The organism is Streptomyces sp. NPDC104226 (assembly GCF_055584085.1).
Genome location: NZ_JBVJMS010000002.1, coordinates 624930 through 681144 on the forward strand (window position 1 = coordinate 624930; position 56215 = coordinate 681144).

Genomic DNA, 56215 nt, shown 5'->3' on the forward strand with positions numbered 1-56215 from the left:
GCTTGCGGCTCTTCTTGGGGGCATGGCCGGGACAGTAGGACCCCGCACACAAACACGGCAAGTCTTGTGCAGGATTCTTCTTCATCCTGTCGAGTTCTTCCATGGATCCGTGCTGTCGCTGACGATCGACACCTCGGTCTACCGTGGGTTCGGGAGGGCCCCATGTGCTGGAGCGCGACGGCCGATCTGACGGCGGGCACGGTCATCACCGCCGTCGGGATCGCCTGCCTGGCCCGGACCCGCCGCCTCCGGGACCTGCCGGTCGCGGCGCTCCCGCTGATCCTGGGCGTGCACCAGCTGATCGAGGCCGCCGTCTGGCGCTCCGGCGGCGGCTGCGGACCGGCCACGACCGCCTGGGCGGTGATCGCCCTCCCGCTGCTGCCCGTATGGGTGCCGTTCGGGGTGCTGCTCGCCGCCGCGCCCGAGCTCAGACCCCGCCTGCGCCTGCCGGCCGCCGCCGGACTCGCCACCGGCGCGTACCTCGCGTACTGCCTGGCGACCCGTCCGGTGAGCGCCGAGATCCGCGGCCACACCCTCGGATACGCGGTGAGCATTCCGTGGATGCCGCTGGCGCTGGCGGGCTACCTGTTCGCCACGCTCGGCTCCCTGCTCCTCTCGGGGGACCGCCGACTGCGCCAACTCGGCACCCTCCTGGCGGCCGGCGCCCTCGTCTGCGCCGTGCTGTGGAGGCTGGAGTTCGCATCCACCTGGTGCGCCTTCGCGGCGGCCGCCTCGACGCTGATCCTGGTCTGGACCGGCGGTCGCGCGCGTTCCTCTTCTGTACGCGAGGGTGCCCGGCGGGGTGCGCCGAGCCTGTAACACCGGCCCGGGCGCGGAACAGGGGCGCCCGCCGAAGGTAAAAAGATTCGCTCGCCGATCACGGGCCCACCTTGCGGTTTGTCGCTTTTCGGCCCCGGAGCCCATGGAATGCAGCCACGACGGAGTGGCTGGATGCACCGAGGGCAGCACCACCCCGGGGCGGCGCGGCGTCCCGTCGCGCGTTCGACTTCTGACGTGGCGCATTCGGGCGGAAAGAGCCGCTCCGCAAGCACCTCCACCGAGCCCCTCCGGTCACTGCGGGGTACCCCTTCCGACACAGCGCGTGGTCGTTCCCAGCGTCCGGTGGGACCTTCGAACGCCCTCCCGCAGGCCTGCGACCGACACCACCGGCGACCGCCACCGCCGAAATAAGCCTTGACGTATCTAGTGACTTCGCAAGCGCTCGGCAGTAGAACTCGTTCTCATTCCGCCTAGAGTGAGGAAGCTCACATGAGCGACAAAGGCCTGCACAAAACCAACCAGAACGGTGTCTCCCGTCGAGGATTTCTCGGTAGAACCGGTTCCATCCTGGGTGCAATGGCCCTTGCGGGTCAGATCGCCCCGTCTCAGGCCCAGGCCGCCCCTGCCGGCGCGGCCGCCGCCGGCCCGATCGACAACGGAGCGCACGTACCGGCCCTCGTGATCGGTACCGGGTACGGCGGCTCCGTCGCCGCCCTGCGGCTCGCCCAGGCCGGCGTCGACGTCCACATGATCGAAATGGGCATGGCCTGGGACACCCCGGGCTCGGACGGCAAGATCTTCTGTAACACGACCAAGCCCGACTACCGCGCCTACTGGCTCCGGACCAAGACCAAGGCGCCGCTGAGCAACTTCCTCGGCTTCCCCATCGACTCGGCCGTCCCGCGCTACACCGGCATCCTGGACGCCGAGGAGATGGGCGGGATCATCGTCTACCAGGGCCGTGGTGTCGGCGGCGGCTCGCTGGTCAACGGCGGCATGGCGGTCACCCCGAAGCGCTCCAACTTCGGCTCCGTGCTGCCGACGGTGAACGCCGACGAGATGTACGACACCTACTACCCGCGGGCCAACGCGGGACTCGGAGTCGGCCTGATCGACCCGGCCTGGTTCGACACGGTCGACTGCTACCAGTTCGCCCGCGTCGGCCGCAAGCACGCCCAGCGCGCCGGGTTCCCCTTCGTCTTCGTCCCGGACGTGTACGACTGGGACTACATGAAGCAGGAGGCGGCCGGGACCGTCCCCAAGTCCGCCGTGGACGGGGAGATCCTCTACGGCAACAACGCGGGCAAGAAGTCCCTCCAGAAGACCTACATCGCCCAGGCGAAGGCCACGGGCAAGGTCACCATCTCGCCGCTGCACAAGGTGACTTCGGTCTCCCCCGCCTCCGGCGGCGGGTACACGGTCGTCATCGACCAGATCAACACCACCGGCGACACCGTGGGCACCAAGACCGTCGTCGCGGACAAGGTGTTCTTCGCGGCCGGCAGCGTCGGCACGAGCAAGCTGCTGGTCCGCCTCAAGGCCACCGGCGCCCTCCCCAACCTGAACGACGAGATCGGCAAGGGCTGGGGCGACAACGGCAACGTCATGTGCGGCCGGGCCAACCACATGTGGGACCCGACCGGCAAGGTGCAGGCGTCCATCCCCTGCGGCGGCATCGACAACTGGGACGCGGGCGGCGCCTTCGCCGAGGTGGCCCCGCTGCCGACCGGCATCGAGACCTACGCCTCGTTCTACCTGTCGATCACGAAGAACCCGAACCGCGCGCAGTTCACGTACAACGCGTCGACGGGCGGGGTCGAGCTGAACTGGCAGACCTCGTGGAAGCAGCCGTCCATCGACATGGCGAAGACCATCTTCGACAAGATCAACAAGAAGGAGGGGACGATCTACCGGACCGACCTCTTCGGCACCAACAAGATCTGGGGCGACCACCTCACCTACCACCCCCTCGGCGGTGCGGTCCTGGACAAGGCCACCGACAACTACGGCCGTCTGCACGGCTACACCGGCCTCTACGTCATCGACGGCGCGCTGATCCCCGGCAACACCAGCGTCAACCCGTTCGTCACCATCACGGCGCTCGCCGAGCGCAACATCGAGAAGATCATCGCCACCGACCTGTAAGGGCGGCGGACAGCACGAAGACCGGGGCCGTCGGATTCTCCGACGGCCCCGGACCCGTGTGCCGACCCGTGTGCCGACCCGTGTGCCCACCGCACGCGCTCCGCGTGCGGTGGGCCCTCGCTCAGTGGCCCGGCAGCACGCAGACGCTGTCGAGGCCGAGCACGTGGTTGAGCCGGCCGAAGGCCAGCCAGGAGCCGATGCTCATCGTCAGCTCCACGATCTCCACCTGGCTGTAGCGGGCCGTCATCCGCTCCCAGAACTCCTCGTCCAGGCCGTGGTGGTCCAGGCAGTACCGCTCCGCGTACTCCGCCGCGAGCCGGGTGCGCTCGTCGAACCGGTCCGTGGTCCGCCACTCGGTGACGGCCTCGGGGAACTCGTCCTCGACCTTCTCCCCGTCCCGGTCGGTGCGCCAGTCCAGGCAGAAGATGCAGCCGTTGATCTGCGCGACGCGCAGCCGTGCCGCCTCGAACTCCCGCAGCCCCAGGGTGGTGTGCGCGTACACCGACAGGGAGAAGTTGGCGGCGGCCATCCCGATGCCGGGCACCAGATCGCCCCACACGTACTCGATGGGGTGCTGGCCTTCGGGGATGTCGATCCTCATGACAGTTTCCTTCCGAGTTTGCCGACGGCGGGGCGCAGGGGGACGTCCAGGGCGTCGTAGAGGCCCGGTTCCGCCTCCACCAGCCAGTCGATGGCTCCGACGAGGCGCCCGACGGCGGTGGCGTTGCCTCCGGCGGAGCGGTTCTCGCCCTCGTCGGTGGCCTCGATGGTGACCTCGATGTGCGGGCGGCCCTCGATGATCACCCGGTGGGCGCCGTCGCCGCCGTCGGGCGGGGTAGGCCAGTCGGGGGCGCAGGAGGCGTGGATGCGGGTGACGTGCTCGATGACGATGCGGGGTTCGCCCTCGACGATCCCCTGGACCTCGAAGCGGATGGCGCCCTGGGTGCCCCCCTCGAACTCCCCCATCGTCCGCGTGGTGACGGTGGTGTCGAGGGCGCGCCGCTCCACGGTCTCGCGGATGTCGTCGAGTTCGACACCCAGCGCCCGGGCCATCATCCGTATCTGCCCGCCCCACACCATGGTCGGGATGGACGGCATGAGCATCATCGGCTCGAAGTCCATGGGCTGGCCCATGCCGATGAGGTAGCGGACGGAGTCCGGCTGGTCGTAGGTGGAGTAGTCGAAGATCTCCTGGCAGCGGATCACGTCGATCCGCGTGCCGAGCCCGCTGAGCAGCAGCGGGAGCACGTCGTTGCCCCAACCGGGGTCGACGCCGGAGGCGAAGAGCGAACCGCCGCCCTCCGCGACCGCGGCGGTCACCGGATCGAGGAACTCCGGTGGGGCGCTGCGGTAGTCGTAGAGCGGATAGAGGGCGGGGCTCACGACGACGGCACCGGAGCGGATCGCCCGGGTGATGTCGGCGAGCGCGTCGTCGGGGCGGATGTCGCCGGACGCCGCGTAGACGACGGCCTGCGGACGGGCCGCGAGGACCGCCTCGATGTCGTCGGTGGCCGCGACGCCCGTCTCGTAGTCGAGTTCGCCGAGTTCACCGGCGTCGCGGCCGACCTTCTCTGGATTGTGGACGATGACGGCGGCCAACTTCAGCGCCGGATGGGCCTCTACGGCACGGATGGCCAAACGGCCGACGTTGCCGGTACCCCAGACAACCGTGGAAATCATGCGCGGAGGGTAGCTTCAGGACCTGTAGGTTCCTAGAGCCGTGTACGGAAATTCCGGCCCGCTGTCACTGGTTTTGCGCACCCAGCACGAACAGCAGGTAGATGAAGAACGCGAACAGGTGGCCCACGAACAAATAGGCGATGAGCCGGATGATGAGACCGCGCGGGAACTTCGACTGCTGTGCTTGCTTCGCGTCCTGCGCGGTCGCGTTCTGCACGGTCGCGTTCTGCGCCTGTGCGTCCTGCGCGTTCGTGTCCTGCGCCTGTGTGTCCTGTGCCTGTGTGTCCTGCGTGTCGGGCATGGCGTACGGCTCCTCGGCTATCGGTGGTGTGTGGTCGTGCCGGTGCCGCCGCCGAGACACAGGCCGGCGAGGCTGCTCTGCAGCAGGGTGTGGACGAACAGCAGCTCCGCCCCGGCGGCCCCGGCCGCGCCGATCCGGTGCGCGGTGAGCGAGTCGAAGTGGGCGCTGTCCCCGGGCTCCAGCAGGTACTCGGTCTCCCCCAGGTGCAGCCGCAGCCGCCCCTGCAGCACGTACAGCCACTCCTCCCCCGGATGTACGCGGACCAGCTCGCCCTGGCTGCGGCCGTAGGGGACGTGCACGCGCAGCGCCTGCATCCCGCGGCCGGAGCCGCCGGCCTGCCAGTAGGTCCAGCCGTCCGCCTCGCGGGCGCCCGGGCCGCCGGCCCGTACGATGGGATCGGCTACGGCCGGGGTCTCCCCGAGCAGCTCCGAGACCGTCGTGCCGTAGGTACGGGCGAGCCCGAGCAGCAGCGGCAGCGAGGGCTGGCGGCGGCCGGTCTCCAGCCGCGACAGGTGCGCCGGCGAGAGCCGGGCCCGGGCGGCGGCGGCCTCCAGGGTGAGCCCGGCCCGGCGGCGCAGATCGCGCAGCTGCGGGGCCACGGTGGGCAGCTCGGCTTCGGTGCCGGTGGCGCCGGGGGACGGGTCGGCCGCTTCGTCGGGGCCGGGGGCAGGACCGGTTGTCATGCCCCGATTGAGCCAGATACTTACCTCCCTGGCAATCCACCTTGCCTCTGAGGCAAATGACCCTGTCGCGGTTACTGGTCCGCGCCGAGCACCGTCTCCACCGTGTCCGCGTCCTGTGCCCGCTTGTCGGGTCGGTGGCGCAGGACGCGCGCGAAGCGCAGGGCGACACCGGCCGGGTAGCGCGGGGAGCGCTGCAGGCCGTCGTAGGCGATCTCCACCACCAGTTCGGGGCGCACCCGGACCGTGTGGCCGTCGTCCTCGACCGCGAGCTCGCCGAGCCGTTCGGTCTGCCAGCGCAGCATCTCGTCGGTCAGTCCCTTGAAGGTCTTGCCCAGCATCGCATGGCCCCCGTCGGCGGTCCGGGCACCCAGGTGCAGATTGGACAGGAGCCCGGTGCGGCGGCCGTGGCCCCGTTCGACGGCGAGCACGACCAGGTCGAGGGTGTGGACCGGTTTCACCTTGAGCCAGTGCTTGCCGCGCCGGCCGGCCGCGTAGACGGAGTCGAGGGCCTTGAACATCACGCCCTCGTGCCCCCGGCTCAGGGTCCGCGTCCAGAACTCCTCCGCCTCGGCCGCCTGCGCCGCCGGGTCCTCGACCACGAGCCGGCCGACCCGGAACTCCTCCGGTACCAGGGCGGTGAGCTCCGCGTACCGTTCGCGCACCGGCAGATCGAGGAGTACGCGGTCCCCCGCCACCAGCACGTCGAAGAAGTAGGGGACGACCGGAAGGGTCCGCCGGGCGGCCTCGACGTCGGTGCGGGAGCCGACCCGGCTCGCCACCTCCTGGAACGGCACGGGGCGCCCGTCCGCGGGGGAACGTCCGATGACCTCCCCGTCGAGGATGAACCGGTCCCCCGCGAAGGAACGGGCCAGCTCGGCCACCTCCGGCAGCCGGCCGGTGATCTCGTCGAGGGAGCGCGTGTACACCCGGACCTCGTCCCCCTCGCGGTGGACCTGCACCCGGATCCCGTCGAGCTTCTCCTCCACCGCGCACGGCCCGAGCGCGGCCAGTGCCCCGGACACCGACTTGGCGGTGTTCGCCAGCATCGGCTGGACGGGCTGCCCCACCCGCAGGGTGACCTCGCGCAGGGCCGCCGCCCCCTCGGCGAGCACGGCCGCCGCCACCCGGGGCAGGGAGCCGTCGAGCATCGCGGCCCGGCGCAGGGCGGCGGCGGGCACCCCGGCCGCGGCGGCGACCCCGTCCAGGGCCACGGCGTCGAGCGCGCCTTGGCGCACCTCCCCGCCGAGGAGGCTGCGCAGGAACCGCTGCTCGGCCTCGGTGGCGGCGCCGAGCAGCGCGTCCAGGATCCGGCGGCGTTCGGCCTGGGCCCCGGTCCCGGCGACGGCGGCGAACCGGGTGACGGCCTCGTCGACGGCCGTCACCGTCAGGGTCGGTTCCGCGGCCGGCGGCGTCTCCCGGGCCAGCGCCCGCCAGCCGATCCCCGGGCGCCCCTGCGGGAGCCGTCCCGCGAGGTACGAGACCACCAGCGCGGCCTCCTCGGCGGGCGCGGCGGCGAACAGCTCCGCGAGCAGGGCGGTCTTCCCCGACCGGGCGGAGGTCTCACCGACCTCCCGGGACACGCGCGCGACCTCGGCGAGCAGCATGCGGCCATCCTCCCGCCGCGACGCGCCGCCCGCACCTACAGCCTGACCCCGGCGAATTCCGACCTCGCCGACGTCCGCGGCACGGTGCCCGGTCCGCAGGCCCAGGAGGGGGCCGGGGCGCAGCCCGGGAGGGGCCGGGGGGCAGCCCGGGAGGGGGGCCGGGGCGCAGCCCGGGGGGTCCGGGCACAGCCCGGAGGGACCGGGCGCAGCCCCAGGGGGCAAGGGGGCCGGGCGTAGCCCCGGGGGGTCCGGGCGCAGCCCGGGGGGCGGGCGCAGCCCGGGGGGCGGGCGCAGCCCGGGGGGCGGGCGCAGCCCGGGGGGGCGGGCGCAGCCCGGGGGGGCGGGCGCAGCCCGGGGGGGCACAGCTCCGGGGGGGCGGGCGCAGCCCGGGGGGGGGTCCGGGCGCAACCCCGGGGGGTCCGGGCACAGCCCCGGGGGGGGTCCGGGCGCAGCCCGGGGAACGGTGGAAGGGTGGGGCGGGGACGGCCCCGCAGGGCGGCGTCCGCGGCGCGGACCGCGCCCCCGCATACCGCAGCCGCGGTACACGCGGCGGCCCGCGTACTCCCTGAGGACGTCGCCGGTTCAGCCTGCGGGATCGCGGCCCCCGCCGCCCCTGCGCTTAGGGTTCCCCTATGAAGCTCCGACTGCCACGGCGCCGCCGAAGCCGCCTGCTCGCGGGCGCGGCCGCGCTCGCCGTCGTCGCGGGGGCGGGCACCCTCACGGCCGCCGCCGCTGCCGGCGACGACCCGTCCGTGCGCCGCGAGGACAAGGTCCTCGACATGCCCGGCGCCGGGATCGACATCTCGTACTTCACGGCCGGGGAGTCCGGCGGGGGCAACCGCCCCGCCGTGCTCCTCGCCCACGGTTTCGGCGGCAGCAAGGAGGACATGCGCCCGCAGGCCGAGCGCCTCGCGCGCGACGGCTACGCGGTGCTGACCTGGTCGGCCCGCGGATTCGGCCGCTCCGGCGGGAAGATCGGGCTGAACGACCCCGCGTACGAGGTCAAGGACGTCTCCCGGCTGATCGACTGGATCGCTGCCCGGCCCGGCGTGCGGCTCGACGCGGCGGGAGATCCGCGCGTCGGCATCGCGGGCGGTTCCTACGGCGGGGCGGTCTCGCTGCTCGCCGCCGGCACCGACCCGCGCGTGGACGCGATCGCCCCCTCGATCACCTACTGGAACCTCGCGGACTCCCTCTTCCCCGGCGACGTCTTCAAGAAGCTGTGGGCGGGCCTCTTCTTCACCACCGGTTCCGCGGGCGGGCTGCAGCCGGGCGCCTCCGGCCCGGCAGCCTCCGGTCCGGGCGCGACCCCGCAGGCGGCCCCGGCCGCGCCCGGCTGCGGGCGCTTCCAGCCGGAGCTGTGCGCCATGTACGAACGGGTCGCGGTGGCCGGCAAGCCCGACCCCGAGGCCCGCGCGCTGCTGGAGCAGCGCAGTCCCTCTGCGGTCGGCGGCGCGATCAAGGTGCCGACCCTGATCACGCAGGGCCAGGACGACTCCCTCTTCCCGCTGGACCAGGCCGACGCCATGGCCCGGGCTATCGCCGCCAACGGTGCGCCCGTCTCCGTCGACTGGGCGGCCGGCGGCCACGACGGGGGCATGCGCGAGGCGGACCGGGTCGAGGACCGGGTGAAGACCTGGTTCGACCGGTACCTCAAGGACGACACGGCCGTGGACACCGGCCCCGCCTTCCGCGTCTCGCGCTCCGGCGGCATCGACTCCACGGACGGCCGGGTCACGCTGCGCGGAGCGAGCGGCTCCACCTATCCCGGGCTGCTGTCGGGGCCGCGCGAGTTCGCCCTGACCGGCCGGGAGCAGACCTTCGCCAACCCGGCGGGCGGGGCCCCGCTGGCGCTGTCCGCGCTGCCGGGCATCGGCGGGCAGCTCGCCGCTCTCGGAGGCGGCCTCTCGCTGGACTTCCCCGGGCAGAACGCCCGGTTCGAGTCGGAGCCGCTGACCGCCGAGACGCGGATCACCGGGACCCCGACCGTCACCCTGAAGGTGAGGTCTACGGCCGCGGACGGTTCGGCCGTGCTGTTCGGCAAGGTGTACGACGTCAGCCCGGACGGCCGCCAGCAGGTGCTGCCGAGTCAGCTGGTGGCCCCGGTGCGGGTGGAGGGCGCGCAGCAGGACAGGACCGTCGAGCTGCGGCTGCCCGCGATCGACCACGCGGTCGAGGCCGGGCACCGGCTGCGGCTCGTGGTCGCCGCCACCGATCTCGGCTACGCCTCCCCGGCCGCGCCGGCGACGTACACCGTCTCGGCGCAGGGCCCCCTGGCCGTGCCCGTCGCGGGCGGCGTGCGCACGGCGTCCTCGGGGCTGCCCGCCTGGACCTGGTGGATGCCGCTCGGGGCCGCGCTGCTGGCCGCGGGGCTGGTGGGGATCCGGAGGACCGGCCGGGGGCCGGGCGGGACGCGGGCGGGCGTAGCGCAGCCCGACCCGGCGCTGGCCGACGTACCACTGGAGATCACGGGGCTGACCAAGCGCTATGCCAAGGCGCAGGACCGCTACGCCGTACGGGACCTGTCCTTCCGTGTCGAGAAGGGCCAGGTGCTCGGCCTGCTCGGGCCCAACGGCGCGGGCAAGACCACGACCCTGCGGATGCTGATGGGCCTGATCACTCCGGATGCCGGGGAGATCCGGGTCTTCGGGCACCAGGTCCGGGCCGGCGCGCCCGTGCTCTCGCGGGTCGGGGCCTTCGTGGAGGGCGCCGGCTTCCTGCCGCACCTGACGGGGCGCGCCAACCTGGAGCTGTACTGGCAGGCGACGGGCCGCCCCGCCGCGGACTCCCACATGGAGGAGGCCCTGGAGATCGCTGGGCTCGGCGACGCTCTGGAGCGGGCGGTGCGCACGTACTCGCAGGGCATGCGCCAGCGCCTCGCGATCGCGCAGGCCATGCTCGGCATGCCGGACCTGCTGATCCTCGACGAGCCGACCAACGGTCTGGACCCGCCGCAGATCCGCGAGATGCGCGACGTGATGATCCGGTACGCGGCCGGCGGGCGGACGGTCATCGTCTCCAGCCACCTGCTGTCGGAGGTCGAGCAGTCCTGCACGCACCTGGTGGTCATGGACCGCGGGCGGCTCGTCCAGACGGGCGAGGTCGCCGAGATCACCGGTGGCGGGGACGTCCTGCTGGTGTCGCTGGCCGGGCCGGTGGACGAGGCGGTCGTCGGGAAGATCGCCGCGCTGGAGGGAGTGGAGTCCGTGGCGAGCGCCGAGGACGGTCTGCTCGTACGGCTGGACGGCGCGAGCGCCGCCGAGCTGATCGCCGAACTCGTACGGCTGGAGGTGCCGGTGTCGGGAGTGGGGCCGCACCGGCGGCTGGAAGACGCGTTCCTCACCCTGATCGGAGGTGCGGCATGAACACCGTGACGGATGTGGACGCGCACGGGAACTCGGACGGGAACACCCGGAACCCCGGGAACGCGGAATCGCCCGCGAACGGCGACGTGACGCCGGACGGCATCGGCCGCGAGGTCGCCCACGGCTACCGGGCGAACCGGACGCTGCCGCTGCGCGTGGAGGCGCTGCGGCAGTGGCGCCGGCGGCGGACGCTGGTGATGGGCGGCATCCTGGCCGCCCTGCCCTTCATCCTGATGATCGCCTTCGCGGTCGGCGGCGGACCCGGCAGCCGGGGCGGCGACGACGGCCGGATCACCCTCATCGACACGGCGACGGCTTCGGGCGCGAACTTCGCGGCCACCTGCCTGTTCGTGTCGGCCGGGTTCCTGCTGGTGGTGCCGGTGGCGCTGTTCTGCGGGGACACGGTGGCCTCCGAGGCCAGCTGGTCCTCGCTGCGGTACCTGCTGGCCTCGCCCGTGCCCAGGGCCCGGCTGCTGTGGAGCAAGCTGGTGGTGGCCCTGGGGTTCAGCCTGGCCGCGATGGTGCTGCTGCCGCTGGTGGCGCTCGCCGCGGGTACGGCGGCCTACGGATGGGGGCCGCTGGAGCTCCCCGCGGGCGGCTCGCTGCCGGCCGGGGACACGATCGGGCGGCTCGCGATCGCCGTGGCGTTCGTCTTCGTGTCGCAGCTGGTCACGGCCGGGCTGGCGTTCTGGCTGTCGACGCGGACGGACGCGCCGCTGGGCGCGGTGGGCGGGGCCGTCGGTCTGACGATCGTCGGCAACGTGCTGGACGCGGTGACCGCGCTGGGCTCCTGGCGGGAGTTCCTGCCGGCGCACTGGCAGTTCGCCTGGGCCGACGCCTTGCAGCCGCAGCTCGAATGGGGCGGGATGATCAAGGGGACGGTGGTGTCGGTGTCGTACGCGGTGGTGCTGTTCGCGCTCGCGTTCCGCGGGTTCTCGCGCAAGGACATCGTGTCCTGAGGTCCGACCGTCGGGGGCCGGCGGGGACGTCGGGGGGCCGTCGGGGGCCGACCCCGACGGCCCCGCCCCGCGGGCGGTCGTCGTCAGCCCGCGGCAGCTCCCGCGACGGCGTCGACCTCCGCCAGGAGTTCGGCGTCGAGCGGCCGGTCCGCGACGGCCGCGTTGGCCCGTACCTGCTCGGCCGACGTGGCACCCGCGATGACGGAGGCACAGCCGGGCTGGGCGGAGAGCCAGCCGATGGCGAGTTCCAGGACGGTGCGCCCGTGCTTGTCGGCCAGCGCCGCGAGCGCTTCCACGGTGTCGAGGCGCTCGTCGGTGAGGTAGGCGTCGCGGCCTTCGAGGCGGGAGCCCGCGGGGACGGGAGCGCCGCGGCGGATCTTTCCGGTCAGCAGCCCGTTGGCCAGCGGGAAGTACGGCAGGACGCCGACTCCGTAGTGGAGGGCGGCCGGGACGAGCTCGCCTCCGCCGACCGCTGGAGCAGTGACCATTCGTTCTGGGCCGATACGAAGGGTGCCGCGCCGGTCTCGCGGGCCACGTGTGCGGCTTCGGCGAGCTGCCAGCCGCTGAGGTTGGAGTGGCCGATGTAGCGGATCTTGCCTTCGGTGACGAGTTCGGTGAGCGCGGCGAGGGTTTCGGCCACGGGAACGGCCGGGTCCGGGCTGTGGAGTTGGTAGAGGTCGATGTGGTCGGTCTGCAGGCGGGTCAGGGACGCTTCGACGGCGCGCCGGATGTAGGCGCGGCCGCCTCGGGAACCGGCGGCGGGTCCGTAGCCCATGTCCACGCCGTCGAAGCCGAACTTGGTGGCCAGGACGACCTGGTCCCGGCGGCCCTTGAGGGCCTCGCCGAGGTGGGTTTCGGAGCCGCCGGCGCCCCCGTAGATGTCGGCGGTGTCGAGGAGGGTGATGCCCGCGTCGAGGGCGGCGTCGACGACGGTGCGGGTGGCCCGGGCGTCGAGGCGCCCGCCGAAGTTGTTGCAGCCGAGCCCGATCACCGAGACCTGAAGACCTGAACTACCCAGGGGGACATGGCGCATGGTTCTCGTTCCTCCGCACTCGTCAGGCACATGATCGACAGGACGGAAGTGTAGGGCGCCCTCCGGGTCCCCCGGACCCCCGAAGGAGGGGACGGGGCCGCGCGGACTTCTGCCGGGACGTGCGGGGCGGGCGCCCTCAGAAGAGCCCGGCGAGGCGCTTTCCGATGGCCCAGCCCTCGTCCACGGAACAGACCCCCAGGCCGGGGTCGGCCGCCGCGGCCGCCTCGGCCAGTTCGGTGGTGGCGTAGAAGTTCACACGATCGCAAAAGACTTCGCGGATGTCGGCGCCCGTGGCCGGAGCCAGGGTGAGCGCCGCGGTCGCGGGAGTGAGCCCGCTGACTCCGTCGGGGGTGACGGTGAGGGAGATCGGGGTTCCGGTCGTGACGCAGCGGCCGGTGACCCGGCTGGCCTGCTCCTTGAAGACCACCGGGAACATCAGGACGTCCATGACGCACCAGCCCGTGACGCGCTGCCCTTGGAGGTCCATGGCGTAGGGCCGTTCCGGGTTGAGCGAGACCCCGGCGCCGATGATGTCCCCGCCCTCGTCGACCTCCAGGTCGAAGTCCATGGCGCGGAAGCGGTCGAGGACCTCACCGGCCGGCCAGCCCAGCAGTTCGCCCGCCACAGCCGGGGAGAGCGGACCCCGGGTCAGCAGCCCGCCCACGAGGCCGGCCCCGGCGGCCATGAGCTCCACGCCTTTGGGCGAGGTCCACTTGGCGACCAACTGATCAGACAGGTCCTGGACATGGGGATTCACGGTTTTCCTCCTCTATTGGTGGATTTTGCCCCTCTTCCAGGCTATCGGACCGTGGGGCGACGCGGCGGGCGTGAACTACGACACACTTCCGCGAGGACTGGATCGCCCCCGCCCCGTGTCGGTCCCGCCCCCGCGAGCGGGGTTCGTGACCATCGGGACCTCGGATCTCACCGCAGGAGCCGTCACATGACCCACCCCGCCTCCGACTCCACCGTCTCCCTTCCGCCCGTGGGCCGTCGGCCCGTGACCGTGCTCGCCATGAGCGCCGGGACCCGGGACGCCGTCCTCGGTGACACGGTCCTTCCGGAGCTGGCCCGGGTGGCCGATGTGGTCCCGGGGCTGCTCGTCACCGACTTCGGCCCGGCCCGCTCCGAGGCCGCCCTGCGGGAACGGCTGGCCGTGGCCGAGATCCTGTTCACCGGGTGGGGCTGCCCGCCGCTGGACGCCCGGGCGCTGGAGCTGATGCCGCGGCTCCGGGCGGTCGTGCACGCCGCCGGCAGTGTCAAACACCATGTCACCGAAGCCTGCTGGGAGCGGGGACTGCTCGTGTCCAGCTCGGCCGCCGCGAACGCCCTGCCGGTCGCGGAGTACACGCTCGCCGCCATCCTGCTCTCCAACAAGCGGGTGTTGGACTCCGCACACGCCTACCGGACCGCCCGCGGCGATGTCGACCCGCTGCGCCGCTACCCCGCCGCCGGCAACTACCGCCGTACGGTCGGCCTGGTCGGCGCCTCCCTCGTGGGCCGCCGCGTGCTGGAGCTGCTGCGCCCCTTCGACCTGCGGGTGCTCGTGCACGATCCGTACGCCGATCCGGCCGAGCTCGCCGTCCTGGGCGCCGAGGCCGTCCCCCTGGACGAACTGCTCTCCCGGAGCGACGTGGTGAGCCTGCACGCTCCCGAGCTGCCGCAGACCCGGCGGCTGCTGGACGCGGACCGGCTGGCCCTGATGCGGGACGGGGCCACCCTCGTGAACACCGCCCGCGGCTCGCTCGTCGACACCGCGGCGCTGACCGGCGAACTGGTCTCGGGGCGGCTGCACGCCGTCCTCGACCACACCGAGCCGGAGGTGCTGCCCGCCGACTCCCCGCTGTACGACCTGCCGAACGTGCTGCTCACCCCGCACGTGGCCGGTTCCCTGGGCGGGGAACTGGACCGGCTGGCCTTGTCGGCGGTCGAGGAAGTGGGGCGCTACGCCCGGGGCATCGCCTTCCGCCACGCCGTCGACCGGACCCGGCTCGGCCGCTCCGCCTGAGCCGGCCCCGGCCTGGGGATCAGAGCGGCCGAGCTGCCGCGCGGACCAGTCGCTCCAGGTACTCGCGGCCCGGCCCGAGCCGCTCCGGCAGTGCGCCGGCGTCGGGGTGCCAGCGCTTCTCGTACTCCCAGCAGAGCCAGCCCCCCGGCGGTACGAGGGCCACCGCCTCGGTGAGCGGCAGCGCCCCCTCGCCGAGCCCGAGCGGGGTCAGCTCCTGGGCGGACGCCACGTCCTTGACCTGGACGTACCCGAGGTGGCGGGCGAGGGCCCGGCTCGACTCGGCCGGCGACTCGCCCCCGAGCCAGGTGTGCAGTACGTCCCACAGCGCGCCCGCGCCCGGATGCGCGACGCGGTCGAGGACCCGGGCCGTGGCGGTCGCGGTGCGGTGCGAGTCGTGGGTCTCCAGCAGGATCCGGACCCCGTGCCGCTCGGCGAAGGGCGCGGCGGCCCGGAGCCTGCGGACCGCATGGTCGTCGGCGTCGGCCCGGGGTGGGTCGCCGCCGCCGGGGAAGACCCGTACGTGGGGGGCTTCGAGGTCGGCGGCGAGCCGGACCAGGGCCTCGATCTCGGCAAGGACGGGCTCGTCGGAGCCGGGCGCGGCCACCCGGACGTAGCCCGCGACTCCGAGGACGGTGACGCCGGCGGAGGTCAGGGTGCGCAGGCCGGCCGCGCGGTCGCCGGCGGAGCTGGCGGGATGCAGGGGCTCCTCCGCGTGCGCCCGCAGTTCCAGGCCCTGGTAGCCGTGCGTGGCAGCAAGTTCGGCGCTGCGCGCCAGCGGGGTGCCGGGCAGGCCGAGGGTGGAGAAGGCGTACCTCACGGACGGCCCCCTTCGGTGGCGGGGAGCCTGACGGCGGTGGGTGCAGTGGCGGGCGGTGGTGCGGTGGAGGCGCGCACCGTCAGCTCGGCGGGCAGCGTGGTGATGCCGCCGGGGGGCAGCGCCCTGCGGCCCGTGACGAGCTGGGCCGCGAGCACCCCCGCCTCGCGCAGCGGGACCCGGACGGTGGTGAGGGCCGGTGCGGTGTCCACGCAGACGGGCAGGTCGTCGAAGCCGGCCACGGAGACGTCCTCGGGTATCCGCAGGCCGGCCTCGCGCAGGGCCGCGGCGACACCGGTGGCGACGGTGTCGTTGGCGGCGGCCACCGCGGTGAAGGGCGCGCCGCGGCGGAGCAGTTCGCGGGTGGCGTCGTATCCGGCGGACCGCTCGAACCCCGCGTGCACGGTGAGGCCGGCGCAGTGCGCTGGCAGTTCGGGGTCGTGGTCGCGCAGGGCGTCCCGGTGTCCGGCGAGGCGCTCCCGGGTGGTGCTCAGCCCGGGCGGGCCGGCCACGTAGGCGATGTGCCGGTGGCCGAGCGTCAGCAGGTGCTCGGTGAGCCGGAAGGCGCCGCCCCGGTCGTCGAACATGACGGTGGCGACGGGGAGTCCGTCGGGCAGGGGCAGCGGGGGCCGCCCGCAGAGCACCACCGGGGCGCCGGTGGCCGCGATGCGGGCGAGCCGGGCGGCGAGCGCCCGGGTGTGCTCGGGATCCTCCACGGCGCCGCCGGTCAGGACGACCCCGCCGGCCCGCTGTCCTTCGAGGAGGGCGAGGTAGTCGAGCTCGGCGGCCGGGGCGCCCTCGGTGTTGCAGACGACGGCGAGCCGGCGCGCGCCGCCCTGCCCGCCGGGGGCCAGGGCGCTCTGCAGGGATCCGGCGAGGATCCCGAAGAAGCTGTCCGCGACGTCGTGGACGAGGACGCCGACCAGGTCGGAGGTGGCGGCGGCGAGGGCCCGCGCGGGGCCGTTGGCGATGTAGCCGAGATCCTCGATCGCCTGCTCCACCCGGGTCCTGGTGCCGCCCGCCACCGGATACCCGCCGTTGAGTACGCGCGAGACCGTGGCGGGCGATACGCCCGCGTGCGCCGCCACTTCGGCGAGTGTGACCGCCATCGTCCCCTCCTTCCGTTCCGTCCCGGGTCATCGTCTCACCCGGTGTGTGGATCTCCATAGTCGCCGATGGAGAAAGCGCTTTCTATCACCCGTAAGAGTCTTGCACCGCGACGTCACGCGGCTCTAGCCTGAAGGCGGAGAAAGCGCTTTCTATGCTTTCTGCGTCGCTTCCCGGGAAGTTCGGAAGCTCGGAAGCCCCGCACAAGGAACACCGCAACAAGACGAAGGAGGGGGACACCGTGCAGCGCAGGACGATCAAGATCGCCATGAACGGCGTCACCGGGCGGATGGGGTATCGCCAGCACCTGGTCCGCTCCCTGCTCGCACTGCGCGAGCAGGGTGGGCTCGACCTCGGCGACGGCACGGTGCTGTGGCCTGAGCCGGTGCTGGTCGGCCGACGCGAGGAGGCCCTGCGGGCCATCGCGGAGCGGCACGGCCTGGAACACGTGAGCACCGACCTGGCCGCGGTGCTGGCCGACCCCGAGGTGGAGATCTACTTCGACGCCCAGGTCACCGGCGCCCGCGAGGCGGCCGTGCGGCAGGCCGTGGCGGCCGGCAAGCACGTCTACTGCGAGAAGCCGACCGCCCTCACCTTCGAGTCCTCGCTGGAGATCGCGCGACTGGCCGACGCGGCCGGCGTCAAGCACGGGGTGGTGCAGGACAAGCTGTTCCTGCCGGGCCTGCTGAAGCTCAAGCGGCTCATCGACGGCGGCTTCTTCGGCGAGATCCTGTCCGTGCGCGGGGAGTTCGGATACTGGGTCTTCGAAGGCGACTGGCAGTCCGCCCAGCGCCCTTCCTGGAACTACCGCTCCCAGGACGGCGGCGGCATCGTCGCCGACATGTTCCCGCACTGGGAGTACCTGCTGCACGAGCTGTTCGGCCGGGTCCGTACGGTGCAGGCGCTGACGCGCACCCACATCGGCCGCCGCTGGGACGAGGAGGGCAAGCCGTACGAGGCCACCGCGGACGACGCGGCGTACGGGATCTTCGAGCTGGAGGGGGGCGCCGTCGCGCAGATCAACTCCTCCTGGGCGGTACGGGTCAACCGCGACGAGCTCGTGGAGTTCCAGGTGGACGGGACGCACGGGTCGGCGGTCGCCGGGCTGCGCGGCTGCCGGATCCAGCACCGGGCGGCGACTCCGAAGCCGGTGTGGAATCCGGACCTGCCCCTGACCGAGAACTTCCGCGACCAGTGGCAGGAGGTCCCGGACAACACCCCCGCCGACAACGGCTTCAAGGCCCAGTGGGAGCTGTTCCTGCGCCACGTCGTACGGGACGAGCCCTGGCAGTGGGACCTGCTGGCCGGCGCCCGCGGGGTGCAGCTGGCCGATCTCGGGCTGCGTTCCTCCGCGGAGGGCCGACGGCTCGCGGTCCCGGAGGTGGCGCTGTGAGCATCCGGCTCCCCTCCGCGGACGGCGGGCTGCGCCTCCACGCGCCGGTGACCGCCCCGCTGGCGCCGTTCAGCTGCGGCCCGGCCCGCAGCCGCACCTTCTACTCGGCCGCGCACGTGGTGGCCGACCCCCTCTCCGCCTCGGCCGAATCCGGACCGGTGATCGACTGGGAGTCCACGCTGGCCTTCCGGCACACGCTGTGGGCGCAGGGCCTCGGGGTCGCCGAGGCCATGGACACGGCGCAGCGCGGGATGGGCCTGGACTGGCCGGCCGCGGCCGAGCTGATCCGCCGTTCGACCGCCGAGGCCCGGTCGGTGGGCGGCCGGATCGTCTGCGGGGCGGGTACGGACCAGTTGGCTCCGGACACCGCGCACGACCTGGCCGCCGTCACCGCGGCGTACGAGGAGCAGCTGGCGCTGGTCGAGGAGTGCGGGGCGACGGCCGTGCTGATGGCCTCCCGGGCGCTGGCCGCGGCGGCGGGCGGCCCGGAGGACTACCTTGAGGTGTACGGGAGGCTGCTGCGGCAGAGTTCCCGGCCCGTGGTCCTGCACTGGCTCGGGCCGATGTTCGACCCGGCGCTGGCGGGGTACTGGGGGCACGCGGACCTGGACGCGGCCACGGACGTCTTCCTGAAGATCATTTCTGAGTATCCCGAGAAGATCGACGGCATCAAGGTCTCGCTGCTCGACGCGGGGCGCGAGGTGGAGATCCGGCGGCGGCTGCCCGCGGGCGTGCGCTGCTACACGGGCGACGACTACCACTATCCGGAGCTGATCGCCGGGGACGGCGAGCTGGCCAGCGACGCCCTCCTGGGGATCTTCGATCCGATCGCGCCGATCGCGGCGCGGGCGGCGCTCGCCCTCGACCAGGACGATGCGGCCGGATTCCGGGAGCTGCTGGATCCGACGGTGCCGCTGTCCCGGCACCTGTTCGCCCCGCCGACCCGCTACTACAAGACGGGCGTCGTGCTCCTGGCCTGGCTCGCGGGACACCAGGAGCACTTCGCGATGGTCGGCGGGCTGCACGCGGCCCGCTCCCTCCCCCACCTGGCCACCGCCTACGAACTGGCCGACGACCTCGGCCTGTTCCCGGATCCGGAGCTCGCCGAGGCCCGGATGCGACAGCTGCTCACCCTGCACGGGGTGGCCGCGTGAGCCCGGCGGGGGCGCCGGCCCGGTTCAGCCTGAACCAGGAGACGATCCGCCAGTGGTCCCTCCCCGAGCTGGTGGCCGGGTGCAGCGCGGCCGGGGTCGGCTCGGTCGGACTGTGGCGCGATCCCGTGCAGCGGTTCGGGGTGCGGGAGACCGCGAAGCTGGTCGCCGGGGCCGGACTGCGGGTCAGCTCGCTGTGCCGGGGCGGCTTCTTCACCGCCGCGGATCCGGACGGGCGGGCGGCCGCGCTCGAGGACAACCGCCGTGCCGTGGAGGAAGCCGCCGAACTGGGCGCCGACGCGCTGGTCCTGGTCTCGGGCGGCCTGCCGGACGGAGACCGGGACCTGGCGGGAGCCCGGCGGCGGATCGTCGACATCCTGGGCGAGCTGGTCCCGTACGCCGCGGGGCACGGGGTGCGTCTGGGGATCGAGCCGCTGCACCCGATGTACGCGGCGGACCGCTGCGTGGTCTCCACGCTCGGTCAGGCCCTGGACATCGCCGAGGAGTTCCCGGCGACGCGGGTGGGGGTGGTCGTCGACTCCTACCACCTGTGGTGGGACGAGCGGCTGCCGTCCGAGGTCAGGCGGGCCGGAGAGGCCGGGCGGATCGTGTCCGTCCAGGTCGCCGACTGGGTCACGCCGCTCCCCGAGGGCGTGCTGCTGGGACGGGGACAGCTGGGCGACGGCTCCATCGACCTGAGGGCATTCCGGGAGCTGACCGACTCCGCGGGGTACCAGGGGCCGGTAGAGGTGGAGATCTTCCATCCCGGGCTGTGGGCGCGCGACGGCGAAGAGGTGCTGCGGGAGGTGATCGACCGCTACCGCGAGCACGTCGCATGAGGTGAAGGGGGGTGCGTGAGCCGAAGTACACGGGGGCCACAGCGTTTCGGGCGCGGCAGCGTTTCAGGCGCGGCAGCGATACCGGGGCGAAGCAGCGTTTCAGTCAAAGGAGACTGTGATGACAGATGTGTGGAGCCGCCGTGCCTTCCTCACGGCGGTCGGTGGCGGCGTGGTGCTGCTCGGCACCCCCGCCTTCCCCGCCACCGCCGGGACGGTGACCTCGGTGCACGCCGCCATGCGCGCGGTGTGGCAGGGCCTCGTCCTCGGGAGCGTGTCCTCCCCCACCGCGGAGCCGTTCCGCACGCGGCTGGCCGCGCTGGGCGCGCAGGCCGGCCAGTGGCGCTCCTCGATGGCCCCGGCGACCGGTTCGCTCTGGCCCGACCAGGTGTTCACCACCGACCCGGAGTGGATGGCGCAGAGCTACTACCGGCTGCGGAGCATGGCGGAGGCCTACGTCAGACCGGGGACGGGGCTCACCGGTGACGCCGCGCTGCGTACGGCCGTGCTGACCGGGCTGGACCATCTGCACGCGCAGGTCTACAACGCCGGGCAGGCGCGGTACGGCAACTGGTGGTGCTGGCAGATCGGCGCTCCCCAGGCGCTGCTCGACACCGTCGTCCTGATGTACGGCCAGCTCTCCGCGGCGCAGCTCACCGCCTACTGCGCCGCCGTGGACCACTTCGTACCGGATTCCTCGGTCGGCTCGTACACGGGGACCAGCACCGGGGCGAACCGGGTGGACCTGTGCCGGGTGCTGGCGCTGCGCGGTGTGGTCGGCGGCGACGACGCGAAGATCGCCCTGGCCCGGGACGCGCTCACGCCGGTGTTCCCGTACGTCACCTCCGGCGACGGGCTCTACCGGGACGGCTCCTTCATCCAGCACACCTACGTCGCGTACACCGGCTCGTACGGTTCGGTCATGCTCGGCGGACTGGGCATGCTGTTCGGCCTGTTGAAGGGGACGGCCTGGGAGGTCACCGACCCCGGCGCGCAGATCGTCTTCGACGCGGTGGAGCACGCGTGGGCTCCGTTCCTCTACAACGGACTGATGATGGACGCCGTATCGGGCCGGGCCCCGAGCCGCGGTGTCCAACTGGCCGATCCGCTTCAGGCGCAGCTGGACGACCACACCCGCGGCCACTCGGTCCTCGCGGCGATCCTGCTCATCGCCGAGGGCGCGAGCTCCGCCGAACGGACGCGCTGGCGCGGACTGGTGAAGGGCTGGGCGGCGCGGGACTACTACGGCCCCCCGTTGTCGGACGCCACCCAGAGCCTGTCGGCCCTGGCCCGGCTCTCCGAGGTCTCGGCGGACGCCACGGTCACGGCGGTGCCCGAGCCGGTGGCGCACCGGCTGTTCCCCTCGATGGACCGGGCCACGCACCGCAGGCCGACCTGGGCCGCCTCCCTCTCCATGGCCTCGAAGCGGATCACGCACTACGAGACGGGCAACGGCGAGAACCTGCGCGGCTGGCACACGGGCAGCGGCATGCTCTCCTGGTGGGGCTCCACCTACGGGAACGGCCAGTACTCGGACGCGTTCTGGCCCACGGTCGATCCCTACCGGCTGCCGGGGACCACCGTCTCCCGCAAGGCCCTGGCCGACGGCGCCGGGGGCGACTGGGGTGCCTCCCGGCCGGACGTCACCTGGGTGGGCGGCACGACCGACGGGGAGTTCGCCTCGGTGGGCCAGCACCTGAAGGGGCTGGGCAGCACGCTCACGGCCCGCAAGTCCTGGTTCTTCCTCGACGACACGGTGGTCTGCCTGGGCGCCGGGATCAGCTCCACGGACGGCGTCGGCGTCGACACGGTCATCGACAACCGGAACCTGGGCGCGACCGGCGCCCACGCCCTGACCGTGAGCGGTACGGTCCAGCCGGCCACGCTGGGCTGGACCGGCTCCTTCCCCGGCCCCGGCTGGGCGCACGTGGCGGGTTTCGGCGGCTACGTGATGTCGGGGCCGGGCACCTTCCGGGCGCTGCGGGAGGCCCGCACCGGCCGGTGGAGCGACATCAACCGGGGCTCTTCCACCACGGTCCTCACCCGCCGCTACCTGACCCTCTGGTACGACCACGGGACGAACCCGGCCGCCGGCAGCTACGTCTACCAGCTGATGCCGGGAGCCTCGGCTGCCCAGACCTCGGCGCGGTCCGCCACCACCGGATGGCTCACGGTCCTCGCCAACAACCCGACCGCCCAGGGGGTGGCGGTGGGCTCGCTCGGCTTCACCGGGGTGAACTTCTGGCAGGCCGCGACCGTCGGCGCCCTGCAGGCGAGCGCGCCGTGTTCGGTCACGGTGCGGGAGCTCGGCGACGGCACGGCCGTGGTCTGCGTCTCGGACCCGACCCGCACCCTCACGGGGCTGACCCTCGTGTGGAACCGGCCCGTCACCCAGGTGCTGTCCCAGCCGGCGAGCGTGGTCTCGGCGGGCACCGGGAGCGCGCTCCAGCTCGGCTTCGGCAGCCTCACCGCCCTGGCGGGAGCGAGCCAGGTGGTGAAGGTGAGGCTGGGGTGATCTGCGGCCGCGCGCGCGGCGGCAAAGCGGGGCGGTGAAGCAGAGCCCACGGCGTGACATAGCGTGACCTGCATGGATCAGGAGCACATATCCGGGGACGGCGAAGGCGCGGGCAGGCGGCGGTTCCTCGCCCTGGCGACGGGGGCCGCGGCCACCGCCGCCGGGCTGGGGGCCGTGACCGGCTGCGCGGGCGGGGACACCGGGGCGGCGGACGGGGCGGGGCCCGGCGGGAGCCGGGAGCCGTCCGGTCCGCCGCAGGAGAAGGAGGGGCCGCACGGCTTCGACGTCCGGGCCGAGAACGCCCGCCCGGGGAACGCCGACTGGCAGGTCGCCAAGGCCGGCCCGGCCCGCGCCATCGAGGGCTTCGCCGACCGGGTCAGTGTGCTGCCCGGCGAGTCCTTCGGCCTGCACGTCTCCACCACGGCGCCCCGGTTCACCGTCTCCGCCTACCGCATGGGCTGGTACGGCGGCGCCCGGGCCCGCCTGGTCTGGCGCTCCGAGGCCCTGCCCGGGGTGCGCCAGCCCGACCACACGGTGGACGCCTCGACGCGTACGGTCCGCACCCGGTGGGCCCGTAGCACCACCGTCGAGACCAAGGACTGGCCCGAGGGCTGCTACCTGCTGCGCCTCGACGCGCAGGGCGGCGAGGGCCAGCGGTTCGTCCCCGTCACCGTGCGGTCCGCCGCCACGGCCGGACGTACCGTCGTGGTCAACGCGGTGGCGACCTGGCAGGCGTACAACCGCTGGGGCGGCTACGGCAGTTACGACGGCCCCAGCGGCGGCTATGCCTCGCGCTCGCTCGCCGTGACCTTCGACCGGCCCTACGAGTACGACGACGGCGCGGGCCTCTTCCTGGTGTACGAGGCTCCGCTGCTCGCACTCGCCGAACGGCTCGGCATCCCCCTGGCGTACACGACCACCACCGACCTGGCCCGGGAGAAGCGGCTGCTGGACGGGGCGGCGGCGGTGCTCTCCCTCGGCCATGACGAGTACTGGTCGCCCGAGCAGCGGGCGCACGTCACGGCGGCCCGGGACGCGGGCACCAACGTCGCGATCCTGGGCGCGAACTGCTGCTACCGCCGGATCCGGCTGGAGGCCTCCGAGCTCGGTCCGGACCGCACGGTGGTCTGTTACAAGTCCTCCTACGAGCAGGATCCCGGCTTCAAACGGGGACACCCCGCCACCGTCGACTTCCGTTCCCCGCCGGCCGCCGACCCGGAGAGCTCGCTGCTCGGCGTGATCTACGACGGTTACCCGGTGGACGCCCCCTACGTGGTGACCAACCCGGGCCACTGGCTCTTCGAGGGCACCGGCGCGAAGGCCGGCGACAGTTTCCCGCACCTGGTCGGGGTGGAGTACGACAAGGTCAACACCGGTTTCAGGACCCCGCGCCCGATCGAGATCCTGGCCCACTCCCCCGTGGTCTGCGACGGCCGCCCCAGCCACCAGGACACGGCGTACTACACGACGCCGAGCGGCGCCGCCGTCTTCGCGACGGGGACGATGCGCTGGGTGGAGGCCCTCGACGCGAAGGGGGACGGCCGCAGCGGAGCCAACCACGGACTGGACGCACGCTCGGGCGCCCTGACCACCCGGGTCACGGAGAACCTGCTCCGCGCCTTCGCCGCCGGGCCGGCGGGACGGACGCACCCGGCACAGGACAACGTGAAAGCGGTGTACGGGGCCTAGGCCGTACACAATCCGCTGGACTCCCCCCGTAAGGGCTGTTTAGGATCATGTCGCGGCATCGCGTGTCGGTCACCGGCTGGGTGAGACATGGAGGTGCCGGGACATGCCTTTCGGAGGCATCCACTCATGGCTGTTCAGCTCAACCACACGATCGTCCACTCCCGTGACCACCGGGAGTCCGCCGAGTTCCTGGCCTACCTCCTCGACCTGGAGGTCGGAGCCCCCTGGGGCCCCTTCATCCCGGTCGAGATCTCGAACGGCGTCACCCTGGACTTCGCGAACATTCCCACCGGGTCCATCACGCCTCAGCACTACGCCTTCCTCGTCTCGGAGGCCGAGTTCGACGACGCCTTCGAGAAGATCAAGCGGGGGCGGATCACCTACTTCGCCGACCCGCACGGGCAGCGCCCCGGCGAGATCAATCACAACGACGGCGGCCGCGGTGTCTACTTCGAGGACCCCTCGGGCCACGGCATGGAGCTGATCACCGTCCCGTACGGCGGCTTCAAGGAGTAGGTCCGCCTTCCTCCGGGAGGTAGACGATGGTCGGCGCCCCCGTCGTCGGGTGGACGCCGATACGGGTGCGGACTCCGTAGACCTCGGCCAGCAGGCCCTCCGTCAGCACCTGTGCCGGGGTGCCCGAGGCCACCACGCGGCCGCCCGCCAGGACGTACAGGCGGTCGCAGTACATCGCCGCCAGGTTGAGGTCGTGCAGGACCAGCAGGGCGGTGGCCGGCAGGGCGCGGACCAGAGCGAGGACCTCCAGTTGGTAGCGGATGTCCAGGTGGTTGGTCGGTTCGTCCAGGGCGAGCAGGCCCGGGTCCTGGACCAGGGCCCTGGCCACCAGGGCGCGCTGGCGCTCGCCGCCCGAGAGCCCGTCGAAGCGGCGGCCCGCGAGGGCCGCCGCGCCGACGGTCTCCAGGGCCCGCGCGACGCGACGCACGTCGTCGGGTCCGTCCTGCTCCCAGAACCGCTTGTGGGGGCTGCGCCCCATGGCGACCACCTCCCGCACGGTGAGCCCGAACGTACCGGCCGCGTCCTGGGGCACCACCGCCACCCGCCGGGCCCGGTCCTTGGCGCCGAGCGAGGCCGCGTCCACGCCGCCCAGCAGGACGCGCCCGCCGGTCGGGCGCAGGGCGCCGTAGACGCAGCGCAGCAGTGTCGTCTTGCCGCTCCCGTTGGGGCCGACGACGCCGACCGTCTCGCCGGGGCGGGCCGTGAGGTCGATCCCGTGCAGCAGCGGCTGCCCGTCGATCGCGTACCGCACGGCCTCGACGGCGAGTTCCGCAGGCCGAGCCTCTCCCGCGGGGCCCACACGGGCTTCCGGTCCTGCCTGTCGCATCCGTCCCGCCGTCATCCCACGACCCCTTCGGTACGGGTGGACCTGCGCAGCATCCACAGGAAGAACGGCCCGCCGACCAGTGCCGTGACCACGCCCACCGGGATCTCCTCCGGTGCGGCGGCGGTACGGGCGATCAGGTCGGCCAGGGTCAGGAACACCGCCCCGCCCAGCGCGGCCACGGGCAGCAGCGCCCGGTGCCCGGCGCCGACGGCCATCCGGGCGGCGTGCGGGACCATCAGTCCGACGAAGCCGATCGCCCCGCTGTAGGCCACCAGTACGCCGATGACCAGCGAGGTGAGGACGAACACGGCGGCCCGGAACCGGCCCGTGTCCAGGCCGAGCGTCTGGGCGCCCTCCTCGCCCGCGAGCAGCAGGTCGAGCGGCCGGGCCAGGGCGACGAGCAGCCCGGTGCCGAGGAGCAGGGCCGTGGCGGGCAGGGCCAGTTCGCTCCAGCGCGCCCCGCCCAGCCCGCCGAGGGTCCAGAACAGCACGCTGCGGATCTGATCGGGATGGGCGGCCAGCACCAGGACCAGGCTGGTCAGGGCGGAGAGCACGTACTGGACGGCGACTCCGGCGAGGATCAGCCGGCCGGTGGTCATGGTGCCGCCGCGCCGGGCCATCGCGTAGACGGCGACGAGCGCGCCCATCGACCCGGCGAACGCGGCGAGCGGTACCGCGGCGCCGCCCGCGGAGCCGAGGAAGCCGGCGCCGAAGACGATCACCAGCACCGCCCCGGCCGAGGCCCCGGAGGAGGCCCCGAGCAGGAACGGGTCGGCGAGCGGATTGCGGACGAGGGCCTGGAGCACGGTTCCCGCGACGGCGAGGCCCGCGCCGACGACGGCTCCGAGCAGGACGCGCGGCATGCGGACGTCCCACACGATCGCCCCGAAGGCGCCCGTGCCTCCTGCGGGTCCCGGCCCTGCGAGCACGATGTCGAGCACCTGGCCCGGAGGGATCCGTACCGGCCCCAGGGCCAGGCCCGCCAGGGCCGATGCGGCCAGCGCGGCGCCGAGCAGGGCCAGTACGACGGGGGTACGGGTGAACGCGCGGGCGGCCCGGAGCCTCACGGGGCGGCGGGGTGGAGCTGGCCGCCCAGCGATTCGACGGCGTCGGCGACGCGTACGCCGAGCACGGCCGAGGACAGCGGCAGCACGACGAACCGCTGGTTCTTGACGGCGGGGACCTGCGCCAGCGCCGGGTCGTTGAGCAGGCGCTGCTTCTTGGCTTCGACGGTGGTGCCGCCGTAGTCGTAGATGAGGACGACCTCGGGCCGCCGCTCGATGACCTTCTCCCACGACACGTCGCCGAAGGTGTCGTCGAGGTCGGCGAACACGTTCGTGCCGCCCGCCAGCGCGACGATCTCGTTGCCGATGCCCTTGCCGCCCGAGGTGAAGGCGGAGGCCTCGCCCGAGTCGTAGACGAAGACGGCGGGCTTGGCCCGGTCCTTCACACGGGCGCTGACGGCTTCGATGCGGCGCTGTTCGTCCGCGATGAGCCGTTCGCCGCGCTCGGGCACGCCGAAGGTCCGGGCCACCTCGGTGATTTCGGTCCTGAGCTGGTCGAGGCCGACCTTGCCCTCGGTGCAGTACTCCACGCTGAGCCGGGAGTTGATGCCGGACTTCGCGAGCCCCTCGCGGTCGCGGCCCTGCGCCTTGTCGAAGGCGCTGGAGTAACCGCCGTACACGAAGTCGGGGTTGGCTCCGAGGAGGATCTCCTTGGAGGGGTACTCCTTCGCCAGCACCTTGATCTTGTCGTACGCGGGCCGGTAGGCGGGCAGTACGGCGTCGTCCAGGTAGGCCGTCCCGACCGTCCTGCCCTCCAGGCCGAGGGCCAGGAGGATCTCGGTGGCGTGCTGGTTCATGGTGACCGCACGCTGCGGCGGTGCCTGATAGGTGCTGGTGACACCGCAGTTGGTGACCGTGTACGGGAATCCGGGCGCGGCGCCCGCCTCCGCCTTCGCGTCCTGCGCCGGGGATGATCCCGCGCAGGCGACCAGCGGTATCAGGAGGGGGACGGGCAGGAGTGCGCGCAGCAGCGCACGGGGGTGCCAGGACATGGCGAAGCCTCTCCGGGGGATCCGCGTCCCCTGGTCGAACGGCCGAATGATCGGCCCGAAAGAGGCGGTGCGTCAGTGTCTGACTCCCGGGTCCCCGCACGGGGACGACCGGTCACAGTGGCGGGACCGCACCGGATTCGCACCGGTTTCCTGTCCTGCACCGCCTGGATAACGCGGCCCAGTCTGCCAGAAGGGCGTGTCAGCGGTGCGCGCGCACCGCATCGGCGACCCGGGAGGCGAGGGTGCGCAGGGCCTCGTCGGAGGGTGATCCCGGTTCGGCCGTGTAGAGGTAGAGGGTCTGGTCGGGGTCGTCCGGGAAGGCGAAGGACTCGTACTCCAGGGCCAGTTCGCCGACGACCGGGTGCCGGAAGCGCTTGGTCCCGTGGGTGTGTTCGAGCACGTCGTGCCCGGCCCACCAGCGCCGGAAATCCGCATCGGCCGTGCCCAGTTCCTCGACGAGCGGGCTCAGATCCGGATCGTACGGGCGCCGGCCCGCGTAGAACCGCAGCGCGGCGACGGCTGCGCGCGCGGCCCCCTCCCAGTCGGCGAAGAGCCCGCGGGCTGCGGGGTCAAGGAAGAGGAACCGCGCAAAATTGCGCCCGCCGCCACCGGGTGCGCCCGCCTCCGGGGGGTCGGTCTCCGCGGCTCCGAAGTCGGCGTACAGCGCCTCGGCGAGCCGGTTCGCGGCCAGGACCTCCAGCCGGTGCCCCATGATCATCGCCGGGGTGCCGTCCTCCAGGGCGTCCAGCACCCGGTACAGGCCCGCCCGGACCCGCTGCGGGCCGCCGGCTCCCGCGCGGCCGGAGGCTCCGGCCGCCGCGCCGGCGGCGCGCCCGGGCCCGGGGGCCGGCTGCGGCCGGGCCAGGCCGAAGAGGTGGGACCGCTCGGTCGCGTCGAGCCGAAGCGCCCGGGCCACGGCGTCGAGGACCTCGTCGGAGACGTGCTGGGTGCGGCCCTGCTCCAGCCGCGTGTAGTAGTCGACGCTGACCCCCGCAAGCTGCGCGACCTCCTCCCGCCGCAGCCCGGGCACCCGCCGCCGCCCCGGATGCGCGGCGGCCCCCACCTCCTCGGGCCCGATCCGGGCACGCCGGGAACGCAGGAAGTCCCGCAGGTCCGAACGGGGCTCGCGCCCGGCGCTGGCGTTCATGCCCCCAGGCTAGGTGCTCCTGATCACTCCTGGCCCCAGCAGACCCTGCGGGGTGCTCCGGCCGCTGGGTGAGGACCCGTAGCCTGACACGTGAACGTTCTGGAAGGATCAATTCCACAGGGGTTGACGCAGGCATGTGCCAGGCGGATCGTGGGCGCCTCAGCCGACCGAACGCTGGAGGGCCCATGACCGACGAGTACCGCACCCGAGTGATGACGCTGTCCGACGGCACCCCCCTCCGCACAGTCCTCGGGGGAGCAGACGCGGACCTGAGTGATGCCGAGATCCTCGAGCGGTACCCGCGCGTGGCCGAGATCCTGGCGCGCTGGGAGCTCGACGACGCCGGGCCGACCGCCTGACCAGTGCGGACGACCCTCCCGACCTACCCGCGGGAGGTTCCCCCCGCCTACCACGCCGCCCGTTGTCAGTGGGCACGGCTAGCGTGGACACATCACATCGGCTCTAGCTAGCGGGGATGCTGCTGCGCCGGTTGTACCGCCCGTCGGGCCCTTCGGGGACAGCGACCGACGGGCGGACCCATGCCGGCTACCCGGGCTCGGCGAGCAGCCGGGTGGCAGCCGGGGTCAGTTCGACACTGCTCCACCCGCGGTCCCGCCGGCTGAGCAGGTGCCGCTTCTCCAGCTCACCCAGCTGGTGCGCCACGCTGCTGGACGAGGACAGGCCCACCGCGGCACCGAGCTCCCGGACCGTCGGCCCACGGCCGTGCACGGCGATGTGCCGGGCGATCGCTTCCAGGATGAGGCGTCGGCGGGGCTTGAGGGGGATCATGCGGGGGCCTGCCGGACGTGCGGGCGTGTGCGGTGGTGCATGACTCCAGTAGCGCACGTGTTCGAATATCGATGCAAGCCGAGCCGCAGCCGCACCACAGTCCGGCGCAGCGACAACCTGGACCGACAGCAAGAAAGCCCAGGCAGACTATGTCTGACCTGGGCTTTTCCTTGCAGGGGCGGCAGGACTCGAACCTACGACACTCGGTTTTGGAGACCGATGCTCTACCAACTGAGCTACGCCCCTTCGGTGAGACCAACCATGCCATGCCGCACTCCGAAGATCCACTGAATTCGGTGGTCAACCGTTGAGAATTTCGCCCCGTGTGCGGGCGCCCGCCGATGTCAGCCAGTCGATGAGCTGATTGTCTTCACTGGTCAGGGCCATGTCGAGGGGGGTCTGGCCGCCGTGGCCGAGCCAGTTGATGTCCGCACCTTGGGACAACAGGTATCGCGCCGTGGACAGTCGGCCCCCGTGACACGCTCCCCAGAAGGCGCTGGTGATCTCATCCGGATCCGCCCCCGCCTCGACGGAGTCCTCGACCGTGGCGAGGAGTCCGAGGGTGGCCGCGTCCTGCAGGGTGGGGCGGGCTCCGAGTTCGAGGAGTCGGTGCGCCGCCCGCCACTGCCCGAAGCCGGTCGCGTCGGCCAGAGGGGCGCCGCCTCCCAGGACGGAGCCCGGGGCCTCCAGGTCGGCACCCGCTTCGACCAGGGCGTCGATCGCGGTGACGTCGTCGTTGCTAGCGGCCCAGTGCAGGGGGGTTTCCCGGTGCGCGCCGACGAAGCGGGCTCCCGGGTCGGCTCCGGCGGCGACGAGTGTACGGATCACCTCCGCGGTCCGCGGGTAGTGGCCGGGCCAGTCCACGGCGAGGTGCAGCAGGCTCCGCTCGCCCGCCGCCTCGCCCCGCTTCACGATCCGGCCCCCCGCCAGCCCGGGGTGCGCGGCCAGCAGCCGCCGGAGTCCGTCCAGGTCGCCGCCCCGGATCGCGGCCGTGACGGCTTCGGCGAGCGGGTCCTCCGATGCGAGACAGAGCATGGGGGCAAGAGTAGGGGCCCCCGGTCGGCGCGGCCTGCTGGATTCCGAGGGGGCATCGCTTCGCCGGTCCGCTCCCAGCAGAGCAGAGGAGCCCGGTGCGGCCGGTTCCGCCGGGACGGCTTCCCCGAGGCCGTGGCCCTCGACCTCGGCTCCATGGCCACCGGCCTCGTCGTCTTCCGGCTGCCGCGGGACTCGGGCATCGCCGCGGTCCGGTTCGTCCTCGACGGCGGGCTCGCCAACGAAGTCGCCCAGCGGCGCCCGGCCGGACGAGGCCCCCCGGACCCGCCCGGACGCCCTCCCGAACGCCCTCGCGAACGCCCTCCCGTCCGTACCGACTTGTCCCGCCCCCTTGACCCGCTGTGGTCCAGACCAATAGTTTCCGCATGCACAGCGCACGCGCCCCGGCACCACTCACCGCATCCGCAAAGGAAGCCCATGCGCCGCAGCATGCTCGGCAGGCTGGCAGTCGCCGCCTGCTCCCTCTCCCTGCTGACCGCCTTCGCCCCCGCCCACGACGGCTCCGGCCACGAAGGCTCCGGGCACGGACGCTCGTACAAGAAGGTCGGCTACTTCACCCAATGGGGCGTCTACGGACGGGACTTCCAGGTCCAGGAGCTGGAGAAGAACGGCAGCGCGAGCAAGCTCACGCACATCAACTACGCCTTCGGCAACATCAGTGCGGACGGCAAGTGCTTCACCGGCAACATCCCCGGTGAGGCCGACGCCTGGGCCGACTACGTCCGTCCGCTGGACGCCGAGAACTCCGTGGACGGCGTCGCCGACGACTGGGTGCAGCCGCTCGCCGGCAACTTCAACCAGCTCCGCGAGCTCAAGGCCAAGCACCCGAACCTCAAGGTCCTGATCTCCCTGGGTGGTTGGAGCTGGTCCACGCACTTCTCGGACGCCGCGCTCACCCCGGCCTCGCGCAAGGCCCTCGTGTCCTCCTGCATCGACCTGTACATCAAGGGCAACCTCCCGCAGGACGGCAGCCGCGGCGGCGCGGGTTCGGCCGCCGGCCTCTTCGACGGGATCGACCTCGACTGGGAGTGGCCCGGCTCCGCGGGCGACACCGACACCACCTACCGCCCCGAGGACAAGAAGAACTTCACGGCGCTGGTGGCCGAGTTCCGCTCGCAGCTCGACGACTACGCCCGCAGCCAGAAGCGGAAGGCGAAGTACGAGCTGTCCGCCTTCGTCCCGACCGCCCCCGCCAAGATCGACGCGGGCTTCGACGTCCGCCGGATCATGCGCGACCTGGACTTCGTGACCCTCCAGGGCTACGACTTCCACGTCTCCGGCGAGGCCAAGACCGCCCAGCAGTCCGCGCTGTACGCACGGAACGACTTCAGCGTCGACGGCACCGTGGACGCCTGGGAGCGGCGCGGCGCACCCGCGCACAAGCTCGTGATGGGCATGCCGTTCTACGGGCAGGGCTGGACCGGGGTCAGCGGCGGCGGGGACGGCATGGGGCAGCCCGCGACGGGTCCGGCGCCGGCCAAGTGGGCGAACGGCTACGCGGACTACAAGGAGCTCAAGGAGCTTGCCGCGTCCGGTACGTACAAGCTCCACCGGGACCGCCGAAACGGCAGCGCCTGGCTGTTCGACGGCACCAGCCTGTGGACGTACGACGACCCGCAGGTGCTGCGCACCAAGACCCGGTACATCCGCGAGGAGGGCCTCGGCGGCGCGATGTTCTGGTCGCTGGACGCGGACACCGCCGACGGTGAGCTGATGACCGCGGTCGACGAGGGCCTGCGCGGCCGCTGACGGCCCCGCCCCCCGAACAGCGCCGCCGGGTCGTGGAAATGGACGCGGCCCGGCGGCGCCCCAACCCTTACGCTCCCCCGCATGAGCATGAGGACGAAGACGGTACGGGCGGTCAACGCGCTCACCTCCCACTGGGCCGGGCACGCGGCGGCGGACGGAACGGGCACGGTGTTCACGGCCGCCGGGGTCTGGCCGCTGCTGGCCCTGCTCGCCGACGGCGCCGCAGGCCCCGCCCGCACCGAGCTGGAGCAGACGCTCGGCATACCCGCCGACACGGCGGCCGAGGCCGCCCGGGAGCTGCTGACCGCCCTGGACGGCGTACGGGGCCTGCGCGCGGCCACCGGCTTCTGGGCCGCGCGGGACCTCCCCCTGGAGGCGGCCTGGTCGGCGGGGCTCCCCGCCGGGACCCGGGGCACGCTCACCGGAGACGAAGCCACCGACCGCAAGGCACTGGACAGTTGGGCCGCCGAACACACCGACGGCCTCGTCGAGCGGATGCCGGTCCCCGTCGACGAGGAGACGCGCTTCGTGCTCGCCTCCGCCCTCACGCTGCGCACACGGTGGATCCAGCCCTTCGAGCCCTGGACGACCGAGATCGGCGAAGGCCCCTGGGCGGGCCGGGAGGTGCAGGGCCTCAGCCGCAGTACCACCCTCCTCGACCGGGTCCGCGTGGCCCGGGCGCCGGGCGGCCCGGTCACCCTGCTCGAGGTGGTCGGCGACGGCGGGGTGGACGTGCACCTCGTCCTGGGCGAACAGCAGGCCCCGCCGGGACCGACCCTCCGGGCGGGCATCGCGGCCGTCACCCGGGCGATCCCGTCCACGGGCGCGAGCCTGCTGCCCGAGGGGAATCCGGGGCCGGGACTGCACATCCGGAGCGTCCGCTCGGACACCCCCGAGCACTGGCTCCGCATCAGCACGGTGGCCTTCGAGGTGGAGGCCGACCACGATCTCCTCGACCCGGCCGCACTGTTCGGCCTGGAGAGCGCCCGCGACACCCGCACGGGCCACTTCCCGGGCATCAGCGCCGAGCCGCTCGCCGTCGGCTCCGCCCGGCAGTCGGCCGTGGCGCGCTTCCACTCCGAGGGCTTCGAGGCCGCCGCCGTGACGGCGTTCGCGGCTGTCGCCGGATGCGCGATGCCCCGGTCGAGATACACCGTCAGGCAGGCCCGGGTCGCCTTCGAGCGCCCCTTCGGCTTCCTCGCCGTCCATCGGACCTCCCGCCTGGTGCTCGCCGCGGGCTGGGTGGCGGACCCCCTACCGCCCGAGGAGCGGGACCACGCCGCGGAGGAGGCGGAGGCCTGGGCGGAACTCGATGCCGAGGAAGCGTAGGAGCCCGAGGAAGCCTAGGAGCCCGATGCGGCCGAGGAGGCCGAGGAACGGGACTGAGCCGCTCCCGCTCCGCCCGGCCCTCCCCCGTACGCTCCGCTCCATGGACAACTCGACGGTGGAGGCGGTCAACCGCCTGACGACACGCTGGGCGGCCCGGTGGTCGGCCCGGTCCGCGGACGCGGCCGAAGGCACGGTGTTCACGGCGGCCGGACTCTGGCCGCTGCTGGCCCTGCTCGCGGACGGCGCGGACGGGCCGGCCCGTACCGAGCTGGCCGAAGCCCTCGGCATACCCGCCGACTCGGCGGCCGCAGCCGCCCGGGAGCTGCTGACGGCCCTGGACGGCGTACGGGGCCTGCGCGCCGCCGCCGGCCTGTGGGCGCGGCGGGACCTCCCGCTGGAGGAGGCCTGGGCGGCCCGGCTCCCCGCCGGGACCCGGTCCGCCCTCAGCGGGGACGAGGACACCGACCGCAAGGCACTGGACGCCTGGGCGGCCGAACGCACCGGCGGCCTCATCGAGCGGATGCCGGTCGAGGTGGGCCCGCACGTCGAGCTGGTCCTCGCCTCCGCGCTCGCCCTGCACCTGACCTGGGAACAGCCCTTCTCCGAGCGGCCGGTGCAGCCGTCGCACGGCCCGTGGGGCGGGCGCTCCCTGCGCGGGCTGGCCGTCACCCACGCCTTCCCGGAGCGGATCCGGGTGGCCCGCGGCCCCTCCGGCCCCGTGACCCTGCTCCGCGTCCCGGGCGCACCCGGCGCCCGCGGTGCGGACGTGCACCTGCTGCTCGGCGAGCCCGGGGCCGCGCCCGGTGACGTCCTGACGACCGGGATCGCCGAGGTCACCGGCGCGCTCGCCTCCTCGACCGCGAGGGAGCTCCCCGAGGGCGACGCGGGTCCCGGGCTCTCGCTGCGCACGGTGGAGTCGACCACGCGCGAACCCGTGGCCCGGATCGGCACGGTGGCCTTCGACATCCGCGCCGAGCACGATCTGCTGGAGCACGCCGAGGCGTTCGGGCTCGCCGCCGCAGCCTCCGCGGCCGCCGCCCCCGGCTCCTTCCCCGGCATCTCCGCCGTCCCCCTCTCCGTCCGCTCCGCCCGTCAGTCGGCCGTGGCCCGCTTCCACGCGGAGGGGTTCGAAGCCGCGGCCGTCACCGCCGTCGGCATGTTCCGCGGGGCCGCGCGGACCCGTTCGTACCGGGTCCGGCAGGCCGAGTTCGAGGTGGACCGGCCCTTCGGCTTCCTCGCCGTCGACCGGGACTCGGGACTCGTGCTGTTCGCGGGCTGGGTCACCGACCCCGGTACCCTCACCCGATGACTTCCGACAAGATCACCGCGGCCGCATCCGGCACCTGGCTGCTCGGCGACCTCCCGGTCCGCCGCATAGGCTTCGGCGCGATGCGCCTCACGCACCTCGCCGACGGCTCCCCCAGCGACCGGGAGCGGGTGACCGGGGTGCTGAGGCAGGCGGTGGAGCTGGGCGTCAACCACATCGACACGGCCGCCTTCTACTTCTCCCCGACCCGCTCCGCCAACGAGCTCATCAACCGGGCCCTCGCCCCGTACGCCGACGAGCTGGTCATCACGACCAAGGTCGGTCCGGGCCGCGACGCCGCCGGCGACTGGTGGTGGGCCACGCCCGGGCAGTTGCGCGGGCAGGTCGAGGAGAACCTGCGCCAGCTCGGCCGCGACCACCTGGACGTGGTCAACCTGCGCGTCCCGCGCCAGGCGACGACCGGTTCGATCGCCGATCACTTCGGGGCGCTCGCCGAGCTGCGCACCGCCGGGCTGATCCGGCACCTGGGCGTGTCCAACGTACGGCCGGACCACCTCGCCGAGGCGCGGGCCATCGCGCCCGTGGTCTGCGTGCAGAACGCGTACGGGGTCGGTTCGCCGGCCGAGGAGCACGCCTTCCTCGACGCGTGCGGCGAACAGGGCATCGCCTTCGTCCCCTTCTTCGCGATCGCGGGCGCCGGCAAGGAGGCCGGAGGGGTCACCGAGGAGGGCCCGGCGGTACGCGACCTCGCGCGGGCCCACGGGGTGTCCCCGGCCCAGCTCCGCCTGGCGTGGACCCTGAGCCGGGGAGCGCACGTCCTCGCCATCCCGGGCACCGGGAACCCGGATCACCTGACCGAGAACGTCGCGGCCGGCGCGCTGCGGCTGTCGGCCGAGGAGACGGCCCTGCTCGAAGCCGCGTAGACACGCGGCGGCGTAGCCGCAGCTCATGGCGTCGCCTGTCCTGTGCCGAGGAGCTGGTCGCGGTGGGCGGCCGCCAGGGCGGCCATCTCGGCGAAATCCGGGATGCGTCCGGTGCCGCCGCGGCCGGACACGGAGAGGGAGGCGGCGGCCGTCGCGTACGCGACGGAGGCGGCGAGGCTGTCGCCCAGGGCGAGCCGGGCGGTGGCGGTGCCGGTGAAGCAGTCCCCGGCTCCGGTCGCGTCGACCGGGTCGGGGTTGACCGGGACGGGGTGGTACGCCGCGTGCGTGCCGTCGTGCAGCAGCAACCGGTCGGCGCCCGCGGTGACCGCGACGGTACGCGCGCCCAGGGCCCGGTAGCGGGCAGCGGCCTCGGCCGGGTCGTCGGTGTCGACCAGGGCCAGGGCGTCGGCCGGGCAGGAGGTCTTCAACAGCCCGGCCAGCGGGGCGATGCGGGCCAGCAGGGTGCGGGCCTCGGCCCGACTGGTGAGGCGGGAGCGGAAGTTGGGGTCGTAGGAGAGGTGCCCGCCCGCTCCGTGCACGGTCTCGGCGGCGAGCAGGACGGCTTCGCGGCTGCTCGGCGACAGGGCTCCGGTGATGCCGCTGGTGATGAGGGCCTTGGAGTTGGCCAGCAACTCCCGCCAGGAGTCGATGTGTTCCGGGGAGAGGGTGGAGCCGGCGCTGCCGGTGCGCCAGTACACGAACGCCCGGTCTCCCTCGGTGTCGGCGCTGAGCAGGTAGGCGCCGTTCGGGCGCGGGGAGCGGCGTACGTGGGAGACGTCCACGCCGAGCTCGGCCGCGCGGGCCAGCAGCGGGACGCTCAGCTCGTCCTCGCCGACGACGGCGAGGAGGGCGGTGCGGGCTCCGGCGGCGACGGCGGCGGCCGCGGCGTTCAGGGCGTCCCCGGAGAAGGAGATCCGGGCGGGGGTGCCGTCGGCGGCGTCCCGCAGGGCCGTCCCGGCGTGGATCTCGACGAGGACCTCGCCGAGGACGAGGACGTCGTACCCCTGCGGGACGGACGCGCTCCGGCTCGTGTTCCCGGGCCCGGTCACGGACGCCGTCCCGGGCCCGTGCAGTCGTCGCAGCAGGGCTGGGCGAGGTCGGCGAAGACGGCGGCCAGTTCGCCCGGGTCGGCGGGCAGGCCGCTGCCTATGCCGACGGCGGCGGCCCCGGCGGCGAGCCAGTCGCGGACCTCGCCGGGTGCGATCCCGCCGGTCGGGATGATCAGGGCCTCGGGAAGCACGGCCTTGAGGGAGCGGATGAACTGCGGGCCGCCCACGTGGGCCGGGAACACCTTCGCCGCGCCGGCGGACCGTACGGCCGAGGCGATCTCCCCCGGGGTGAAGCCGCCTTCGATGAAGACGGCGCCGCGCTCCCCGGCGACCTCGCGGACCTCGGGGGCGGGGTAGGGCGAGACGAGGAAGGCGGCGCCCGCGTCGAGCGCGGTCCGCGCGGCCGCGGCGGTGGTGACGGTGCCGACTCCGATGAGGGCGGGCCGCCCCTGCGCATCGGTGAGCGGCACGGTGCGGGCCACGGCCTCGGCCCAGCCGGGGGTGGAGGTGGTGAGTTCGACGGCGCGGCAGCCTGCGGCCAGCAGGGCGGTGGCGTGGCGGACGGCCTCGTCCGCGTCGGCGTTGCGCAGGACCGGCAGCAGTCGCTGCGCGGTGATGGCCGCGTACGGGTGACAGGACAAGGGACCCCCATTTGTTCCACGTAATGGAACTCGGTATCATGTAACGGAACTTCTGCTGCAGACCATACCCACCTCTGGAGATCCCTTGTCCACGGATGAAAGGCCCGAGAGCGAAGAGGCCGGAACCACCTCCCGTGGCGGCCGCACCTCCGCCGCGGGCACGGCGCTGGAGAAGTCGATGCGGATCCTGGAGGCCGTGGCCGCCCCCGGCGGCCCGCACCGGCTCACCGATGTCATGGCGGCGGCGGCCGTGCCGAAGTCGAGCACCTTCCGCATCCTGGCCTCGCTGATCGAGCAGGGCTTCGTACGGTCCGAAGGCGAGAGCCGCTACGGCGCCGGCCCCCGGCTGCGCGCGCTGTCCGCCCTGGTCGCCGGCGGGGAGCCGGCCGGCATCGAGCAGATCCTGCGGGAACTGCAGGAGGCCACGGGGCAGGCGGTCCATCTCGCCCTGCACAGCGGGGAGACCATCACCTACATCAGGAAGCTGGAGAGCGAGCAGCCCTTCCAGACCGCCTCGCGGGTCGGCATGCGGATGCCGCTGCACACGACCGCGATCGGCAAGAGCATCCTGGCCCACCTGCCCGGGGCACAGGCCCGCGCGCTGGTCGCCTCGGCCGGGCTGCCGCGCCGCACGCCGAACACCCTCACGACGCCGCAGGCCCTGGAGGCGGAGCTGGCAGCCGTACGGGAGCGGGGGTTCGCCCTGGACGACGAGGAGAACGAGGCGACCATCCGCTGCATCGGCGCCGCGATCCTCGACACCGGGGGCCGCCCGATCGGCGGCGTCAGCATCACCACCGTCACGTTCCTGGTCTCCCGCACGGAGATCGAGGCCTACGCACCCGCCCTGCTCGCGGCCACCCGAGCACTGGCCCCGCTGCTGTAGGCAGTCGACTCAGGGGCGGCCGCCGGGATTCGGCCGACAAGATCCGAAAGGGACGGCCTAGTCGGCCGTCGGGGCCCGGTCGGCGGTTCGGGCGAGTAGGTCCCGGGCCGTCCGCAGGTGTCGGTGGCCCGGTTCCAGGACGGACTCGGCCCGCGCGAGGGCGCCGGTCAGTACCGCGGCCGCCTCGGTGGCCCGGTCCAGGGCGAGCAGGGCGCGGGCCCATTCCAGGCGGGAGTAGAACGCGTGCGGATGGTCCTCGCCGAGCACCCGGGTCCGGTCGGCGGTGAGCTCCGCCCAGGCCTCGGCCGCCTCGGCGGGGCGGCCCGCGCGGGCCGCCAGCGACGCCATGCTGCTCCGGACCGCGAGCGTGTGCGGGTCGTCGGGCCCGATCCCCTCGGCGGCTTCGGCCTCTGCCAGCAGGCGCCCCAACTCGGCTTCCGCTGCGGCCGTCTCCGCGGCCCGGAACCAGATCAGGCTGCGCCGGGTCGCGAGCACCTGGGGGTGCCCGGCGCCCTGGACCCGTAAGCGATCGGCCAGCAGCAGGTCCAACTGCCCCGCAGCCGCACGGTGATCACCACCCTCCCCGGTGAAGTAGGCCAGCTGGTGACGGGCCGCCAGGGTGTCCGGATGGTCGGGCCCCAGTACCTCGGCGACCTCCACGAGCAGCTCCGCGAACTGGGCCGCGGCGGCCCGGTGGTTCCCTGACTCGCCTACGAAGAAGGCCAGTTGATGGCGTGCCGCCAGGGTGTCGGGGTGCCGGGGGCCGAGCCGGCCGGCGCGCCTGCGGGCGATCCCGGCGAGATCGGCGGCGGCCCGGCGGGGTTTCCCGGAGTCTCCTACGGCGATGGCCAGCGGCAGTTCGGCGCCGGGGACCCCGCCGTGCGAGGCGAGGCAGAGGGCCTCGACGGCCCGCGCGAGGCGGCCCTCCTGATGGGCGACGAGCCCCATGTCGTAGGCGTCGGCGGGCTCCACCAGGGGCAGCAGCCCCCGCCACAGGTGGTCGGGCACGGGGCCGTGGCCCGGCGCGTTCAGCAGGTAGTCGAACGCGGTGAATCCGGCCCCGAAGTTGCCGATGAGCAGCCCGCTCGTGGCGTAGGCGGCCGCGCAGGCCCAGTCCATCGCCTCCGCGAACGGCTCGGGCTGGAGGTCCCCTCCGCCCCGGGCCTCCAGGTAGGGGGCGTGCAGCTCGCGCAGCCACGCGCGGCTCACGGGGCGGCGCAGTCCGGCCCGGCGGCAGTCCACCGCCGCCGCGACCACGGCGGCGCCGCGCGGATTGGCGCCCGGGGCCCAGGCGTTCTCCCAGGCCGCCAGGAGTTCCGGGCCGGCCGCCAGCACCTCGGCCACCCCGAACCGCTCGCCCGCGCGCAGCGCGGCCCCGATGCGCGGATCGCCCCGGTGGGCGGCGGCCCGGCCGCGCTCCGCCCGGGACCAGTGCCGGGGCAGCCTGACCACCACCGCCTGGTGGAGCAGGTCGCGCTGGGCCCGCCAGGCGTCCCGGTCGGATCCGGTGAGCCGGCTCTCCTCACGGGCGTCGTAGCGCCGGTACTCCTGGACCCGCATCGTCGCGATGACCACCGCCGTCCCCAGGGAGGCGAGTTGGGCGGTGCTGAGGCCGCCGGCTCCGAGGTAGTCCTCCAGGTCGTCCAGCCACAGCACGGCGCGGCGCCGCCGCCCGGCGATCCGCACCGCTTCGGGCAGGGCGGCGCGGGAGAGCGGGCGGAGGAAGGCGTGCCGCGGGTAACGGCTGCGGGCCACCTCGTAGGCGAGCCGGGTCTTGCCCGCCGTGGACTCCCCCACCACGAGGACGAAGCGGCTCTGTTCCAGGGCTGTGCGCAGCCCCGGTTCGGCGTCGCGCCGGATGTACGCGGGCGGGGCGGCGGGCGCCTCGGCCGGGTGGGCTCCGGCGAGTTCGGGGCGGTCCACCTGGCGCAGCAGGGGGATCCGGCCCGCCGCCGTACGGAGCACCTCCCCGGCGGCCCGCGGGTCGGCGCCCTCGCCGGACGGCCGCATCAGCTCGGCGGCGAGTCCGGACAGCGTGGTGACGGCCGCGCCGATCCCGGCGGCCCAGGGCCCCGAGGTCCACACCGCCGCCAGCGCCACCGCACCTGCTCCGAGCCCTACCGAACCGAGGTATCCGGCCCAGCCCCTCGCCCGGCCGGATCCCCTCAAGAGCAACGCCGACATGCCGCCCCCAACACGTCCCGTGGGAGCCCCATTGTCACCCCGGACCGGGGCGGGTGAACCCCAACGGAGCTACTGCGGAGGGAAGTTCGTCAACGACTTCGGGGAGTTCGGCGGAGTTCAGTACGTGACGAAGATCCGGCGGGCTGGGCCGTCCACCCTGATCCGGCCCCCGACGGGGACCACGATCTGCGGGTCGGTGTGCCCGAGGTCGACGTCGAAGACGGCCATGGTGCCGGGGGCGTACTCGCCGAGGGCCCGCAGGACCGCTTCGCGCTGCTCGCGGCGGTAGCGTTCCCGCTCCTCGGCGTCGAAGCGGTTCTCGAAGGACCAGCTCTTCGCCCGGCCCATCAGGAAGGCGGGGAACTGCCGCAGCAGTCCGCGCTCCCCCATGTTGCGCAGGATCCAGTAGACGTCACGGGCGCTCGGCATGTCCTCCGAGGTCTCCAGGAAGAGCACCCCGCCGGCGTACTCCTCGACGGGCCGCACCGCGCGGTCGGCCATCAGCAGCCAGGAGAGGATCTCCAGGTTCCCGCCCCAGCCCTCGCCCTCGACCACCCGGTCGGCGTTGTGCCAGGTCCAGCCTCCGACCGGTTCCAGGTCCGGTTCGGCGTCGAAGGTGCGCGGGTCGTCCCAGGGGCCGTTGACGTCCCCGCTCGCTCCGGCGGCGGTCAGCTCGTACTCGCCCGAGGTGAACAGCGCCGCGCGCAGGGACTCGGCCGTGAGCGGGTTCATGGCGCCGGGCCGTCCGAGCTCGACCATCACGGAACCCCCGTGGTAGGCGACCAGCCCGAGGCTCCGCAGGTGCAGGAGCAGGTTGGTGTTGTCGCTGTATCCGAAGAACGGCTTGGGGTTGGCGCGCAGGAGATCGGCGTCGAGGTGCGGGAGCAGCGTGATCTGGTCGTCGCCGCCGATGCTGGCGATGACGGCCTTGATCTCGGGGTCGGCGAAGGCGGCGTGCAGGTCGGCGGCCCGCTCCCGGGGCGTCGCGCCCATCTTCCGGGTGGTCGGGTACTCCACCGGCTCCAGGCCGAACTCCTCGCGGAGCCTGCGCAGCCCCAGCTCATAGGGCTGCGGGAACAGCTCGGGCAGACCGGCCGAGGGGGAGAGCACCGCGACGCGGTCTCCGGGGCGGGGCTTGGCGGGGTAGCGAGGATCCGTCATCCGAAGATCCTAGAAGCACACCGAACCACCACCGAAGCGGTTTTCCGCGGCCCCGCCCCGGTCGACGCGCGACTCGAGGTGGCCGTCGGCGCCGATCACTTCCGCCGCTTCGGGCCTCCAGACCTTCCGCATCCTTCCCTATCGGAACTCATTCACACTACAACCGCACCCTTTAGGGTAGGATTCGGAGTCATGAGCGACGAAGGACGCGAGCTGTACTCGGTCGGCGAGGTGGCGGAGCTGCTGGGGCTGCACGTGCGCACCGTACGGAACTACGTGCGCGACGGGCGGCTCAAGGCCGTCCGGATCGGCAAGCAGTACCGGATCAGCCGGGCGGACTTCGAGGCGCTCACGAGCGTGCCCGATCCGGCCGACGAGGTTGCCGACACCCCCCGGGAGGCGCCGCGGCGGCACCTGGAGGTGTCGAGCATCGTGCAGATCGACGCGATCGGCCCCGACGCGGCGGACCGGCTCGCGACCCTCGTCACGGCGAGCGCGCAGTCCCCGAGGGACACCCCGGGCACGCTGCGGGTCCAGACGGTCTACGACAAGGAGCGGGCCCGCATGAAGATCGTGGTCCTCGGCGACGCGGCCACCACCGCCGATCTGCTGCACCTGGTCGACGGGCTGCTCGGGCCGGGCAACGGCATGGGGGACGAAAGCGACCGAAACGACGAAAGCGGGGCACACCGTGGCTGACCTCCTCGTGGAACACCACGGCGTCCCCGTTCTGGTCTGCGCCGCCGACGGCCCGCCGGTCGTCACCGAGCAGGACGCACTCGACCAGTTGATCGGCGGCGCCTTCTACCGGACCGACATCGTCGCCGTCCCGGTGGAACGCCTGGACGCCGGCTTCTTCGACCTGCGCAGCGGGCTCGCCGGGGCGATCATGCAGAAGTTCGTGAACTACCGGGTCCGCCTGGTGGTCGTGGGCGACCTCGCGCACCATCTGGAGGCGAGTTCGGCCCTGCGCGACCTCGTCCGGGAATCGAACGAGGGCCGTCACATCTGGTTCCTGCCCGATCTCGACGCCCTGGCCTCCCGCCTCGGCCCGGCGCCTGCCGAGGCCGGGAAAACAGGGCCGGGCGCTCCGGATTCCGCATCCGCGGAACGGATCGACGGATAAGCGTTATCGGAGTCCCCCTCGACGGTCTCCCAGGTATTGGGCATCATCGAGCGCCGGTACGGACAGGGACTTTTCTATGAGCACTCAGCACACGGCAGCACTGGTGGCCGCGGCCCGCGCGGGCGACCCGCGCGCCCAGGACGACCTGGTCAGCACCTATCTGCCGCTGGTCTACAACATCGTCGGGCGGGCCCTGAACGGGTCCGTAGACGTGGACGACGTGGTCCAGGACACGATGCTGCGGGCACTCGACGGGCTGGGCGGCCTGCGCGACGACCACAGCTTCCGGTCCTGGCTGGTCGCGATCGCCATGAACCGGGTGCGCGCCCACTGGCAGGCCCGCCGGAGCGCCCCCGGCGAAAGCGGGCTGGAAGCCGCCTGGGAGCTCGCCGATCCGGGCGCCGACTTCGTGGACCTGACCGTCGTACGGCTCCAGCTGGAGGGCCAGCGGCGCGAGACGGCCCGTGCCACGCGCTGGCTCGAGCCCGACGACCGGGCGCTGCTGTCCCTGTGGTGGCTGGAGTGCGCCGGGGAGCTGACGCGCGCGGAGATGGCGCAGGCGCTGGAACTGTCCCCGCAGCACACCGCAGTGCGGGTGCAGCGGATGAAGGCGCAGCTGGAGGCGGCCCGGGTGGTGGAGCGGGCGCTGGGTGCCCAGCCGCCCTGCGAGGACCTGCGGGCCGTGGCGGCGAGCTGGGACGGGCAGCCCTCGGCGCTGTGGCGCAAGCGAATAGCCCGGCACGCCCGCGAGTGCCTGCGGTGCGCCGGGCTGTGGAACGGCCTGGTTCCGGCCGAAGGCCTGCTGGCCGGGCTGGCGCTGCTGCCGGTCTCCGTGGCGCTGCTCGCGGGCGTACGGGCGGCCCTGGACTCCGGCTACGCCTCCGCGGGCCTGGCCGGCGCCGCCACGGCGTACGGTCCGGGCGGCTCCGCCGCCCCCGACGCCGGCCACGCCGGCCACGCCGATGGCGGCAGCGGCCTCGAAGCACAGTTCGCCTCGGCGGGCGGCCCCGGCGACGGGCGCGCCTCGCTGCGCAAGCAGCGGCGCACCCGGGGCCGGCGCCGGGTGATCGGTGGCGCGGTGCTCGCCGCCTGTGTCGTGGGAGGCGGGGTGACGTACCTCGCCGCCCGCCCCGACGGCGGGTCCCCCGAGCTGCCTCCGGCCGCGCTCGTGGCGCCGGAATCGGGAACCGCACTGCCGCCCGAGGCGGCCTCCCCCACCCCGAGCCCCTCGGAGTCCGCCTCTCCGAGCGCCTCGCCGAGCCCGAGCCCCAGCCCGAGCTCGACCCCGACTCCGAGTCCGACCCCCACGCCCACCCCGAAGCCGAGCCCGAAGTCCACCCCGCCGAAGAGCCCCGCTCCCGCCCCGCCGGGCGGCAGCACCGCCGCCCAGGTGATATCCCTGGTCAACTCCGAGCGGGCGAAGGCCGGCTGCGGGCCGCTCAAGGACGACCCGCAGCTGCGTGCGGCCGCCCAGGGGCACTCCGACGACATGGCGCGGCGGGACTTCTTCTCGCACACCAACCCGGACGGCGCGGACCCGGGCAAGCGGACCACCGCCGCGGGGTACCGCTGGTCCACCTACGGGGAGAACATCGCGAAGGGGCAGCGGACCGCGGCCCAGGTGATGGACTCCTGGATGAAGAGCCAGGGACACCGCGAGAACATCCTCAACTGCTCCTTCAAGGACATCGGCGTGGGCATCCACCAGGGCGCCGGCGGCCCGTGGTGGACGCAGAACTTCGGCGCCCGGATGTAGGGCCCTCCGCCACGCTCCGCCCCCGCCCGGCCACGCTCTGCCGTACCCCCGTCCACGCGATCTCCCCGCAATGATTCAAAATGGGGGCAAGATAGGAGCTGGAAGCAAACCGGCAGATCAGGGTGGAGGTGGGGCGCATCAGCAGGCAGAGGCTCCGTCCGCACCAGCGCGAGGCCGTCGACGCCGCCGTGCGGGCGCTGGAACTGCCCGCCGGACGCAGGGTCCCACGGACCGGGCTCCGTACGCAGGTGATCATGGCGACGGGCTCCGGCAAGTCGCTGGTCGCCGTGCACACGGCCGAGGAACTGCGGGCCGGACGCGTCCTGGTGCTGGTGCCCTCCCTGGACCTCCTCGTACAGACGGCGGCGGCCTGGCGCGAGGGCGGCCGGACCGGCCGCGCCTTCGCCGTGTGCTCGCTGCGCGGCGAGGACGCGGGGGTACCCACCACCACGGACCCGGCCGAGCTGGCCGGCTGGGCGGGCCCGTCCGTCGACCGGGTCACGGTGTACGCCACGTACGCCTCGCTCGGCCTGGGCACCATCGAACGCGCGCACCACGAGGGTCTGCCCGGCTGGGACCTGATCGTGGTCGACGAGGCGCACCGGACCTCGGGACGCATCGGCAAGCCCTGGGCGGTGGTGCACGACAACGTGCGGATCCCCTCGGTCCGCCGGCTGTACATGACGGCCACGCCCCGGGTCTGGCAGTCCGCCGAGGATTCCGCACCCGCCGAGGGCGACGAGTCCGCCGAGGGTTCCGGCCGGCCGGAAGGGGTGCGCGGCCGGGGCGACCTCGTGGCCTCGATGGAGGACGATCCCGACGGGCCGTTCGGCGCGCGCTGCTACACCCTCACCCTCTCGGAGGCCGTCGACCGGGGCATCTGCGCGCCCTACCGCGTGGTCTGCGTGGACGTCAGCGATCCGGAGTTCCAGGCGGCCGTGCTGCTCGGGCCGGACGGGCGCTCCGACTCCGTGCGCGGGGTCAGGCTGGCGGCGCTCCAGACGGCGCTGATGACGGCGGCCGTGAGGCAGGGGTTCCGGCGCACGCTCGTCTTCCATCACCTGACCAAGGAGGCCGAGGCCTTCGCGGCCGGTCTGCCGGCGGTCGCCGCGCGGCTGCGCGCCACGAGTTGGGCCCCGCGGCCGGTGTACCCGCGCAAGGTCTGGGCGGACTGGCTGTGCGGGCAGCACACGGCGGCGCACCGGCGGCGCGTCCTGGCCGCGTTCGCGGACGACCGGGTCGCGGACAAGGCCTTCCTGGGCAGCGTCCGGGTGCTGGGCGAGGGCGTGGACACCAAGGAGTGCGACTCGGTCTTCTGGGCCGACGTACGGGGTTCCATGCCCGACCTGGTGCAGGCCGTCGGCCGGGCGCTGCGCATCCGGCCCGGGGAGGGCAAGGTCGCCTCCCTCGTGGTGCCGGTGCTGCTGGGGCCCGGCGAGTCCCCGGAGACGATGCTGACCTCGCGGGCGTACGGGGACCTCGCGCGGCTGCTGGAGGCGCTACGGGCCCACGACACCCGGGTCGTCGAGTCCCTGGCGCAGCCCCAGGCCCCGAGCCGGCGCACGGCCACGGGCGGCGCGGAGTCCGTGGGCGGCTCCGGGCTGCGCGGCGGCGCGGAGTCCCTGCTGAGCTTCTCCACCCCCCGCGACCCGGCGCTGCTGGCCGCCTTCGTCCGGCTGCGCGTCCTGCACCCGGAGCACGAGCACTGGCGGCGCGGGGTGGAGGCCGCCCGGATCTACGCCGGGCTCGTCGGGGACCTCAAGGTGCCGTTCGCGTTCAAGGTGCCCGCGGAGACGCATACGCCGACGCGGGCGCAGGCCGACGCCGGTGCCGCCGAGGGGGAAGGAGCGGGTGCTCCGTGGCCGCCGGGGCTGGCCGGTTTCCCGCTCGGCCAGTGGATCGCGGACGCCCGGCGCACGTACCGGCGCGGGGCGCTCGGCCACCGCCGGGTGGCGCAGCTCGGCGAACTGGGCATGGTGTGGAGCCACTTCGACGTGGCGTTCGAGGAGGGACTCGCGGCGGCGAGCGGCTGGGCCGCCGAGCACGGGCACCTGCTGCCTCCCGTGGACGCCACCTGGCGCGGCGCCCCGGTCGGGGTCTGGGTCAAGAACCAGCGGGCGGCGGCCCGCCGCGAGGGCCCCGGAGCCCTGTCCGAGGAGCGGCGGGAGGCCCTTGAGGCCGTCGACGCCTCCTGGTGTCCGGCCTGGGAGATCTCCTGGCAGCGGGCCTTCCACCTGACCCGGGTCCACCTGGACGCGGGCGGCCGGCTGCCGACGCGCCCCGGGGAGGCCGTGGTCCAGGGCGAGGACCTCGGCGTGTGGCTGCGCGGCCAGCGCACGGCCTGGGAGCGCCTCGCCTGGGCGCAGCGCTGGCTGCTGGAGCACACCCTCGGGGTGACTCCGGCCGAGGGTGCGGACCGGCCGAAGCCCCGGGTCGCCCACGCGGACGCGTGGGCGGCGCACCTGGAGGCGGCCCGGCGGTTCCACGACCGCGAGCGGCACCTTCGGGTGCCGCGCGCGCACGTGGAGCGGGTCGGCGACCGGGACCTGCGCCTGGGCTCCTGGATCGCCAACCAGCGCTCCCGCGCGGCGTCCCTCACCCCGGAGCGGACGGCCGCGCTGACGGAGCTGGGGATGCGCTGGCCGTCGTCCTGAGCTCCGTGCCCGCCCCGGGGCGGGCACGGAGGAGCAGGTCCGGAGCCCGCCGGCCCCCGGTCAGTGGTGGAAGCCGGACCGGGGCGGGGCCGCGGGCACGGGCTGCGGGTGCGCGAGGAGGTGTTCGACGGCGGCGCGCAGGTCGGAGACGAGCAGGGCGATCTGGTCCCGGGTCACGCCGTGCCGGATCAGGACCCGTTGGATGACCGTGTCGTCCCGATCGGCCGGCAGCGGGTACGAGGGCACCTGCCAGCCGCGCATCCGGAGCCGGTCGGAGAGGTCGTAGAGGGTGAAGCCCGCGCCCTCCGGGTCGGTGAGCCGGTACGAGACGGCGGGCAGTGCGCCCTGGCCGTCGTAGAGGAGGGTGAAGGGGCCGATGGTCTCGATCTCGCGGGCCAGGTACTGGGCGGTGTCGGCGCAGGCCTGCTGGACCCGGCGGTAGCCGCCCCGGCCCAGGCGCAGGAAGAGGTAGTACTGGGCGATGATCTCGCCGCCGGGCCGGGAGAAGTTGAGGGCGAAGGTGGGCATGTCCCCGCCGAGGTAGTCCACGGAGAAGACGAGGTCGGCCGGGAGCAGGTCGGCGGTGCGCCAGACGATCCAGCCGACGCCCAGCGGGGCCAGGCCGTACTTGTGCCCGGAGGTGTTCACCGAGGCCACGCGCGGCAGCCGGAAGTCCCAGACCACGTCGGGGTGGAGGAAGGGGGCCACGAAGCCGCCGCTGGCGGCGTCCACGTGGATCGGCACGTCCCAGCCGCGCTCGGCCTGGATCCGGTCGAGTTCGGCGGCGATCTCGGCGACGGGCTCGTAGACGCAGGTGTAGGTGACCCCGAGGATGGCGACGACGCCGATGGTGTTCTCGTCGACGTTCGCGGCGAGCTGCTCGGGGCTCAGGCCGGTGGCCCCGGGCAGCAGGGGCAGCTGGCGGAGCTCGACGTCGAAGTACCGGGCGAACTTCTCCCAGCAGACCTGGACCGGCCCGCACACCAGGTTCGGCCTGTCGGTGGGCAGTCCGGCGGCGCGGCGGCGCTCGCGCCAGCGCCACTTGAGGGCGAGGCCGCCGAGCATGGCGGCCTCGCTGGAGCCGGTGGTGGAGCAGCCGGTGCCGGTGGTGCCGGCGGGGGCGTTCCACAGGTCGGCCAGGATGTTGACGCAGCGGCTCTCGATCTCGGCCGTCTGCGGGTACTCGTCCTTGTCGATCATGTTCTTGTCGAGGCACTCGTTCATCAGCCGGTGAACCCCGTCGTCCGACCAGGTGGTGCAGAAGGTGGCCAGGTTCTGGGCGGCGTTGCCGTCGAGGAGCAGCTCGTTGTGGAGGAGTTGGTAGACCACCTCGGACGGCGAGTGGTCTTCGGGCATCCGGTACTTGGGGAGGATCTCGCCGCTGAGGGCGGACGCGAACACGTCCGTGTCGGCGTCGCGGGCACGCAGGTCCTTCGTCTCATGGAGAGCCATGAACGGACTATAACGGGATGACATCGGGCATATCGCCTCGAATCTCACTCCCGGACACCCTCAAGACCGGACCTCAGAGGCAAGATCGGCCGCAGCTTCCAGCCGACTCCGCGATGTGATGCCTCCCATATCCACCCCGAGCGACCGCAGGATTTCCTGTCCATTAAGCTTTTTCACACAGGTCTTCCCGTCCGGACCGGTGGAGCCAGTCCGGACGGGAAGATCATCCAACTAGTTCGACCGGCAACTTATCCGCGCATGTCCGGATAACGGCCCTGCGTTCTCGGTGCCCTGATACCTCTTCGGGCCATGAACAAGATCACCCGCCGACAGGCCTTAGGCACCACTGCCGGCGCGCTCACCGCCCTCGGCCTCGCCGGCGCCACCGCGCACGCAGCCGCCACCGCATCCCGTACGGCCGCCCCCGCCAACCCCGCGGGACCCTCGGGAACCACCGACGAGGTCTACCAGGGCCGCCGCATACGGATCGTCCCCGCCTCGGGCGGCGGGAACGACCACGGCGGCCACCACGGGGGCCACCAGTCCCCCGGCCTGCCGACCGTCTTCATAGACGACCGCGAACTGCACGTGATGCGGAACGCCGACGGCAGCTGGATCAGCGTGGTCAACCACTACGAGACCTTCTCCGGCCCGCTGCCCCTCGCCCGGGCCGCCGTGCGCGAACTACAGGGCGCCGCCCTCGTCCCGATGGGCGGAATGTGATGACGATCCGCAAGAACCAGGCCTCGCTCACCGCCGACGAGAAGCGGGCGTTCGTCGCGGCGCTCCTCGAACTGAAGCGCACCGGCCGCTACGACCGCTTCGTCACCACGCACAACGGCTTCATCATGAGCGACACCGACTCGGGCGACCGGGTCGGCCACCGCTCCCCCTCCTTCCTGCCCTGGCACCGCCGGTTTCTTCTCGAGTTCGAGGCGGCGCTGCAGGAGGTTGATCCGGCGGTGACCCTTCCCTACTGGGACTGGACGGCCGACCGGACCGCCCGCTCCTCCCTCTGGGCCCCCGACTTCCTCGGCGGCACCGGCCGGGCCCGTGACGGGCAGGTGCTCGACGGCCCGTTCGCGTACGCGGCGGGCAAGTGGGAGATAGCCGTACGGGTCGACGGGCGCTCCTACCTGCGCCGCGCGCTCGGCACCGGCGTGGCCCAGCTGCCGACCAGGGCCGAGGTGGACTCCGTCCTCGCCATGCCGGTGTACGACGCGGCGCCCTGGAACAGCTCCTCGAGCGGCTTCCGCAACAACCTGGAGGGCTGGCGCGGGGTCAACCTGCACAACCGGGTGCACGTCTGGGTGGGCGGCCAGATGGCCACCGGGGTCTCCCCCAACGACCCGGTGTTCTGGATGCACCACGCCTTCGTCGACAAGCTGTGGGCCGACTGGCAGGCGCTGCACCCGCGGTCGCCGTACCTGCCGGCCGCCGGCACCGCGAACGTCGTGGACCTGAACGACACCATGCGGCCGTGGAACGACGTGACCCCGGCGGACATGCTGGACCACCGGAAGTTCTACACCTTCGACACCGAGCCGCTGCCGGCTCCTGCCGGGGCGGCCGCCAGCCAGCGGTAGTGCAGTTCGGGGCGGCCGACCTGGCCGTACCGGGGGGTGCGGTCCGCGCGGCCGGTGTCCACCAGGTGCTCCAGGTACCGGCGGGCGGTGATCCGGGAGATCCCGGCCGCCTCGGCCGTCCCTCCCGCGGTCAGCCCCTCGGGGGCCGCCCGCAGGAGGGCGGCGACCCGCTCCAGGGTCGGGCCGCCGATCCCCTTGGGCAGTTCGGCCGGCCGGGGCGAGCGCAGGGCCGCCATCGCGCGGTCCACGTCGTCCTGGCCGGCCGCCTCGCCCGCCGCGCTCGCGCGGAACTCGGCGTAGCGCAGGAGCCGTTCGCGCAGGGTGGGGAAGGCGAAGGGCTTGAGCACGTACTGCACCACCCCGAGCGAGACGCTCTCGCGGACGACCCCCAGGTCCCGCGCCGAGGTCACCACGATCACGTCGGCGGGGTGGCCCGCGGCCCGCAGGCCCCGCGCGAAGCGCAGCCCGTGGCCGTCGGGCAGGGTCAGGTCGAGCAGCAGCAGGTCGATCCGGGTCCGCTCCAGGACCCGGGTGGCCTCGGCGAGGGAGTGGACGACCCCGACGGCGGTGAAGCCGGGCACCCGCCCGACGTAGAGCGCGTGCGCGTCGGCGGCCACCGGATCGTCCTCGACGACGAGGACCCGCACCTCGGACATGCTCATGCGTCCCCTTCCCCGCGCGGCTCCCTGCGCGCCGGCAGCCGTACGGTGAACCGCGCACCCCCGCCCGGCAGTTGACCGGCGTCCGCGCTCCCGCCGTGCCGGTGGGCCACCTGCCGCACCAGCGCGAGGCCCAGGCCCCGCCCCTCACCCTTGCCCGACCAGCCGCGCCGGAACACGTCCGCTCCCTCGGGAAGTCCGGGGCCGTTGTCGGCCACGCCGATCAGCACCCCGCGCCCGTGCGGTCCGGCCGGCCCGTCGGGGCGGATGGTGACGGAGATCCGGCCGCCGGGAACGCCGGTGAGGGCGTCGACGGCGTTGTCGACCAGGTTCCCGAGGACGGTGACGAGGTCCCGCGCGGGCGGGCCGCCCGGCCCGGCGTCGATGGCTCCGCTGTCCGGGGTGACGACCAGCTCGACCCCCCGTTCGTGGGCCTGCGCGGCCTTGCCGAGGAGCAGGGCGACGAGCACGGGCTCGCCGACGGCGGCGATCACCTCGTCGGTCAGGGCCTGGGCGAGGGAGAGTTCGGCGGTGGCGAAGTCCACCGCCTCCCGGCTGCGGCCGAGTTCGATGAGGGAGACCACGGTGTGCAGCCGGTTGGCCGCCTCGTGGGCCTGCGCGCGCAGCGCCCGGGTGAATCCGCGCTCCTGGTCCAGTTCCCCGGTCAGCGACAGCAGTTCGGTGTGGTCGCGCAGGGTGATCACCGTGCCCCGGCGGCCGCCGCCGGCCACGGGCGCGCTGTTGAGCACGAGCACGCGGTCCGCCGTCAGGTGGACCTCGTCCACCCGGGGCCGGTCGGAGAGCAGGGCCCCCGTGAGCGGGGCGGGCAGGCCGAGGTCGGCGACGCCGGTCCCCTTGACCTCCCCGCGCAGGCCGAGGAGTTCGCGGCCCGCGTCGTTGACCAGGGTGATCCGGCGGCGTCCGTCGAGCATCAGCAGCCCTTCGCGGACCCCGTGCAGGGCGGCCTGGTGGTAGTCGTACATCCCGCTCAGCTCGGCCGCGTTCATGCCGTGGGTGTGACGGCGCAGCCGGGCGTTGACCACATAGGTGCCGGCCCCGCCGAGGGCGAGGGCCCCGCCCGCCACCCAGGCGAGGGCGGAGAGCCGCGCGGCGAGGCGGGCGCTGACCGAGCGGACGGTGATGCCGGCGGCGACCATCCCGATGACCCGGCCGTCGTCGGTGATCGGGGTGACCACGCGGAGGGAGGGGCCGAGGGTGCCGGTGTAGGTCTCGCTGAAGGTCTCGCCCCGCAGGGCGGGGGCGGTGTTGCCGAGAAAGGGTTCGCCGATGCGCATCGGGTCGGGGTGGGTCCAGCGCCGTCCGTCCGGAGCCATGATCGTCACGAAGTCCACGCCCGCGTCGATGCGGACCCGCTCCGCGTAGGGCTGCAGGGCGGCATGGCCGTCCCCCCGCGCCGCGTCCCGTACCGACGGGGAGTCCGCGACCGCGCGGGCCACCGCTCCGGCCTGGTGCCGGGCGGCCTCTTCGGCCTGGTCGCGGGCGGTCGCGTACGCGAAGACGGCGCAGCCGGCGACGACCGCGGCGACCAGCACCACCTGCATGGCGAAGAGCTGGCCGGCGAGGCTGCGCGGCGGCCGGGGAAAGCGGAACATGGCGCTCAGTGTGCACCCGGGCGTGAACTCAATGAACGCAAGGGTGACCGGGGTCACAGCGGCGGGCGATGGTCCTCCCGGGACGCCTTCGCCATCAGGGAGGCGAAGGGCACTACCAGGAGGCATCGTGGCCGCCAGGCGCGACAAGACGCATTATCTGTACATCGCCGTGATCGGCGCGGTGCTGCTCGGCATCGCCGTCGGGTTCGCCGCACCCGGCACGGCCGTGGAGCTCAAACCGCTGGGCACCGGGTTCGTCAACCTCATCAAGATGATGATCTCTCCGGTCATCTTCTGCACGATCGTGCTGGGCATCGGCTCGGTGCGCAAGGCCGCCAAGGTCGGCGCGGTGGGCGGGCTGGCGCTCGGCTACTTCATGGCGATGTCCACGGTGGCACTGGCCATCGGGCTGCTGGTGGGCAACCTGCTGGAGCCCGGCAGCGGGCTGCACCTGACCGAGGCGGCCCGGCACGCCGGCGAGGCACAGGCCAAGGCGGGCGGCGCGGAGAGCACGCCGGAGTTCCTGCTGGGGATCATCCCGACCACACTGGTGTCGGCCTTCACCGGGGGCGAGGTGCTGCAGACGCTGCTGGTGGCGCTGTTGTGCGGGTTCGCGCTGCAGGCCATGGGCGCGGCGGGCGAGCCGGTGCTGCGCGGGATCGGGCACGTGCAGAAGCTGGTCTTCCGCGTGCTCGCGATGATCATGTGGGCGGCACCGGTGGGCGCGTTCGGCGCGATCGCGGCGGTGGTCGGGGCGACCGGGATGGACGCGCTGAAGTCCCTCGCGGTCATCATGATCGGCTTCTACACGACCTGCCTGCTCTTCGTCTTCGTGGTCCTGGGCACGCTGCTGCGGCTGTGCACGGGGATCAGCGTGTTCGCCCTGCTGCGCTACCTGGGCCGGGAGTTCCTGCTGATCCTGTCCACCTCCTCCTCGGAGTCCGCGCTGCCCCGGCTGATCGCGAAGATGGAACACGTGGGCGTCTCGCGGCCGGTGGTCGGCATCACGGTCCCCACGGGCTACTCCTTCAACCTGGACGGGACCGCGATCTATCTGACGATGTCCTCGCTCTTCGTCGCGGAGGCCATGGGCAAGCCGCTGGCCCTGGGCGAGCAGATCTCCCTGCTGCTGTTCATGATCGTGGCCTCGAAGGGCGCGGCCGGGGTCACGGGTGCGGGCCTCGCCACGCTCGCCGGAGGGCTCCAGTCGCACCGGCCTGAACTCGTCGACGGCGTCGGCCTGATCGTGGGCATCGACCGGTTCATGAGCGAGGCGCGGGCGCTGACGAACTTCGCGGGCAACGCGATCGCGACCGTACTGATCGGCACCTGGACCAAGGAGTTCGACCGGGCCCGGGCCACCGAAGTCCTCGCGGGACGGATGCCGTTCGACGAGAGCACGCTCACCGACGACGGGCACGACCTGGGCACTGCCGTGCCCGCCCAGCCGGAGGCCGCCAAGGACGGCGTACCCGCCTGACGGGGACGCCTCGCGGACCGGCCGGGGCAGGGCTCGCCCCCACGGTGCCCAGCCCGGCCGGTCCCGACACCTCATGCGGGAGCCGTTTTTCAGCCAAGATCGGTTGAACCGTCTAGCTGTAAAAGGTACTTCCATATCGGGGCACGCTTCTGACATCTTGCGTCCACCACTCGTTTCGTACGGCCCGGTAGGTGCCACCCGCACCGCCGGGCCGTCTTCGGAGGACGCATTGATACCCCACATATCCAGCCGACCTCGACGCACCCTCGTACTGGCGGCCGCCCTGGCCGCCCTGGCCTTCGGGGCTCCGGCCGCGCTGGCCGGTACGGCGCCGGTCTCCCCGGCCGGCATCCCCGGCACCTCCGCCCCCGCCAAGGCCCAGGCCCCGGCGCCGACTTCCCAGAGTGCGACCTGGGCTGCCGGCACCCGCGCCTACGTGGTGATCACCGCCGCCGGTGACAGCTCCGCGGTCCGTTCGGCCGTCACGGCGAACGGCGGCACGGTCTTCTCGTACTACGACCAGATCGGCGTGATCGTCGCCCACTCGACCTCCGCGACCTTCGCCGCCACCATGCGCGGGGTCAGCGGGGTCCAGAAGGTGGGCGCGACGCGCACCTCGGACGTCCCGGCCGACGCCTACAACCCGGCGCTGCCCGCCAACCCGTCCCAGTCGACGACCCCCGCCGGCGAGCCCGTACGGGCCGACATGAGCCAGATCAAGGCCGACCAGGCCTGGGCCGTGACCACCGGTTCGGCCTCCGTCAAGGTCGGCATCCTGGACACCGGCGTCGACGACCAGCACCAGGACCTGGCGCCGAACTTCAACGCCGCGGACTCGGCCTCCTGCGCCTACGGCAAGGCGGACACCCGGGTCGGCGCCTGGCGCGACGTGGACACCCACGGCACGCACGTGGCGGGCTCCGTGGCCGCCGCGAAGAACGGCAAGGGCGTCGTCGGCGTGGCACCCGGCGTGAAGATCTCCTCGGTCCGCGTGGCCGAGCCGGGCACCTCGCTGTTCTTCGCCGAGAACACCATCTGTGCCTTCGTGTGGTCCGGCGACCACGGGTTCAAGGTCACCAACAACAGCTATTACACGGACCCCTGGCAGTTCAACTGCCCGGACAACATCGACCAGGCCGCGATCATCGAGGGCGTCAAGCGCGCCCAGGAGTACGCGGAGAGCAAGGGCTCGCTCCAGGTCGCCGCGGCGGGCAACGAGAACTACGACCTCGCCAACAAGACCACGGACTCGGCGAGCCCCAACGACTCGACGCCGACCACCCGGACCATCACCAACGCCTGCCTCGACATCCCGACCGAGCTCCCGGGCGTGGTCACGGTCGCCGCCAACGGCACCGGAACCACCAAGGCCTCGTTCTCCAACTTCGGCCAGGGCGTCATCGACGTCGCGGCGCCGGGCAGCAACGTCTACTCCACCGCCCCGGGCGGCGGTTACAGCACCAAGAGCGGCACCTCGATGGCCACCCCGCACGTGGTGGGCGTCGCGGCGCTCATCGCCAGTGCCAACCCCACCTTCACCCCGGCGCAGATCCGCACCGCGCTGGCCACCCAGGCCAACGACACCGCCTGCCCGTCGGACACCCGGTGCAAGGGGACCACGGCCAACAACGGGTTCTTCGGCGAGGGCCAGGTCGACGCGCTGAAGGCGGTCGGCGGCTCGACCCCGCCTCCCGGCAAGTACTTCGAGAACCTCACCGACGTCGCGATCGCCGACAACGCGACCGTGAACAGCACGATCACGGTCAGCGGGGTGACCGGCAACGCGCCGGCCACCCTCAAGGTGGGCGTGGACATCAAGCACACCTACATCGGTGACCTCAAGGTCGACCTCGTGGCTCCGGACGGTTCCGTCTACGTCCTGAGCAACCGGGCCGGCGGCAGCACGGACAACATCATCCAGACCTTCACCGTCAACGCCTCCTCCGAGGTCGCCAACGGCGTCTGGACGCTGCGCGTGAACGACAACGCCAGCCAGGACACCGGCAAGATCGACGCCTGGAACCTGACCTTCTAGCAGGCCGGCCGACTCTCAGGCCGGCCGGCTCCTGCCCGCTCGATCAGCGGTGCAGGACGTCGGCCAGCCAGTCGAAGACGAGGTCGCAGTGCTGTTGCGGGGCCATCGGGGAGCAGTGCAACTGCGCCCCGGTGGCCTCGGTCAGTTTCACGTACTCGCGCCGGGAGCGGAGCAGGTCGTACATCTGCTGCGGCTGGCCCGGGTAGAACTGTTCG

Annotated in this window: 50 protein-coding genes, 1 tRNA gene and 1 riboswitch (2 of these 52 only partly in view); of the genes, 25 read left to right on the forward strand and 26 right to left on the reverse strand. The window is 73.3% G+C overall.

Features of this window, described 5'->3' with window-relative positions:
- Positions 1 to 24 carry the start of a glycosyl hydrolase family 28-related protein gene (locus ACZ60J_RS08130; RefSeq protein ID WP_469679695.1) on the reverse strand. Its footprint begins 2118 nt before the window's first position, so only the first 24 of its 2142 coding nucleotides appear in the window; the start codon lies at positions 22 to 24; its stop codon lies beyond the left edge, outside the window.
- A 138-nt stretch (positions 25 to 162) separates the two neighbouring features.
- Here ACZ60J_RS08130 and ACZ60J_RS08135 point away from each other — a divergent pair, with 138 nt between their 5' ends.
- Positions 163 to 819 carry a DUF6629 family protein gene (locus tag ACZ60J_RS08135; protein WP_469679697.1) on the forward strand — a complete coding sequence of 219 codons (657 nt, stop codon included), beginning with the start codon at positions 163 to 165 and terminating at the stop codon, positions 817 to 819.
- A gap of 450 nt (positions 820 to 1269) precedes the next feature.
- Positions 1270 to 2925, forward strand: a complete 1656-nt coding sequence (locus ACZ60J_RS08140) for a GMC oxidoreductase (RefSeq protein WP_469679698.1) — start codon at positions 1270 to 1272, stop codon at positions 2923 to 2925.
- Positions 2926 to 3046: 121 nt separating this feature from the next.
- Here ACZ60J_RS08140 and ACZ60J_RS08145 read toward each other — a convergent pair whose 3' ends face one another.
- The 5 genes from ACZ60J_RS08145 to ACZ60J_RS08165 all read right to left on the reverse strand — a co-directional run bounded on the left by ACZ60J_RS08145 (position 3047) and on the right by ACZ60J_RS08165 (position 7193).
- A complete protein-coding gene (locus ACZ60J_RS08145; RefSeq protein WP_250738006.1) occupies positions 3047 to 3526 on the reverse strand; it encodes a carboxymuconolactone decarboxylase family protein in 480 nt (159 codons plus the stop codon).
- On the reverse strand, positions 3523 to 4605 hold the full coding sequence (locus ACZ60J_RS08150) for an NAD(P)H-dependent amine dehydrogenase family protein (protein ID WP_469679700.1): 1083 nt from the start codon (positions 4603 to 4605) through the stop codon (positions 3523 to 3525). Before ACZ60J_RS08150 ends, ACZ60J_RS08145 begins: the two co-directional genes overlap by 4 nt.
- A gap of 64 nt (positions 4606 to 4669) precedes the next feature.
- Positions 4670 to 4822: a DUF6126 family protein gene (locus ACZ60J_RS08155; protein WP_469680264.1), complete on the reverse strand. Its 153-nt coding sequence runs from the start codon at positions 4820 to 4822 to the stop codon at positions 4670 to 4672.
- Between the two features lie 101 nt (positions 4823 to 4923).
- On the reverse strand, positions 4924 to 5589 hold the full coding sequence (locus ACZ60J_RS08160) for a helix-turn-helix domain-containing protein (RefSeq protein WP_469679702.1): 666 nt from the start codon (positions 5587 to 5589) through the stop codon (positions 4924 to 4926).
- A gap of 71 nt (positions 5590 to 5660) precedes the next feature.
- Positions 5661 to 7193 (reverse strand): ATP-dependent DNA ligase, encoded by a 1533-nt coding sequence (locus ACZ60J_RS08165; protein ID WP_469679704.1) that lies wholly within the window; start codon positions 7191 to 7193, stop codon positions 5661 to 5663.
- Between the two features lie 632 nt (positions 7194 to 7825).
- On the opposite strand from ACZ60J_RS08165, the gene ACZ60J_RS08170 reads away from it, so the two are divergent.
- Both ACZ60J_RS08170 and ACZ60J_RS08175 read left to right on the forward strand, forming a co-directional pair.
- Positions 7826 to 10558: an alpha/beta fold hydrolase gene (locus ACZ60J_RS08170; RefSeq protein ID WP_469679706.1), complete on the forward strand. Its 2733-nt coding sequence runs from the start codon at positions 7826 to 7828 to the stop codon at positions 10556 to 10558.
- Positions 10555 to 11517 carry an ABC transporter permease gene (locus tag ACZ60J_RS08175; protein ID WP_469679707.1) on the forward strand — a complete coding sequence of 321 codons (963 nt, stop codon included), beginning with the start codon at positions 10555 to 10557 and terminating at the stop codon, positions 11515 to 11517. Before ACZ60J_RS08170 ends, ACZ60J_RS08175 begins: the two co-directional genes overlap by 4 nt.
- Before the next feature lie 83 nt (positions 11518 to 11600).
- Here ACZ60J_RS08175 and ACZ60J_RS08180 read toward each other — a convergent pair whose 3' ends face one another.
- The 3 genes from ACZ60J_RS08180 to merB all read right to left on the reverse strand — a co-directional run bounded on the left by ACZ60J_RS08180 (position 11601) and on the right by merB (position 13307).
- The gene (locus ACZ60J_RS08180) at positions 11601 to 12005 is read right to left on the reverse strand and encodes an aldo/keto reductase (protein WP_469679709.1); all 405 of its coding nucleotides are present in this window, start codon (positions 12003 to 12005) and stop codon (positions 11601 to 11603) included.
- The gene (locus tag ACZ60J_RS08185) at positions 11903 to 12550 is read right to left on the reverse strand and encodes an aldo/keto reductase (protein ID WP_469679711.1); all 648 of its coding nucleotides are present in this window, start codon (positions 12548 to 12550) and stop codon (positions 11903 to 11905) included. The genes ACZ60J_RS08180 and ACZ60J_RS08185 overlap by 103 nt, the downstream gene beginning before the upstream one ends.
- A gap of 136 nt (positions 12551 to 12686) precedes the next feature.
- A complete protein-coding gene (gene merB / locus ACZ60J_RS08190) occupies positions 12687 to 13307 on the reverse strand; it encodes an organomercurial lyase (RefSeq protein WP_469679713.1) in 621 nt (206 codons plus the stop codon).
- A 186-nt stretch (positions 13308 to 13493) separates the two neighbouring features.
- Between merB and ACZ60J_RS08195 the strand changes: the two genes are divergently transcribed.
- Positions 13494 to 14558 carry a hydroxyacid dehydrogenase gene (locus tag ACZ60J_RS08195; protein WP_469679714.1) on the forward strand — a complete coding sequence of 355 codons (1065 nt, stop codon included), beginning with the start codon at positions 13494 to 13496 and terminating at the stop codon, positions 14556 to 14558.
- A 19-nt stretch (positions 14559 to 14577) separates the two neighbouring features.
- Here the strand turns inward: ACZ60J_RS08195 and ACZ60J_RS08200 are convergent, their stop codons facing one another.
- Both ACZ60J_RS08200 and ACZ60J_RS08205 read right to left on the reverse strand, forming a co-directional pair.
- Positions 14578 to 15375, reverse strand: a complete 798-nt coding sequence (locus ACZ60J_RS08200) for a sugar phosphate isomerase/epimerase family protein (RefSeq protein WP_469679715.1) — start codon at positions 15373 to 15375, stop codon at positions 14578 to 14580.
- A complete protein-coding gene (locus tag ACZ60J_RS08205) occupies positions 15372 to 16481 on the reverse strand; it encodes a LacI family DNA-binding transcriptional regulator (protein WP_469679717.1) in 1110 nt (369 codons plus the stop codon). The genes ACZ60J_RS08200 and ACZ60J_RS08205 overlap by 4 nt, the downstream gene beginning before the upstream one ends.
- 266 nt (positions 16482 to 16747) lie before the next feature.
- Here ACZ60J_RS08205 and ACZ60J_RS08210 point away from each other — a divergent pair, with 266 nt between their 5' ends.
- The 6 genes from ACZ60J_RS08210 (at position 16748) to ACZ60J_RS08235 (ending at position 24579) form a co-directional block, all read left to right on the forward strand.
- Positions 16748 to 17872: a Gfo/Idh/MocA family protein gene (locus tag ACZ60J_RS08210; RefSeq protein WP_469680266.1), complete on the forward strand. Its 1125-nt coding sequence runs from the start codon at positions 16748 to 16750 to the stop codon at positions 17870 to 17872.
- Entirely contained in the window at positions 17869 to 19026 is a 1158-nt protein-coding gene (locus ACZ60J_RS08215; protein ID WP_469679719.1) for a dihydrodipicolinate synthase family protein, read from the forward strand. Before ACZ60J_RS08210 ends, ACZ60J_RS08215 begins: the two co-directional genes overlap by 4 nt.
- Positions 19023 to 19862 carry a sugar phosphate isomerase/epimerase family protein gene (locus ACZ60J_RS08220; protein WP_469679721.1) on the forward strand — a complete coding sequence of 280 codons (840 nt, stop codon included), beginning with the start codon at positions 19023 to 19025 and terminating at the stop codon, positions 19860 to 19862. Before ACZ60J_RS08215 ends, ACZ60J_RS08220 begins: the two co-directional genes overlap by 4 nt.
- A 118-nt stretch (positions 19863 to 19980) precedes the next feature.
- Positions 19981 to 22374 carry a polysaccharide lyase 8 family protein gene (locus tag ACZ60J_RS08225; protein ID WP_469679722.1) on the forward strand — a complete coding sequence of 798 codons (2394 nt, stop codon included), beginning with the start codon at positions 19981 to 19983 and terminating at the stop codon, positions 22372 to 22374.
- Positions 22375 to 22446: 72 nt separating this feature from the next.
- Positions 22447 to 24063 carry a N,N-dimethylformamidase beta subunit family domain-containing protein gene (locus tag ACZ60J_RS08230; RefSeq protein WP_469679723.1) on the forward strand — a complete coding sequence of 539 codons (1617 nt, stop codon included), beginning with the start codon at positions 22447 to 22449 and terminating at the stop codon, positions 24061 to 24063.
- Positions 24064 to 24189: 126 nt separating this feature from the next.
- Complete coding sequence (locus ACZ60J_RS08235) at positions 24190 to 24579, forward strand: VOC family protein (RefSeq protein ID WP_469679725.1); 390 nt, start codon at positions 24190 to 24192, stop codon at positions 24577 to 24579.
- On the opposite strand, the gene ACZ60J_RS08240 is transcribed toward ACZ60J_RS08235, so the two are convergent.
- From ACZ60J_RS08240 to ACZ60J_RS08255, 4 genes are all read right to left on the reverse strand, one after another.
- Positions 24569 to 25405: an ABC transporter ATP-binding protein gene (locus ACZ60J_RS08240; RefSeq protein WP_469679726.1), complete on the reverse strand. Its 837-nt coding sequence runs from the start codon at positions 25403 to 25405 to the stop codon at positions 24569 to 24571. The two genes, ACZ60J_RS08235 and ACZ60J_RS08240, sit on opposite strands and share 11 nt — an antisense overlap.
- A gap of 11 nt (positions 25406 to 25416) precedes the next feature.
- The gene (locus tag ACZ60J_RS08245; protein WP_469679728.1) at positions 25417 to 26472 is read right to left on the reverse strand and encodes a FecCD family ABC transporter permease; all 1056 of its coding nucleotides are present in this window, start codon (positions 26470 to 26472) and stop codon (positions 25417 to 25419) included.
- Entirely contained in the window at positions 26469 to 27461 is a 993-nt protein-coding gene (locus tag ACZ60J_RS08250) for an ABC transporter substrate-binding protein (protein WP_469679729.1), read from the reverse strand. Before ACZ60J_RS08250 ends, ACZ60J_RS08245 begins: the two co-directional genes overlap by 4 nt.
- A gap of 53 nt (positions 27462 to 27514) precedes the next feature.
- A riboswitch (cobalamin riboswitch) is annotated at positions 27515 to 27654 on the reverse strand.
- 6 nt (positions 27655 to 27660) lie between these two features.
- The gene (locus tag ACZ60J_RS08255; protein WP_469679731.1) at positions 27661 to 28608 is read right to left on the reverse strand and encodes a helix-turn-helix transcriptional regulator; all 948 of its coding nucleotides are present in this window, start codon (positions 28606 to 28608) and stop codon (positions 27661 to 27663) included.
- Between the two features lie 185 nt (positions 28609 to 28793).
- Between ACZ60J_RS08255 and ACZ60J_RS08260 the strand changes: the two genes are divergently transcribed.
- Complete coding sequence (locus tag ACZ60J_RS08260) at positions 28794 to 28967, forward strand: hypothetical protein (RefSeq protein WP_469679733.1); 174 nt, start codon at positions 28794 to 28796, stop codon at positions 28965 to 28967.
- Positions 28968 to 29154: 187 nt separating this feature from the next.
- On the opposite strand, the gene ACZ60J_RS08265 is transcribed toward ACZ60J_RS08260, so the two are convergent.
- The 3 genes from ACZ60J_RS08265 to ACZ60J_RS08275 all read right to left on the reverse strand — a co-directional run bounded on the left by ACZ60J_RS08265 (position 29155) and on the right by ACZ60J_RS08275 (position 30432).
- On the reverse strand, positions 29155 to 29397 hold the full coding sequence (locus ACZ60J_RS08265; RefSeq protein WP_469679734.1) for a LexA family protein: 243 nt from the start codon (positions 29395 to 29397) through the stop codon (positions 29155 to 29157).
- Between the two features lie 173 nt (positions 29398 to 29570).
- Positions 29571 to 29643 (reverse strand) — tRNA-Trp (locus tag ACZ60J_RS08270).
- A gap of 54 nt (positions 29644 to 29697) precedes the next feature.
- Positions 29698 to 30432, reverse strand: a complete 735-nt coding sequence (locus ACZ60J_RS08275; protein ID WP_469679736.1) for an ankyrin repeat domain-containing protein — start codon at positions 30430 to 30432, stop codon at positions 29698 to 29700.
- A gap of 435 nt (positions 30433 to 30867) precedes the next feature.
- On the opposite strand from ACZ60J_RS08275, the gene ACZ60J_RS08280 reads away from it, so the two are divergent.
- The 4 genes from ACZ60J_RS08280 (at position 30868) to ACZ60J_RS08295 (ending at position 35718) form a co-directional block, all read left to right on the forward strand.
- Positions 30868 to 32199 (forward strand): glycoside hydrolase family 18 protein, encoded by a 1332-nt coding sequence (locus ACZ60J_RS08280; RefSeq protein ID WP_469679738.1) that lies wholly within the window; start codon positions 30868 to 30870, stop codon positions 32197 to 32199.
- An 81-nt stretch (positions 32200 to 32280) separates the two neighbouring features.
- A complete protein-coding gene (locus ACZ60J_RS08285; RefSeq protein WP_469679740.1) occupies positions 32281 to 33528 on the forward strand; it encodes a serpin family protein in 1248 nt (415 codons plus the stop codon).
- A gap of 100 nt (positions 33529 to 33628) precedes the next feature.
- Positions 33629 to 34837: a serpin family protein gene (locus ACZ60J_RS08290; RefSeq protein ID WP_469679742.1), complete on the forward strand. Its 1209-nt coding sequence runs from the start codon at positions 33629 to 33631 to the stop codon at positions 34835 to 34837.
- Positions 34834 to 35718, forward strand: a complete 885-nt coding sequence (locus ACZ60J_RS08295; RefSeq protein WP_469679743.1) for an aldo/keto reductase — start codon at positions 34834 to 34836, stop codon at positions 35716 to 35718. Before ACZ60J_RS08290 ends, ACZ60J_RS08295 begins: the two co-directional genes overlap by 4 nt.
- A 23-nt stretch (positions 35719 to 35741) precedes the next feature.
- On the opposite strand, the gene ACZ60J_RS08300 is transcribed toward ACZ60J_RS08295, so the two are convergent.
- Positions 35742 to 36767 (reverse strand): PfkB family carbohydrate kinase, encoded by a 1026-nt coding sequence (locus ACZ60J_RS08300; protein ID WP_469679745.1) that lies wholly within the window; start codon positions 36765 to 36767, stop codon positions 35742 to 35744.
- Entirely contained in the window at positions 36764 to 37408 is a 645-nt protein-coding gene (locus ACZ60J_RS08305; protein WP_469679747.1) for a bifunctional 4-hydroxy-2-oxoglutarate aldolase/2-dehydro-3-deoxy-phosphogluconate aldolase, read from the reverse strand. The genes ACZ60J_RS08300 and ACZ60J_RS08305 overlap by 4 nt, the downstream gene beginning before the upstream one ends.
- An 85-nt stretch (positions 37409 to 37493) precedes the next feature.
- Here ACZ60J_RS08305 and ACZ60J_RS08310 point away from each other — a divergent pair, with 85 nt between their 5' ends.
- Positions 37494 to 38294, forward strand: a complete 801-nt coding sequence (locus ACZ60J_RS08310) for an IclR family transcriptional regulator (protein ID WP_469679748.1) — start codon at positions 37494 to 37496, stop codon at positions 38292 to 38294.
- A gap of 57 nt (positions 38295 to 38351) precedes the next feature.
- On the opposite strand, the gene ACZ60J_RS08315 is transcribed toward ACZ60J_RS08310, so the two are convergent.
- Entirely contained in the window at positions 38352 to 40394 is a 2043-nt protein-coding gene (locus ACZ60J_RS08315) for a tetratricopeptide repeat protein (RefSeq protein ID WP_469679750.1), read from the reverse strand.
- A 201-nt stretch (positions 40395 to 40595) separates the two neighbouring features.
- Positions 40596 to 41639: a S66 family peptidase gene (locus tag ACZ60J_RS08320; RefSeq protein ID WP_469679752.1), complete on the reverse strand. Its 1044-nt coding sequence runs from the start codon at positions 41637 to 41639 to the stop codon at positions 40596 to 40598.
- Between the two features lie 192 nt (positions 41640 to 41831).
- Between ACZ60J_RS08320 and ACZ60J_RS08325 the strand changes: the two genes are divergently transcribed.
- The 4 genes from ACZ60J_RS08325 (at position 41832) to ACZ60J_RS08340 (ending at position 47175) form a co-directional block, all read left to right on the forward strand.
- On the forward strand, positions 41832 to 42338 hold the full coding sequence (locus tag ACZ60J_RS08325) for a helix-turn-helix domain-containing protein (protein ID WP_469679753.1): 507 nt from the start codon (positions 41832 to 41834) through the stop codon (positions 42336 to 42338).
- The gene (locus tag ACZ60J_RS08330) at positions 42331 to 42765 is read left to right on the forward strand and encodes a DUF4180 domain-containing protein (protein ID WP_469679755.1); all 435 of its coding nucleotides are present in this window, start codon (positions 42331 to 42333) and stop codon (positions 42763 to 42765) included. The genes ACZ60J_RS08325 and ACZ60J_RS08330 overlap by 8 nt, the downstream gene beginning before the upstream one ends.
- A gap of 76 nt (positions 42766 to 42841) precedes the next feature.
- Positions 42842 to 44521, forward strand: a complete 1680-nt coding sequence (locus ACZ60J_RS08335) for a sigma-70 family RNA polymerase sigma factor (RefSeq protein WP_469679756.1) — start codon at positions 42842 to 42844, stop codon at positions 44519 to 44521.
- Between the two features lie 128 nt (positions 44522 to 44649).
- On the forward strand, positions 44650 to 47175 hold the full coding sequence (locus ACZ60J_RS08340; RefSeq protein ID WP_469679757.1) for a helicase associated domain-containing protein: 2526 nt from the start codon (positions 44650 to 44652) through the stop codon (positions 47173 to 47175).
- A 60-nt stretch (positions 47176 to 47235) separates the two neighbouring features.
- Here the strand turns inward: ACZ60J_RS08340 and ACZ60J_RS08345 are convergent, their stop codons facing one another.
- Positions 47236 to 48627, reverse strand: a complete 1392-nt coding sequence (locus tag ACZ60J_RS08345; protein WP_469679759.1) for a glutamate decarboxylase — start codon at positions 48625 to 48627, stop codon at positions 47236 to 47238.
- A 309-nt stretch (positions 48628 to 48936) separates the two neighbouring features.
- Here ACZ60J_RS08345 and melC1 point away from each other — a divergent pair, with 309 nt between their 5' ends.
- Together melC1 and melC2 are read left to right on the forward strand one after the other, a co-directional pair.
- On the forward strand, positions 48937 to 49350 hold the full coding sequence (melC1, locus tag ACZ60J_RS08350) for an apotyrosinase chaperone MelC1 (RefSeq protein WP_469679761.1): 414 nt from the start codon (positions 48937 to 48939) through the stop codon (positions 49348 to 49350).
- Positions 49350 to 50213 carry a tyrosinase MelC2 gene (gene melC2, locus ACZ60J_RS08355; RefSeq protein ID WP_469679763.1) on the forward strand — a complete coding sequence of 288 codons (864 nt, stop codon included), beginning with the start codon at positions 49350 to 49352 and terminating at the stop codon, positions 50211 to 50213. Before melC1 ends, melC2 begins: the two co-directional genes overlap by 1 nt.
- On the opposite strand, the gene ACZ60J_RS08360 is transcribed toward melC2, so the two are convergent.
- Positions 50153 to 50875, reverse strand: coding sequence for a response regulator (locus tag ACZ60J_RS08360; protein WP_469679765.1), 723 nt, complete (start codon positions 50873 to 50875; stop codon positions 50153 to 50155). The genes melC2 and ACZ60J_RS08360 overlap by 61 nt on opposite strands.
- Positions 50872 to 52485: a sensor histidine kinase gene (locus ACZ60J_RS08365; RefSeq protein ID WP_469679767.1), complete on the reverse strand. Its 1614-nt coding sequence runs from the start codon at positions 52483 to 52485 to the stop codon at positions 50872 to 50874. Before ACZ60J_RS08365 ends, ACZ60J_RS08360 begins: the two co-directional genes overlap by 4 nt.
- 31 nt (positions 52486 to 52516) lie before the next feature.
- On the opposite strand from ACZ60J_RS08365, the gene ACZ60J_RS08370 reads away from it, so the two are divergent.
- Entirely contained in the window at positions 52517 to 53965 is a 1449-nt protein-coding gene (locus tag ACZ60J_RS08370) for a cation:dicarboxylate symporter family transporter (RefSeq protein ID WP_469680268.1), read from the forward strand.
- A 229-nt stretch (positions 53966 to 54194) separates the two neighbouring features.
- Entirely contained in the window at positions 54195 to 56000 is a 1806-nt protein-coding gene (locus ACZ60J_RS08375; protein WP_469679769.1) for a S8 family serine peptidase, read from the forward strand.
- Positions 56001 to 56043: 43 nt separating this feature from the next.
- Here the strand turns inward: ACZ60J_RS08375 and ACZ60J_RS08380 are convergent, their stop codons facing one another.
- Positions 56044 to 56215 carry the final stretch of an alpha/beta hydrolase family protein gene (locus tag ACZ60J_RS08380; RefSeq protein WP_469679770.1) on the reverse strand. It continues 1283 nt past the right edge of the window, so 172 of the gene's 1455 nt are visible here — the last part of the coding sequence; the start codon falls outside the window, past its right edge; it ends in the stop codon at positions 56044 to 56046.

Coding starts and splice junctions, on each gene's coding strand:
- ACZ60J_RS08320 (WP_469679752.1), bottom strand. CDS start 41,639: ATGACGGATCCTCGCTACCCCGCCAAGCCCCGCCCCGGAGACCGCGTC.
- ACZ60J_RS08365 (WP_469679767.1), bottom strand. CDS start 52,485: ATGTTCCGCTTTCCCCGGCCGCCGCGCAGCCTCGCCGGCCAGCTCTTC.
- ACZ60J_RS08165 (WP_469679704.1), bottom strand. CDS start 7,193: ATGCTGCTCGCCGAGGTCGCGCGCGTGTCCCGGGAGGTCGGTGAGACC.
- ACZ60J_RS08325 (WP_469679753.1), top strand. CDS start 41,832: ATGAGCGACGAAGGACGCGAGCTGTACTCGGTCGGCGAGGTGGCGGAG.
- ACZ60J_RS08260 (WP_469679733.1), top strand. CDS start 28,794: ATGACCGACGAGTACCGCACCCGAGTGATGACGCTGTCCGACGGCACC.
- ACZ60J_RS08195 (WP_469679714.1), top strand. CDS start 13,494: ATGACCCACCCCGCCTCCGACTCCACCGTCTCCCTTCCGCCCGTGGGC.
- ACZ60J_RS08160 (WP_469679702.1), bottom strand. CDS start 5,589: ATGACAACCGGTCCTGCCCCCGGCCCCGACGAAGCGGCCGACCCGTCC.
- melC2 (WP_469679763.1), top strand. CDS start 49,350: ATGACGATCCGCAAGAACCAGGCCTCGCTCACCGCCGACGAGAAGCGG.
- ACZ60J_RS08285 (WP_469679740.1), top strand. CDS start 32,281: ATGAGCATGAGGACGAAGACGGTACGGGCGGTCAACGCGCTCACCTCC.
- ACZ60J_RS08150 (WP_469679700.1), bottom strand. CDS start 4,605: ATGATTTCCACGGTTGTCTGGGGTACCGGCAACGTCGGCCGTTTGGCC.
- melC1 (WP_469679761.1), top strand. CDS start 48,937: ATGAACAAGATCACCCGCCGACAGGCCTTAGGCACCACTGCCGGCGCG.
- ACZ60J_RS08335 (WP_469679756.1), top strand. CDS start 42,842: ATGAGCACTCAGCACACGGCAGCACTGGTGGCCGCGGCCCGCGCGGGC.
- ACZ60J_RS08275 (WP_469679736.1), bottom strand. CDS start 30,432: ATGCTCTGTCTCGCATCGGAGGACCCGCTCGCCGAAGCCGTCACGGCC.
- ACZ60J_RS08240 (WP_469679726.1), bottom strand. CDS start 25,405: ATGCGACAGGCAGGACCGGAAGCCCGTGTGGGCCCCGCGGGAGAGGCT.
- ACZ60J_RS08210 (WP_469680266.1), top strand. CDS start 16,748: ATGAACGGCGTCACCGGGCGGATGGGGTATCGCCAGCACCTGGTCCGC.
- ACZ60J_RS08145 (WP_250738006.1), bottom strand. CDS start 3,526: ATGAGGATCGACATCCCCGAAGGCCAGCACCCCATCGAGTACGTGTGG.
- ACZ60J_RS08250 (WP_469679729.1), bottom strand. CDS start 27,461: ATGTCCTGGCACCCCCGTGCGCTGCTGCGCGCACTCCTGCCCGTCCCC.
- ACZ60J_RS08295 (WP_469679743.1), top strand. CDS start 34,834: ATGACTTCCGACAAGATCACCGCGGCCGCATCCGGCACCTGGCTGCTC.
- ACZ60J_RS08185 (WP_469679711.1), bottom strand. CDS start 12,550: ATGCGCCATGTCCCCCTGGGTAGTTCAGGTCTTCAGGTCTCGGTGATC.
- ACZ60J_RS08225 (WP_469679722.1), top strand. CDS start 19,981: ATGACAGATGTGTGGAGCCGCCGTGCCTTCCTCACGGCGGTCGGTGGC.
- ACZ60J_RS08345 (WP_469679759.1), bottom strand. CDS start 48,627: ATGGCTCTCCATGAGACGAAGGACCTGCGTGCCCGCGACGCCGACACG.
- ACZ60J_RS08255 (WP_469679731.1), bottom strand. CDS start 28,608: ATGAACGCCAGCGCCGGGCGCGAGCCCCGTTCGGACCTGCGGGACTTC.
- ACZ60J_RS08135 (WP_469679697.1), top strand. CDS start 163: ATGTGCTGGAGCGCGACGGCCGATCTGACGGCGGGCACGGTCATCACC.
- ACZ60J_RS08140 (WP_469679698.1), top strand. CDS start 1,270: ATGAGCGACAAAGGCCTGCACAAAACCAACCAGAACGGTGTCTCCCGT.
- ACZ60J_RS08290 (WP_469679742.1), top strand. CDS start 33,629: ATGGACAACTCGACGGTGGAGGCGGTCAACCGCCTGACGACACGCTGG.
- ACZ60J_RS08265 (WP_469679734.1), bottom strand. CDS start 29,397: ATGATCCCCCTCAAGCCCCGCCGACGCCTCATCCTGGAAGCGATCGCC.
- ACZ60J_RS08230 (WP_469679723.1), top strand. CDS start 22,447: ATGGATCAGGAGCACATATCCGGGGACGGCGAAGGCGCGGGCAGGCGG.
- ACZ60J_RS08180 (WP_469679709.1), bottom strand. CDS start 12,005: ATGGTCACTGCTCCAGCGGTCGGCGGAGGCGAGCTCGTCCCGGCCGCC.
- ACZ60J_RS08205 (WP_469679717.1), bottom strand. CDS start 16,481: ATGGCGGTCACACTCGCCGAAGTGGCGGCGCACGCGGGCGTATCGCCC.
- ACZ60J_RS08280 (WP_469679738.1), top strand. CDS start 30,868: ATGCGCCGCAGCATGCTCGGCAGGCTGGCAGTCGCCGCCTGCTCCCTC.
- ACZ60J_RS08175 (WP_469679707.1), top strand. CDS start 10,555: ATGAACACCGTGACGGATGTGGACGCGCACGGGAACTCGGACGGGAAC.
- ACZ60J_RS08170 (WP_469679706.1), top strand. CDS start 7,826: ATGAAGCTCCGACTGCCACGGCGCCGCCGAAGCCGCCTGCTCGCGGGC.
- ACZ60J_RS08360 (WP_469679765.1), bottom strand. CDS start 50,875: ATGAGCATGTCCGAGGTGCGGGTCCTCGTCGTCGAGGACGATCCGGTG.
- ACZ60J_RS08370 (WP_469680268.1), top strand. CDS start 52,517: ATGAACGCAAGGGTGACCGGGGTCACAGCGGCGGGCGATGGTCCTCCC.
- ACZ60J_RS08235 (WP_469679725.1), top strand. CDS start 24,190: ATGGCTGTTCAGCTCAACCACACGATCGTCCACTCCCGTGACCACCGG.